The 57,671-nt window shown below is 63.3% G+C and carries 44 protein-coding genes; 35 read left to right on the top strand and 9 right to left on the bottom strand.

Annotation, left to right across the window (positions count from 1 at the left end; genetic code table 11):
* Positions 1 to 34: 34 nt before the first annotated feature.
* From tnpC to tnpA, 3 genes are read right to left on the bottom strand one after another with little or no spacing between them, the layout of a single operon-like run.
* Positions 35 to 1,549, bottom strand: a complete 1,515-nt coding sequence (gene tnpC, locus QW868_RS13130) for an IS66 family transposase (protein WP_316170819.1) — start codon at positions 1,547 to 1,549, stop codon at positions 35 to 37.
* Positions 1,550 to 1,599: 50 nt separating this feature from the next.
* Entirely contained in the window at positions 1,600 to 1,953 is a 354-nt protein-coding gene (tnpB, locus tag QW868_RS13125) for an IS66 family insertion sequence element accessory protein TnpB (protein WP_315773810.1), read from the bottom strand.
* Positions 1,950 to 2,426, bottom strand: coding sequence for an IS66-like element accessory protein TnpA (gene tnpA / locus QW868_RS13120; RefSeq protein ID WP_410051294.1), 477 nt, complete (start codon positions 2,424 to 2,426; stop codon positions 1,950 to 1,952). The genes tnpB and tnpA overlap by 4 nt, the downstream gene beginning before the upstream one ends.
* 191 nt (positions 2,427 to 2,617) lie before the next feature.
* On the opposite strand from tnpA, the gene QW868_RS13115 reads away from it, so the two are divergent.
* The 7 genes from QW868_RS13115 to QW868_RS13085 all read left to right on the top strand — a co-directional run bounded on the left by QW868_RS13115 (position 2,618) and on the right by QW868_RS13085 (position 18,764).
* A complete protein-coding gene (locus QW868_RS13115; RefSeq protein WP_316187181.1) occupies positions 2,618 to 5,968 on the top strand; it encodes an autotransporter domain-containing protein in 3,351 nt (1,116 codons plus the stop codon).
* Between the two features lie 386 nt (positions 5,969 to 6,354).
* Entirely contained in the window at positions 6,355 to 8,514 is a 2,160-nt protein-coding gene (locus QW868_RS13110; protein ID WP_316187180.1) for an exonuclease domain-containing protein, read from the top strand.
* Between the two features lie 218 nt (positions 8,515 to 8,732).
* Positions 8,733 to 9,689 carry an ArdC family protein gene (locus QW868_RS13105; protein ID WP_316165474.1) on the top strand — a complete coding sequence of 319 codons (957 nt, stop codon included), beginning with the start codon at positions 8,733 to 8,735 and terminating at the stop codon, positions 9,687 to 9,689.
* Positions 9,690 to 9,799: 110 nt separating this feature from the next.
* Positions 9,800 to 11,923: a ParB/RepB/Spo0J family partition protein gene (locus QW868_RS13100; RefSeq protein ID WP_316165473.1), complete on the top strand. Its 2,124-nt coding sequence runs from the start codon at positions 9,800 to 9,802 to the stop codon at positions 11,921 to 11,923.
* A 205-nt stretch (positions 11,924 to 12,128) separates the two neighbouring features.
* On the top strand, positions 12,129 to 16,436 hold the full coding sequence (locus QW868_RS13095) for a strawberry notch-like NTP hydrolase domain-containing protein (RefSeq protein ID WP_316170810.1): 4,308 nt from the start codon (positions 12,129 to 12,131) through the stop codon (positions 16,434 to 16,436).
* Positions 16,436 to 17,488: a toprim domain-containing protein gene (locus tag QW868_RS13090; RefSeq protein ID WP_316165470.1), complete on the top strand. Its 1,053-nt coding sequence runs from the start codon at positions 16,436 to 16,438 to the stop codon at positions 17,486 to 17,488. Before QW868_RS13095 ends, QW868_RS13090 begins: the two co-directional genes overlap by 1 nt.
* A 340-nt stretch (positions 17,489 to 17,828) precedes the next feature.
* Entirely contained in the window at positions 17,829 to 18,764 is a 936-nt protein-coding gene (locus QW868_RS13085) for a DUF2493 domain-containing protein (protein WP_316170811.1), read from the top strand.
* A gap of 304 nt (positions 18,765 to 19,068) precedes the next feature.
* Here the strand turns inward: QW868_RS13085 and QW868_RS13080 are convergent, their stop codons facing one another.
* Positions 19,069 to 20,013 carry an AraC family transcriptional regulator gene (locus QW868_RS13080; RefSeq protein ID WP_315718536.1) on the bottom strand — a complete coding sequence of 315 codons (945 nt, stop codon included), beginning with the start codon at positions 20,011 to 20,013 and terminating at the stop codon, positions 19,069 to 19,071.
* Between the two features lie 255 nt (positions 20,014 to 20,268).
* On the opposite strand from QW868_RS13080, the gene QW868_RS13075 reads away from it, so the two are divergent.
* From QW868_RS13075 to QW868_RS13045, 7 genes are all read left to right on the top strand, one after another.
* Positions 20,269 to 22,146: an AMP-binding protein gene (locus QW868_RS13075; protein ID WP_316165466.1), complete on the top strand. Its 1,878-nt coding sequence runs from the start codon at positions 20,269 to 20,271 to the stop codon at positions 22,144 to 22,146.
* A gap of 22 nt (positions 22,147 to 22,168) precedes the next feature.
* Entirely contained in the window at positions 22,169 to 23,140 is a 972-nt protein-coding gene (locus tag QW868_RS13070) for an ABC transporter permease (RefSeq protein ID WP_316165465.1), read from the top strand.
* A gap of 42 nt (positions 23,141 to 23,182) precedes the next feature.
* Complete coding sequence (locus QW868_RS13065; RefSeq protein WP_315754945.1) at positions 23,183 to 24,196, top strand: sugar ABC transporter substrate-binding protein; 1,014 nt, start codon at positions 23,183 to 23,185, stop codon at positions 24,194 to 24,196.
* Between the two features lie 79 nt (positions 24,197 to 24,275).
* Complete coding sequence (locus QW868_RS13060; RefSeq protein WP_316165462.1) at positions 24,276 to 26,393, top strand: ABC transporter permease; 2,118 nt, start codon at positions 24,276 to 24,278, stop codon at positions 26,391 to 26,393.
* Positions 26,390 to 27,484: a hypothetical protein gene (locus tag QW868_RS13055; RefSeq protein ID WP_316165461.1), complete on the top strand. Its 1,095-nt coding sequence runs from the start codon at positions 26,390 to 26,392 to the stop codon at positions 27,482 to 27,484. The genes QW868_RS13060 and QW868_RS13055 overlap by 4 nt, the downstream gene beginning before the upstream one ends.
* The gene (locus tag QW868_RS13050) at positions 27,481 to 28,977 is read left to right on the top strand and encodes a sugar ABC transporter ATP-binding protein (RefSeq protein ID WP_316165460.1); all 1,497 of its coding nucleotides are present in this window, start codon (positions 27,481 to 27,483) and stop codon (positions 28,975 to 28,977) included. The genes QW868_RS13055 and QW868_RS13050 overlap by 4 nt, the downstream gene beginning before the upstream one ends.
* 1,095 nt (positions 28,978 to 30,072) lie before the next feature.
* Positions 30,073 to 30,393 (top strand): DUF736 domain-containing protein, encoded by a 321-nt coding sequence (locus tag QW868_RS13045; protein ID WP_316165459.1) that lies wholly within the window; start codon positions 30,073 to 30,075, stop codon positions 30,391 to 30,393.
* Between the two features lie 114 nt (positions 30,394 to 30,507).
* On the opposite strand, the gene QW868_RS13040 is transcribed toward QW868_RS13045, so the two are convergent.
* Both QW868_RS13040 and QW868_RS13035 read right to left on the bottom strand, forming a co-directional pair.
* Positions 30,508 to 30,771 (bottom strand): ABC transporter substrate-binding protein, encoded by a 264-nt coding sequence (locus QW868_RS13040; protein WP_316165803.1) that lies wholly within the window; start codon positions 30,769 to 30,771, stop codon positions 30,508 to 30,510.
* 188 nt (positions 30,772 to 30,959) lie between these two features.
* Positions 30,960 to 31,397 (bottom strand): VOC family protein, encoded by a 438-nt coding sequence (locus QW868_RS13035; RefSeq protein ID WP_316165457.1) that lies wholly within the window; start codon positions 31,395 to 31,397, stop codon positions 30,960 to 30,962.
* 546 nt (positions 31,398 to 31,943) lie between these two features.
* On the opposite strand from QW868_RS13035, the gene QW868_RS13030 reads away from it, so the two are divergent.
* Positions 31,944 to 33,296: an IS1182 family transposase gene (locus tag QW868_RS13030; RefSeq protein WP_316230701.1), complete on the top strand. Its 1,353-nt coding sequence runs from the start codon at positions 31,944 to 31,946 to the stop codon at positions 33,294 to 33,296.
* 1,414 nt (positions 33,297 to 34,710) lie between these two features.
* Here the strand turns inward: QW868_RS13030 and QW868_RS13025 are convergent.
* Both QW868_RS13025 and QW868_RS13020 read right to left on the bottom strand, forming a co-directional pair.
* Positions 34,711 to 35,373, bottom strand: coding sequence for an SOS response-associated peptidase (locus QW868_RS13025; protein ID WP_315718658.1), 663 nt, complete (start codon positions 35,371 to 35,373; stop codon positions 34,711 to 34,713).
* A 2-nt stretch (positions 35,374 to 35,375) separates the two neighbouring features.
* On the bottom strand, positions 35,376 to 35,837 hold the full coding sequence (locus tag QW868_RS13020; protein ID WP_316171875.1) for a hypothetical protein: 462 nt from the start codon (positions 35,835 to 35,837) through the stop codon (positions 35,376 to 35,378).
* A gap of 612 nt (positions 35,838 to 36,449) precedes the next feature.
* Here QW868_RS13020 and QW868_RS13015 point away from each other — a divergent pair.
* From QW868_RS13015 to QW868_RS12920, 20 genes are all read left to right on the top strand, one after another.
* The gene (locus tag QW868_RS13015) at positions 36,450 to 36,728 is read left to right on the top strand and encodes a DNA -binding domain-containing protein (RefSeq protein WP_315718652.1); all 279 of its coding nucleotides are present in this window, start codon (positions 36,450 to 36,452) and stop codon (positions 36,726 to 36,728) included.
* Positions 36,729 to 37,384: 656 nt separating this feature from the next.
* Positions 37,385 to 37,687 carry a helix-turn-helix domain-containing protein gene (locus tag QW868_RS13010; protein WP_315770026.1) on the top strand — a complete coding sequence of 101 codons (303 nt, stop codon included), beginning with the start codon at positions 37,385 to 37,387 and terminating at the stop codon, positions 37,685 to 37,687.
* A 2-nt stretch (positions 37,688 to 37,689) separates the two neighbouring features.
* Positions 37,690 to 38,571, top strand: a complete 882-nt coding sequence (locus QW868_RS13005) for a replication initiator protein A (RefSeq protein WP_315770028.1) — start codon at positions 37,690 to 37,692, stop codon at positions 38,569 to 38,571.
* Positions 38,572 to 38,860: 289 nt separating this feature from the next.
* On the top strand, positions 38,861 to 39,325 hold the full coding sequence (locus QW868_RS13000) for a DUF2840 domain-containing protein (RefSeq protein ID WP_315828462.1): 465 nt from the start codon (positions 38,861 to 38,863) through the stop codon (positions 39,323 to 39,325).
* Positions 39,322 to 39,834 carry a S26 family signal peptidase gene (locus QW868_RS12995; protein ID WP_316171880.1) on the top strand — a complete coding sequence of 171 codons (513 nt, stop codon included), beginning with the start codon at positions 39,322 to 39,324 and terminating at the stop codon, positions 39,832 to 39,834. Before QW868_RS13000 ends, QW868_RS12995 begins: the two co-directional genes overlap by 4 nt.
* A gap of 463 nt (positions 39,835 to 40,297) precedes the next feature.
* Positions 40,298 to 42,058 (top strand): relaxase/mobilization nuclease domain-containing protein, encoded by a 1,761-nt coding sequence (locus QW868_RS12990; protein ID WP_316171874.1) that lies wholly within the window; start codon positions 40,298 to 40,300, stop codon positions 42,056 to 42,058.
* A gap of 17 nt (positions 42,059 to 42,075) precedes the next feature.
* Complete coding sequence (locus tag QW868_RS12985; RefSeq protein ID WP_316171879.1) at positions 42,076 to 44,070, top strand: conjugal transfer protein TraG; 1,995 nt, start codon at positions 42,076 to 42,078, stop codon at positions 44,068 to 44,070.
* Positions 44,071 to 44,080: 10 nt separating this feature from the next.
* A complete protein-coding gene (locus tag QW868_RS12980; RefSeq protein WP_316171873.1) occupies positions 44,081 to 44,509 on the top strand; it encodes a CopG family transcriptional regulator in 429 nt (142 codons plus the stop codon).
* Between the two features lie 158 nt (positions 44,510 to 44,667).
* Complete coding sequence (locus QW868_RS12975) at positions 44,668 to 45,207, top strand: hypothetical protein (RefSeq protein ID WP_316171872.1); 540 nt, start codon at positions 44,668 to 44,670, stop codon at positions 45,205 to 45,207.
* Between the two features lie 34 nt (positions 45,208 to 45,241).
* Positions 45,242 to 46,615: an MFS transporter gene (locus QW868_RS12970; RefSeq protein WP_316171871.1), complete on the top strand. Its 1,374-nt coding sequence runs from the start codon at positions 45,242 to 45,244 to the stop codon at positions 46,613 to 46,615.
* Positions 46,616 to 46,896: 281 nt separating this feature from the next.
* Entirely contained in the window at positions 46,897 to 47,862 is a 966-nt protein-coding gene (gene trbB / locus QW868_RS12965) for a P-type conjugative transfer ATPase TrbB (protein WP_316171870.1), read from the top strand.
* The gene (locus QW868_RS12960) at positions 47,859 to 48,185 is read left to right on the top strand and encodes a TrbC/VirB2 family protein (RefSeq protein WP_316166672.1); all 327 of its coding nucleotides are present in this window, start codon (positions 47,859 to 47,861) and stop codon (positions 48,183 to 48,185) included. Before trbB ends, QW868_RS12960 begins: the two co-directional genes overlap by 4 nt.
* Positions 48,185 to 48,448 carry a VirB3 family type IV secretion system protein gene (locus tag QW868_RS12955; RefSeq protein WP_315773483.1) on the top strand — a complete coding sequence of 88 codons (264 nt, stop codon included), beginning with the start codon at positions 48,185 to 48,187 and terminating at the stop codon, positions 48,446 to 48,448. Before QW868_RS12960 ends, QW868_RS12955 begins: the two co-directional genes overlap by 1 nt.
* A 7-nt stretch (positions 48,449 to 48,455) precedes the next feature.
* Positions 48,456 to 50,897 (top strand): conjugal transfer protein TrbE, encoded by a 2,442-nt coding sequence (gene trbE / locus QW868_RS12950; protein WP_316171869.1) that lies wholly within the window; start codon positions 48,456 to 48,458, stop codon positions 50,895 to 50,897.
* Entirely contained in the window at positions 50,894 to 51,622 is a 729-nt protein-coding gene (gene trbJ / locus QW868_RS12945) for a P-type conjugative transfer protein TrbJ (RefSeq protein ID WP_316171868.1), read from the top strand. Before trbE ends, trbJ begins: the two co-directional genes overlap by 4 nt.
* Positions 51,623 to 51,698: 76 nt before the next feature.
* Positions 51,699 to 52,910 (top strand): P-type conjugative transfer protein TrbL, encoded by a 1,212-nt coding sequence (trbL, locus tag QW868_RS12940; protein WP_316171867.1) that lies wholly within the window; start codon positions 51,699 to 51,701, stop codon positions 52,908 to 52,910.
* Between the two features lies 1 nt (position 52,911).
* Entirely contained in the window at positions 52,912 to 53,595 is a 684-nt protein-coding gene (gene trbF / locus QW868_RS12935) for a conjugal transfer protein TrbF (protein WP_316171866.1), read from the top strand.
* A gap of 32 nt (positions 53,596 to 53,627) precedes the next feature.
* Positions 53,628 to 54,560 (top strand): P-type conjugative transfer protein TrbG, encoded by a 933-nt coding sequence (gene trbG, locus QW868_RS12930; RefSeq protein WP_315754271.1) that lies wholly within the window; start codon positions 53,628 to 53,630, stop codon positions 54,558 to 54,560.
* Positions 54,561 to 54,634: 74 nt separating this feature from the next.
* Positions 54,635 to 55,774 (top strand): TrbI/VirB10 family protein, encoded by a 1,140-nt coding sequence (locus QW868_RS12925; protein ID WP_316230700.1) that lies wholly within the window; start codon positions 54,635 to 54,637, stop codon positions 55,772 to 55,774.
* Positions 55,775 to 55,779: 5 nt separating this feature from the next.
* A complete protein-coding gene (locus QW868_RS12920; RefSeq protein ID WP_316166678.1) occupies positions 55,780 to 56,013 on the top strand; it encodes a DUF2274 domain-containing protein in 234 nt (77 codons plus the stop codon).
* 299 nt (positions 56,014 to 56,312) lie between these two features.
* On the opposite strand, the gene QW868_RS12915 is transcribed toward QW868_RS12920, so the two are convergent.
* Positions 56,313 to 57,029 (bottom strand): acyl-homoserine-lactone synthase, encoded by a 717-nt coding sequence (locus tag QW868_RS12915; RefSeq protein ID WP_316166679.1) that lies wholly within the window; start codon positions 57,027 to 57,029, stop codon positions 56,313 to 56,315.
* Between the last annotated feature and the right edge of the window lie 642 nt (positions 57,030 to 57,671).

Genomic DNA, 57,671 nt, shown 5'->3' with positions numbered 1-57,671 from the left:
CCTGCGCGGTGCGTGCGTGGGCAGCCTTCCAGTTTCAGGCCAGCAGTTCGTGCAACTGGTGGCTTTTAGTCCGCCCGGAAACGATGCGCTCCAGCACGTCGGCCAGATAGGCCTGCGGATCGAGTTCGTGGAGCTTTGCCGTGTTGACGAGCGAGGCCAGGATCGCCCAGCTCTCGGCGCCGCCTTCGCTGCCGCTGAACAATGAGTTGCGGCGGCCCATTGCAGTCGGGCGCATGGAACGCTCGACCGTATTGGTATCGACCTCGACGCGGCCGTCGCGGAGAAACAGCGTCAGCCCGTCCCAGTGATTGAGCACATAATTGATGGCCTCCACCAGCTTCGACTGGGAGAACAGCTGGCCGACCATTGCCGTCAGCCGTGTCCTGAGCGCCTCCATCAATGGTGCGGTCCTGGTGCGGCGGGCCGCAAGCCGCTGTTCGGCGCCGCTGCCGCGGATCTCGGCCTCGATGGCGTAGACTGCCTGCAGGCGCTCGATCACTTCGCGAGCGAACGGCGACTGCATCGTCTTGTACACCTCGACGAATTTGCGTCGGGCATGGGCGAGACAAAAAGCCAGTTGGATCGCACCGCCATGACCGCGGGCGAGCGCTTTGTAGGCGGCATAGCCATCCACCTGCAGAATGCCCGGGAAGCTGGTCAGCTGCCCGGCGATCTCCTTGGTGCCGCGGCCATCGGCAAACACATAGGCGACCGCCGGCGGCGATGGGCCGCCCCATGGGCGATCATCCATCGCATGCGCCCAGAACTGGCAGATACGGGTGCGATGTCGTCCGGGATCGAGCACCGGCATCGGCGTCTCGTCGCAGAACAGCCGCGGCGAAGCCTGGATCGTCCGCAGCTGAAGCTCGTAAAGGCTCTTGAGCCACCATGCCGCACGCTTCACCCAGCCGGCAAGCGTTGCGCGGTCGAGATGAATGCCCTGACCGGCCAGGATCTGCACCTGCCGGTACAGCGGCAGATACCAGGCAAACTTCGACACCACCACGTGGGTCACCAGCGCCGTCGAGGCCATGCCGCCCTCGATCAGACGCGGCAGCACCTTCGCCTGGACCACTCCGTCAGTGCAGCCGCGGCAGCCATATTTGAGACGGATCGTGCGTAGCACGCGCAGGATCGCCGGAATTACGTCCAGCACCTCGCTCACGTCCTCGCCGATCCGGTGCAGAACGTCCTGGCAGCACGGACACGCTGTCGTGTCCGGCTCGAGCACCTGCTCGCAGCGCGGCAGATGCTTGGGCAGCGCGCCGATGTTGCGCCTTGCCTTCTTGCACGGCTTCCCAGCCGGCTTCGTCGCAGGCACATCGTCGTTGGCTGGCGCAGGTGGTGTGACGCCGGTCGCGAGATCGTCCAGTTCGAGCGCGAGCTGCTCGGCCACGATCGCCGCCAGCCGCTCCGAGCGCTTGCCGAAGATCATCTCCTTGAGCGTCTGCATCGCCACACGCAGCTTCTCGTTCTGGGCGTCGAGCGCGAGCGCCATCTCGGTCAGAGCCGCTGCGTCGGTCGGGAGAGCTTCGGGGCGAATCGCCATGATCGAACGATATATCCACGCATCACAGGCTCCAGCAAAATCGTTGCCTCTCAGCCGACAACGGCCGGCTGCTTCACAGGCTTGGGTGAAACACGCGTCCACTCGAGCCCGTCGAGTAGCATCGCGAGTTGTGTGGCGCTCAGATGCACCACTCCGTCGCGGATTGGCGGCCAAGTGAAGTGTCCCTGGTGCAACCACTTCGTCACCAGAACCATACCGCTGCCATCCCATGCCAGAAGCTTCACTCTGTCCGCGCGCTTGCTGCGGAACACGAAGACGTCGCCGCAATATGGGTTCGCGCGCAGTGCTTCGCTCACCAACGCCGACAGCGTGTGCACCGACTTACGAAAGTCGACTGGCTGTGCCGCCAGCACCACCTTGAGGTCGGGCCGTAAGGCAATCAACGGATGCCCCGAAGCGCCGATAGCACCGTGGAAAGCGTCGCCAGCTCCACTCCCGGCTCAACCCGGATGCGTGCCCCTCTCACCTCGATCTCGATCACCCCGCCAGGCTTGCCTGGGGGCAGTGCCATCTGCAGCGGCACCTCCTTATGCGTAGAAGCCAGCCGGTCCGGCTCGTCTGCCGTCGCCTGACCGCTCTCGGAAGTGATCCGGACCGGCACGAAGCCTTGTGCCTGAGGGACCGCTGCCGTCGCAAACTTGTGCCGCCAAACCGTGAGCAGCCCACGGACAACGCCATGGCGCCGAGCGACCTCGGAGATATTGGCCCCTTCCTCGAAGCTCTCCGCCACGATCCGAGCCTTCTCCTCAGCCGTCCACTGCCGTCGCCGACGATGCCCCGTGATCACCTCGATGCGACGATAGCAGCCGCCTTCCTGCCTGGCATCAAGCATGGCTTCATGCATGGCTTCTGACATAGTCCACCTCCAAAAAGCAGTTCATGCCAGGATCTATCGCAGCTCAGTCGCGCGATGCCCAGGTGGGGGACTCATGCCGGTTACGGCTCGTCGGCTGGCCGGGCCGGCAGAGCAGGTGGATTGTTGGAAACCTCCGGTAACATGATGACACGAATGGTAACCTCAGATAATTTGGTATCTGGGGGTGGTTCATGCGTCAGGTGTTGTCTCGCGTAACGATCGCGGTCGCGTTGGGTTGCTGCCCAGCGTTTCCAGCTTTGGCGACCGATCTTTGGCAGTTCGATTTTACGTCCTCGCGCGGCGGCGGGCAGTTTCTGATCAACCCGGCCAATTTCGTCATTCCGGTATCAGCTGGCTCGCCGTCCACGTTCAATGTGGTCGGGGCGAATATCACGATCGATGCAGGAGGCGTGCTGGGGACCGCTCACTACACGTTGGGGAGCTTGTCTGGGACGAACTGTACGCCGGCGGAGTGTCGCGTGATTTTCTCCGTCCCGGACGTTGTTCCCGGGTTTGGCACCTACGATGTCTTGCTGCAGCTGAATTTCGAGCGGATCTGGGTGAATTGGTCTACGCCCAGTCAGCAACAGATTCAGATGTGGCTGAGCACCAATCCCACGGCAACGTTCAACTGGAACGATGTGGCTACGGCGACGCGGACGGTGGTTTCCGTCGCGCCCGGATGGCTTGCCACACCCATCAATTCCGATTGGAACACGGCAGCGAATTGGACTGTCGGATCGGTCCCCCTTGCGACAGACACCGCCCGGTTCGGCGCCTCGACTGTCACCGCAATCGACGTCAGGCAGGCAACGCAGGTGGCTGGTTTGAGCTTTCTGAGCGGCGCACCGGCCTATACATTCAACGTGACGGGCAATTCCGGCGGCGCCGCGTCGCTGGTGATCAGCGGGGCAGGGATTGACGATCAGTCCGGCAATCGCCCGAGCTTCATGGTGTCAGGAATCTCTGGCAATCTAGGTACGCTCCAGTTTGCCAATTCGGCGACGGCGGGTGACGCGGTCATCACCACGGGCGCCTTCGGAGTCACGCGCTTTACCGACACCAGTAGCGGCGGCACCGCTCAGCTCGTGACCAATCTCGGCGGCTCTGTCGACATTTCTGGGCTGACATCCAGCGGGATAAGCGTTGGATCAATTGCTGGCGCCGGCAACTTTATTCTCGGCTCGAAAACCTTGGCGACCGGACTGTCGAATACGGACACCGAGGTTTCGGGTGTCATATCGGGGGCCGGTGGCAGTCTGACGAAGGTTGGAGGTGGCGCGCTGATCTTGTCCGGCAACAACACCTATTCAGGAGGGACCCAGCTGAACGCCGGCTCTTTGGTCATTGCCAACAATAACGCCTTGGGCAGCGGCACGCTCAATATGGCGAACGGAACGAGCCTCTCTTTCGCGAACACGGCCGACTTTGCAATCGGCAATGCGATTCAGCTCACGGGGAGTGGACATTTTGCGGCGCCGGCAGGCACGACGCAGACCATCCAGGGGACGATCTCGGATGGAGGTTCTGCTGGAACGGTGGTGTTCGACGGCGTCGGAACGATGGTGCTGGCTGCTGCCAACGCCTACACCGGGGGAACGGTTGTCAACGCGGGGACCTTGCGGCTTTCGGGCAGCGGTACGCTCGGTGCGGCTAGCGGATCAACGACGGTCGCAGGCGGAATCCTCGACCTTGGCGGGACCACTCAGACGCAAAATGGAGGTTTCTTTCTGACGGGTGGGTTGGTCAGAAATGGTGTGATCGCATCCAATACAGACTTTGTCGTTCAATCCGGCACTGCAAACCTCGATCTCAGCGGTGCCGGCGGTCTCACGAAAACGGGCTCGGGTACGTTCGTCCTCGCGGGGACGGCCAGCTACACCGGAGCAACGAATATCAACGGCGGCGTTTTCCAGGTGGACGGAGCGCTCACTGGGACGTCGGCAGTCAACCTGAATTCCGGGATGATAACCGGCACCGGGACAATTGATCCCCTGACGGTCAGCATCAATAGTGGCACCGTCCTCGCGCCCGGAAACGGTACAGCCGGGAGTTCGATGGCGATCGTGGGGAATCTCGCATTTCAATCTGGCGCGATCTATCTCATTCAGCTCAATCCGACAGCCTCGAGTTTCGCCAGTATCAGCGGCACGATGACGGCGGGCGGGGCAACGGTCGAGGCAATCTTTGCTGCGGGCAGCTACGTCGCCAAGCGCTATACGATCTTGACCGCCGGTGGCGGCGTCAGCGGGACGTTTGCCTCCTTGGCGAATACCAATCTCCCGGCTGGTTTCAAATCCGCCCTCAGCTATGACGCAAATGCTGCTTATCTCGACCTATCGCTTGATTTCGTTCCGGCAAGCGCGCCGAACTACGGTGGCGGCCTGTCCGCGAACCAGCGGAATGTTGCCAACGCACTGACGCGGTTCTTCGATACGACGGGCAGTATTCCGCTCGTGTTTGGCACACTTTCGCCTTCGGGACTGACCCAAGTATCGGGAGAGCTCGCGTCAGCTCCGCAGCAGGCCACGTTCAATGCGATGGGGCAGTTTGTCAGCCTGCTCGGGGATCACGGTCAGGCCGGGCGCGACGGCGTTGGCGAAGTTGCCCCGCTGGCCTATGCCGAGGCTGGCAGGACACCGAGCCGGCCGGCGGGGAACGCGTTTGCGTCGATGAGCAGGCAACCAGAATCGCTCGAGCCGCGCTGGAGTGTTTGGGTTGACGGATTTGGCGGGTCGCAGTCGACGGATGGAAGCGCTGGGGCCGGATCAGCTCGCTCCACCAGCCGCATCTACGGCACTGCGGTCGGGGCAGACTATTTGTTGACGCCGGCCACGGTCGCGGGATTCGCTCTCGCGGGTGGCGGCACAGGTCTTAGTGTCAACGCCCTCGGAACAGGGAGATCTGATCTGTTTCAGGCTGGCGCCTATGTTCGACACGTCCAAGGGCCGGCCTATCTGAGCGCCGCCCTGGCTTACGGTTGGCAGGATGTAACGACAGATCGCACCATAGCCGGTGTCGATCGGTTGAAGGCGTCGTTCAAAGCGAACGCCTATTCCGGACGCGTTGAAGCCGGCTATCGTCTGTCGGTGCCCTTGATCCGCAATTTCAGTCTGACGCCCTATGCAGCAGGCCAGGCCGCCCATCTTGATCTGCCCCAATACGCCGAGCAGTCGGTCGCTGGCGCCTCGGTATTCGCCCTGAGCTATTCCGCCAAGCGGGTGACAGATTATCGGACCGAAATAGGACTTCGGACCGGCTTGTCCTTGGGGGACAAGGATGGCGTGCTCAACTGGCGAGGCCGTATCGCGTGGGCTCATGACTTCAACCCGGATCGCAGCGTCGCTGCAACTTTCCAATCGCTGCCGGGGGCAAGCTTTACCGTCAGCGGCGCGCAGCCGGCGCCGGACGCTGCGTTGACCACTCTGGGTCTCGAACGACATTGGAGCAATGGCTGGACCGCGGCTGCCACCCTCGATGGAGAGTTCTCGAGCACCACACGTTCCTATTCCGGTAGAGCCTCCATGCGCTATGTCTGGTGACCGCGATTTCGCAAGAATCGATGAGAATCATCACGAGCGGCGGGATCATCGGGAACGAGTGGGACAGAGTCATATCTCTGCGGAAGCTCACGATCCTTCGAATAGGGGTCGTGCTTGGCTCGCCTCGAGATGAAAATCGGGCGCGCCATTTAGTCATTCCGACGCAGATTCCTCGATGGGTCCGTCGATCAGGAGGGGCGCGCATTCGCACGATGACGGCGAGGGCTCAAGCGGCACTCACTTGACAAATCGGGGCATGAAAGAACAAAAATAGAACGGGGTGGCCGCACCGTCAAGAGAGCCCAATGCCCACCCTCACCTCAGAAGGCTTGAAGGGCTGAACCGCGCTACGCTGCGCAACAGAAGGCATGAAAAGAGCGCCCCGGATGAAGCCGCAAGTTCTTCCTGTCTATTACTATCTCGATCATTTCACGGAGATGCTCGGCTTCGTGAAGAAGACTTACGGTGCTGTCCTGACCCCGGAGCACCATGTCTTCATCGAGCAATTTGACGGTCTTCCCAGGGATGCACAATGCCTTCTTGTCCGCATGGTCAATCGGCGGGGAGCGATCTTCAATCGCACGCTCTTCAAATATCCAGAGATTGCAGATGTTGAAGCCGCGGCTCGGCATCTGCTTGCCAGCGCCCATGCTCGTGTTCTGCAGGTCGACGATTACGCCGCTTTCGTAACATGCTTGCCCAAAGACACCCTTGTGACGGCGGCGCATGCATCCGGAAGATCCGATATTCGTAAATCCTGGTCGAAGTCCAAGCTCATCGAATACTTTCTCGCCAATGTTCCTTTTGAGGTCGCTGCTCAGCATTGTGGCGGGAAAAACTTCATCGCGCTTCACAACACGAGGCCGATCGAATTTCTGCTCTATCTCTATTTTGGCAAGACGGAGCGGGATCTCAAGACCTTCGCGCTACGCGATCTCGGCATCATGCGCACCAACAGTGCGACCTCGTTCAGTGCACGCTTTGCGGATGGCGATGAAGCCCACGCCTGCTTTCACTATAGTAGCCTGCTCGACCAACTCGAAACCGAAGCCGAGGCGATCTATCGCCAGGGAGTGGTCGACCTGCTCGGCGGACCGCCAGGTCCGACAGATTACGCTCAGGATCTGAGAAGCCGCGCGGCCTTCAAGCTTGGCCAGTTCTTCGAGAAGGGCGCCGATACTGCGCTCGCGCTTCAACTTTATCGTGCCGGTTCGTCCCCCGAATGCCGCGAGCGCCTCGTGCGCCTTCACTACAGTCTGGGCGCGAAAAGCGAATCTGAAGCGCTTCTGCGCCGGATCATTGATGATCCGGCGAGCGACGAAGAGCACGTTTTTGCGGTCGACTTCTATGCGCGCAAGTTTGGCGGTCAGCGAACGGGGCTTTGCACCGAACTCCTGCGCTCGGGGCGCGTCGTCGCGGTCGACGACACACATCGGGGCAACCCGGAGGCCGGTGTCGCTGGGGTCATGCGCCGTCAGGGCAGTCAGGTATACTTTGCCGAGAACGCATTGTGGCACACCCTGTTCGGCCTTCTGTTCTGGGACGAGCTGTTCGAATCCGGTCAATTGCACAGCGGCTTCGACTGGGTCCCTCAATGTCTCAAAGATCGCACGTTCATCCGATTGTTCAAGGCCCAGGTGGACGTGAAGCTTGCCGCCGTCCGATCGGGTGATGCCCTTCCGCTGATCCTGCGTGCGCTCGCTGCGCGCTGGGGGCGGCCCAATGGCATCTTCAACTGGGATCGCTTTCAGATCGAGGCTGTCCGTACGCTTCTCGATCACGCCAGCCCTCACGGGGTTGCCGCGATCTTGCACGCGATGTGCGAGGATTTCCGCGCTATGCGCGACGGATTCCCTGATCTGATGCTGCTTCGCGATGGCGCGGTCTCATTCGTGGAGATCAAGGCAGAGGGTGACGTCATCCGCCGCAATCAGCTCACCCGCCTGCGGCAACTGCAATCAGCCGGGCTCCAGGCCGAGATCTGCAGGGTCGAGTTTTGCTTCGACCCCGGGCAGGATTACATTGTTGTCGATATCGAGACGACCGGGAGCTGGGCCTCTGGCGACCGCATAACCGAGATTGGCGCGGTCAAGATCCGCAATCATCAGGTTGTCGATGAGTGGCACTCACTGCTCAATCCTCAGCGTCCCATTCCTGCAAATATCACCCGGCTCACGGGCATCACAAACGAGATGGTTCGCGATGCTCCGGTTTTCGCATCTGTTGCAGACAGCTTTCTCGAATTCATGGGTGACGGCGTCTTCGTCGCGCACAACGTCAATTTCGACTATGGCTTTATCGCTTACGAGTTCAGCCGTCTCGATCGAAAGTTCCGCTTTCCAAAGCTTTGCACCTGCGCCGGAATGCGACGGCGATATCCCGGCCATAAGTCCTACGGGCTCGGAAATCTGTGCCAGATCTACGACATCGAACTCGAGAGCCATCATCGCGCACTCTGCGATGCGAAGGCTGCCGGCCAGCTGCTCAATCTGATCAACAGGAAGCGCGAAAGTGAGGGCCCGCTGGCGGAGGAACAGGCCGCTTAAAGATGCGGCGCTGTCCCCAGAGAGGCAATACACGCCTACAGCTCATCATCCCGGTGGACGTCAAACGGCGATGTCCTCCCGGAAGCTCCGGAGGGAATTCATGAGCCGTCCGCCCTGGATGGGCGTGAAGCTCGTTGAGAGCAAGAGTGCAGCCGGGTTGGCCGTGACGGGTTGGAAGTGGCGAGAGGGTTCCGCCGCGCCCGTCGCGGAGATCCGCGATGCAGGGACGGAGACTTGGTGCGCGCGCCGGCGAGAGCCGGGCGAGCCTCTATGAAGAGATCACGAGCAAGATCATCGGTGAGCTGGAGGCTGGCCGGGTGCCCTGGGTCCGGCCATGGGGGACGCAAGCGGCGAAGGCTCAGCTGGCCTTGCCACGGAATGGGGCTACGGGTCGGCCGTACTCGGGGATCAACGTTCTCATCCTCTGGGGGGCAGTCATCGAGCGCGGGTTGACGGGCCAGAGCTGGTTGACCTTCCGGCAAGCTCTCTCGCTTGGCGGTCATGTCCGCAAGGGCGAGCGCGGCGTCTCTGTCGTCTACGCCGACCGCTTTGTGCCATCGGATGAACGGCAGCGTGCCCGCGAGGTCGGCGAGGAGGCGCAAGCCATTCCGTTCCTGAAGCGGTTTACTGTATTCAACACCGACCAATGCGATGGTCTGCCAGATGATATCGCAACCGTGGCACCGCTTCCGCCGCCGGGTGTCATGGAGCCTGTGGTCGAGACCCTGATTGTCAACAGCGGCGTCGACTTCCGGATCGGGGGTGATCGTGCGTTCTATGCGCCAGGCGAAGATTTCGTGCAGGTGCCACTGCCAGCGGCGTTCTTCGAGCCGATCAACTGGTACCGCACCGCTTTGCATGAGCTCGCCCATGCGAGCGGTCATGCCTCGCGGCTGAATCGGGATCTCTCGGGTCGGTTCGGCAGCCGCAAATACGCCTTCGAGGAGCTGATCGCCGAGATCGCAGCCGCCTTCAGCTGCGCCGCGCTCGGCATCGTGCCGACCGTGCGCCATGCCGACTATCTCGGCTTCTGGCTCGACGTCCTGCGCGAGGATAGTCGCGCCATTGTCCGGGCGGCAAGCCAGGCGAGCCGCGTGGCCGACTATCTCCTCGGCTTTGCACCGAGTGCTGCTGGCCTCGCTCAGCCGAGCGCTCCGGATCGCGTACCCGCGTGAACCCTGCACGCTTGGGAGAACAGAGGAGAGGGAGAGGGCGAGAGGTGCTCTGCGACGGGTTGAAGGCCTGAGAGAGAGGCTCCGGGCCGCCCGTCGTGGAGAACGAAGACATGACCAAGGCCGCTCACAAGATCACGCTGTCGCCATCGCGCGACATTCCTTTCAACAAGCTCGTGCTCAGCCAGTCCAACGTGCGCCGGATCAAGGGCGGCGTTTCGATCGAGCAACTGGCCGAGAGCATCGCCGAGCGGACGCTGCTGCAAAGCCTGAACGTTCGGGCTGTCCTCGATGCCGAGGGCAGGGAGACCGGGATGTTCGAAGTGCCCGCGGGCGGCAGGCGCTACCGGGCGCTGGAGCTCCTGGTGAAGCAGAAGCGAATGGCGAAAACGCAAGCTGTGCCTTGCGTGGTGCGCGATTCCGGTTCGGCCCTGGACGACTCGCTCGCCGAGAACGACCAGCGTGTCGGCCTGCATCCCCTGGATCAATTTCAGGCGTTCCAGGCCCTGCGTGACGGCGGCATGGGAGAGGAGGAGATCGCGGCGCGGCACTTCGTGACCGTTGCGGTCGTCAAGCAGCGGCTGCGGCTGGCCGCGGTCTCGCCGGCGCTTCAGGACGTGTATGCCGCCGACGGCATGACCCTGGAGCAGCTGATGGCGTTTTCGGTGACGTCGGATCATGCACGCCAACAGGAGGTCTGGGACAAGGTCAGCCGTTCCGGCGGCGATACGCCCTACCAGATCCGGCGGCAGCTCACCGAGCAGACGGTTCGGGCGTTCGACCGCAGGGTCCAGTTCATAGGGCTGGCTGCCTACGAGACGGCCGGTGGCGCTGTGCTGCGGGATCTGTTCGAGGCCGACGATGGCGGCTGGCTCCACGATGTCGCGCTGTTGGACCGGCTCGTGGCGGAGAAGCTGAAGGCGGAAGCGGAGCGGATTGGCCTTGAGGGCTGGAAGTGGATCGCGGCCGCCGTCGACTTCCCTTTCGGGCATACTCATGGCTTGCGCGAGCTTCATGGGCAGCCGGCAGAGCTCACCGCCGACGAGCGGGCGACCATGGAAGCGCTGCGGACTGAGCAGGCCAGGCTCGAGGCCGAACACGGTCAGGCCGATGAACTGCCTGAGGATATCGATCAGCGTCTCGGTGAGATCGAGGCGGCGCTGCAGTCCTTTGACGAGCGGCCGATGATTTTCGATGCAGCCGAGATGGCGCGCGCTGGCGCGTTCGTCAGCATCGACTCGGAAGGCCGACTGCGCGTCGCCCGCGGTTTCGTCCGACCCGAGGATGAGGCCGTGGTGTCGGAAGATGAGCCGGAGACCGAAGCTAGTCACGACAGGGGCACTGCGACCGCCATTCCGGATATGGAGGGCGGGGTGCCGGCGGCGACAATCGTCATCGGTCACGGCGAGCAGGAAGCGCCCGCCGACGCGGAGGATGTCGAGCGGCCGCTCCCCGACCGGTTGATCAGCGAGCTCTCGGCGTATCGCACGCTCGCCCTTCGTGAGGCACTCGGCCGAGAGCCATCCATCGCCTTCAAGGCGGTGCTGCACACCTTCGTGCTCGCGGCCTTCTATCCCTACGGGTCAGTCTTCTACTGCCTGGAGATCTCGCTGCGCACCCCGAGCTTCCCGGCGCAGCCGCCGGGCCTGCAGGACAGCGCTCCGGCAAAGGCGATCGCCGCGCGTCATGCGGCCTGGAAGGCGAAGCTGCCGGCCAACGACAAGGACCTCTGGGCAGCGTTGACGACGATGGACGGAGCGGCCCAGGCAGAGCTGTTCGCCCATTGCGCCGCGCATGCGGTGAACGCGATCTTTGAGCCGGCCAACCGCGTGCATCAAGGCCGCCTGTCCGCCCATGGCGTCCGCGGGCGCCTCCGACAGGCCGACCATCTGTCGCGCGCCGTCGGGCTCGACATGATCAGCGCCGGCTGGAAGCCAACTGCCGCCAACTATCTCGGTCGCGTCACCAAGCACCGCATCCTGCAGGCCGTGCGAGAAGCGAAGGGCGAAGCGTCGGCGCAGCTCATCGAGCATCTGAGGAAACCGGATATGGCGCGCGAAGCCGAGCGGTTGCTCGAAGGCAGTCGCTGGTTGCCCGAGCCGCTGCGTGGCGCGGATGCCGAGGTAACGCGGGCGGTCGATGGCGTCGATTCCGCTAGCCTGCCGGCGTTCCTCAGTGAGGATGAGGAGGCGACGGGAGGCGCTGATGACGTGGAGGAGATCGTTGCCGCGGAATGATCAGCTTGCCTTCGCGGCCGATCCCAACCTGAAGAAACCGAAGTGCAAGCCCGGTCAGATCGGCCGGGCTTTTTTCATGGAGGTCACTGTCGCGTCGAGCAGCTCGAGAGTGAGAGAGGCGGAGCAGCGCGATTGAGTCCGCCGGACCGGAGAGAGCGTTCGGCGGAGCTCTTCCGTGTTCCGCTCTCCTTGAAGGTTCCTCGACATGATCACCGAGACGAACTGTCCGGCTGCGCCCTTCGCGCTGCTTGCGCGCGCCAAGGCCGTCCTTCGTGCAGCCGAGCTGCTGCTGCCAAGCCTTACCCGGGGCGAGCGGATCGATGCCAGGTGCCTGCGCCTGGCCATGCAGACCGCATTTGGCGCCAGTGACGCCGATGGAAGCTGGGATTGGAAGACGGCCTACGACGCCTGTGAGATCGCCTCTGTCCTATTCCTCGTCAAGCACGGTCCAGCGATGATCAAGGCCAGCAAAGGCACTCCCCCGGCCATGCTGCCGATGGTCGCAAAGGTCGCGGCCCTACTGCCGAGCCACACCAGGCGCTCACTCGAGAGCCAGAGTCTTCAGCAGTTCTCGACCCCGCTGCCATTGGCGTTCGCTGCGGCCGCGGCGGCGCAAGTGACTTCGGTCGATCGGGTGCTCGAGCCATCGGCGGGGACAGGAATCCTGGCCGTCTTTGCGGAGCTTGCTGGCGGCTCGCTTCTGCTCAATGAGCTCGCTGCAAGTCGCGCAGCCTTGCTCGATCTGGTGTTCGCGGGTCTGACCGTGACCCGCTTCGACGCCGCGCAGATCGATGATCATCTCGATGCGGCCTTCGTTCCAAGCGTGGTTCTGATGAATCCCCCGTTCTCGGCGACCGCGAGTGTGGACCGTCCGCTGGCCGATACGGCGTTGCGCCATGTGTCTTCGGCCCTCGCACGGCTTGGAGACGGTGGGCGACTGGTCGCAATCACGGCCGCCGGCCTTGCGCCCGACAATCCGACCTGGACGGATGCCTTCGTGCATCTGCAGGAGCGCGGTCGTCTGGTGTTCTCCGCGGCGATCGATGGCACTGTCTATGCGCGGCAGGGCACGACGACCGCCACACGGATGCTCGTGATCGACAAGCGCCCAGCTCCGGACGCTCGTGTGTTTCCGCAATCTGCCGGGGTGGCACCTGATGTCAGGACCTTGCTCGGCTGGATCACGGCGCTCGTGCCACCGCGGCCGCCGATGGCCAGCCGGTTTGTCGCTCAGGTGGGTCAGCGTGCAAAAATTCGTTCGAGACGGGATCTGGATCCCGCATGCTCCTCTCCGTTGCCGACTTCCAGTGAGCCTGAGGGCTGCGAGCTTGCCTACGACATCGTGGATGAGGTCTCCGACGAAGGAACTCGCCTGACTGACGCGCTCTATGAGACGTATCAGTTGCAGTCGATCCGGATTCCGGGCGTGCAGCCTCATCCCACGAAGCTCGTGCAGTCGGCGGCGATGGCCTCCGTCGCACCGCCAAAGCCGTCCTATCGGCCGCATCTTCCGGCCAGGATCGTCACTGAAGGCGTGCTGTCCGGCGCGCAGCTCGAGAGTCTCATCTTTGCCGGCGAAGCGCATGGTGGATTCCTCGCCGGCTTTTGGACGGTCGACGAGACCTTCGATCAGGTCCGTGCGGTCGGCGAGGACACGGAGACGGCGGTCCGCTTCCGGCGCGGCTGGTTCCTCGGTGATGGCACGGGCGCCGGAAAAGGTCGCCAGGTCGCCGGCATCCTGCTCGACAATTGGCTGAAGGGCCGGCGCCGGGCGGTCTGGATCAGCAGGTCCGACAAGCTGATCGAGGACGCGCAGCGCGACTGGGCAGCGCTCGGTATGGAGCGGCTTCAGGTCACGCCGCTGTCGCACTTCCGCCAGGGGGCGCCGATCCGGCTCGATGAGGCCATCCTTTTCACGACCTACGCCACGCTGCGGACCGACGAGAAGGCCGAGAAGCTTTCCCGCGTGCGCCAGATCGTCGACTGGGTGGGACGGAATTTCGATGGCGTGATCATCTTCGACGAGAGCCATGCGATGCAGAACGCCGCAGGCCACAAGGGCGATCGGGGCGATCAGGCGGCTTCACAGCAGGGCCGCGCCGGATTGCGGTTGCAGCATGCGCTGCCCAATGCCCGCATCGTCTACGTCTCGGCGACAGGCGCGACCACCGTTCACAATCTGGCTTATGCCCAGAGGCTGGGACTGTGGGGCGGCGCGGATTTCCCGTTTGCGACGCGGGCGGACTTCGTGGCGGCGATCGAGCAGGGCGGCGTCGCGGCCATGGAGGTGATGGCGCGCGATCTCAAGGCCCTCGGGCTTTATGCGGCGCGCTCGCTGTCCTTCGAGGGCGTCGAATACGAGCCGCTCGAGCACCGGCTCACGGACGAGCAGGTCAGGATCTATGACGCCTATGCCGAGGCGTTCGCGGTCATTCACAACAATCTCGAGGCCGCGATGCAGGCGACCAACATCACCGGCGCAACCGGCACGCTCAACGCCCAGGCCAAATCGGCCGCGCGCTCGGCCTTTGAGTCGGCCAAGCAGCGCTTCTTCGGGCACCTCCTGACTTCGATGAAGACGCCGACGCTGATTCAGGCGATCAAGCGCGATCTCGATGCTGGCCACGCCGCGGTCGTCCAGATCGTCTCCACAGGTGAAGCCCTGATGGAGCGCCGGCTGGCCGAGATCCCGACCGAGGAGTGGGGCGACGTCCAGGTCGACATCACGCCGCGCGAATATGTCCTCGATTATCTCGCCCTTTCCTTCCCGGTCCAGCTCTACGAGCCGTTCACCGATGGCGAAGGCAATCTGTTGTCGCGTCCGGTCACTCGCGATGGCCGGCCGGTCGAGAGCCGCGAAGCGGTCGCTCGCCGCGATCAGATGATCGAACATCTCGCTTCGCTCGCCCCGGTGCCGGGTGCGCTCGACCAGATCGTTCAGCGCTTCAGCACGGACATGGTCGCTGAGGTCACGGGCAGGTCGAGACGGATCGTCCGCGTCCGCGATCGGATGGTGGTCGAGACGAGGGCGACCTCTGCCAACCTCGCTGAGGCCGCAGCGTTCATGGATGATAGGAAGCGCATCCTGGTGTTCTCGGATGCCGGCGGCACAGGCCGCAGCTACCACGCCGAGCTCTCGGCGACGAACAAGCGGCTGCGGGTGCATTATCTACTGGAGCCAGGCTGGAAGGCGGATGCCGCGATCCAGGGGCTTGGCCGGACCAATCGCACCAACCAGGCGCAGCCACCGCTCTTTCGCCCTATCGCCACCGACGTGAAAGCCGAGAAGCGCTTCCTGTCGACGATCGCGCGCCGGCTCGACACGTTGGGCGCGATCACCCGTGGCCAGCGCCAGACCGGCGGACAGGGACTGTTCCGGGCGGAGGACAATCTCGAAGGCCCGCACGCCCGCGATGCCCTGCGTCAGTTCTATGGGCTGCTCGCCCGTGGGCAATTGGGGAGCTGTTCGCTGCAGCGGTTCGAGCAGGCCACGGGATTGAAGCTCACGGACGAGAACGGCCTTCGCGACCAGCTGCCGCCGATCACGACATTCCTGAACCGGCTGCTGGCGCTGACCATCGAGCTGCAGAACATCCTGTTCACGGTGTTCGAGCAGTTGCTCGCGGCGCGGATCGAGGGCGCGATCGCATCCGGGACTTTCGATGCCGGTCTGGAGACGCTGCGTGCAGAAAGCTTCGTCGTCATGGAGCGGCGCACCATCAACACCCATCTGGCAACAGGTGCCGAGACTCATCTCGTCACCATCGCCCAGCGTGACCGCAACCGGCCGATGCCGCTGAACGAGGCCTTGGAGCGGCTGCTGCAACGCCGCGCTGTTCCCGTGACCCATGTCCGCTCGGGGCGAGCGGCGATCCAGGTGCCGGCGCCGAGCTGGTTGCTCGACGATGGCGAGATCGAGCAGCGCGTCCATCTGATCGGACCGATGCGACGCCAGACTCTACCGCTCGCCAGGCTGGCCGAGCATGATTGGGCCGAGACAGACCGCGAGCAGTTCAAGGCCGGCTGGAGTGCGGAGCTCGCATCCATTCCGGAGTTCACGACCACCACGATCTACCTCGTCACAGGGCTTCTGCTGCCGATCTGGAAGCGCCTCCCTCAGGAGTCCGCGCGGGTCTACCGGCTCCAGACCGATGCGGGCGAGCGCATCATCGGCCGCAAGGTGCCACTCAGTTGGGTCACCGCAGCGTCGACCGAGCGACCTTCGCTCGCTCCCGATGACGCGTTCACATCCGTGCTGCGTGACGGCTATGTACTCGATCTTCATGAGGGCTTGCAGCTGCGGAGGGTGCGCGTCATGGGCGCCAACCGGATCGAGCTCTTGGGCTTTCCTGCGGGCTTACGGGATTGTCTCAGGGCCTACGGGCTGTTCAGCGACATCATCTCGTGGAGGCTGCGGATGTTCGTACCCACCGATGCAGGCGGCCCGGCGATCCTAGCCAGCGTTCTGGAGCGGTTTCCAATTGCTGAGGTCCGCGGGCGGGAGCTGTCGTGATGTCAGACGACGCGTCTGAACTGGCGCGCCGCCTTGCGCGTGAGGCCGAGGCGGTGTGCCGTCACTATCTGTCCAACGGCAGACGTCAGGGACGCTACTGGTTGGTCGGTGATGTCAACAACACGCCGGGCCGATCATTGTTCGTGCGATTGCACGCCTCGTCGAAGGGGCCGGCCGGCAAATGGACGGATGCTGCGACCGGGGAGCATGGCGATCTGCTCGACGTCATCGGCTCGGTTTGTGGCCTGAGCAGCTTTCACGAGGTTGCCGGGGAGGCGCGCCGTTTTCTGAAGCTGCCGGACTGGGAACGCAAGCCTCCAGTCGGTGCTGTGAATGCCGTGCGCCCCCGCGACTCCGCCAGAGCGGCTCGCCGGCTGTTTGCGATGGGGCAGCCGCTGTCTGGAACGCGCGGCGAGGCCTATCTTGCTCATCGCGGTATCGACCCGCGCGCGGGCACTGATGGTCTACGTTTTCATCCACGTTGCTACTATCGGCCGGACGATGCCACCGATGTCCAGACATGGCCCGCGCTGATTGCCGCTGTGACGGACCTCGAGGGGCGCATCACCGGGGTTCATCGCACCTGGCTGGATCCCGATGGCTTCGACGATCGCAGGCTTGGCAAGGCGCCAATCGACACGCCGCGGCGGGCGATGGGCGATCTGCTTGGGCATGCCGTGCGCTTCGGGACCGCCAAGGACGTGCTTGCGGCCGGCGAGGGCATCGAGACCATGCTGTCGTTGCGGACGGTGCTGCCGACCTTGCCGGTTGCTGCTGCGCTCTCGGCCAACCATCTGGCGAATCTGCTGTGGCCGGCCACGCTGCGCCGGATCTATGTCGCCGTCGATGCTGATGCTGCTGGTATCGCCGCGGCAGAGACGTTGACGACACGCGCGCTGGACGCCGGTATCGAGGCGATCGCATTATGCCCTCGCCTGGACGACTTCAACGAAGACCTACGCGTTTTAGGGACAGCCAAGCTCCTGGACGTCTTGCGTCATCAGCTGCTGCCCGAAGATGCCGAGCGCTTCGTGAGCGCGGCTGCGACCTAAACGTCGGCTCGACGCTGGAGAGTCGTTCGGCGCTCGCCGCACATTGTCGGGACAAGAGGATCTCGTCAGGGCGTCAGAGAGCCGCGCCGGGGCCTTCTGAGAGGCGATCGGACGGCAGGCGGTCCGGTCCGGCAATGGCGGTGCGTGGCCATTTTCCGCCGGCCCGCAGGCGGGCCTTTGCATCGCGAGGCAAAATAGCCGCGCACACCGCCATCCTCCGCTGTCGCTCCGGCCCGCTGCTCGAAGGGATCAGCGGGTTCTGGTCCGGTCCTCCCGCCGTCTTGGAGATCGCCATGGAAGGCCGCGATCGACGCGGTCACCGAACATAGACGAGGTCCCCATGTCCGACCAGCAAGACGAGATGCGTGAGCCGCACGATACGCAGTCGAGCATCGACAACGCCCTGACCGAACTCCAGCTGTACGGCTACCGCCCCTTCGACGATGAGCTTGATCCTCGGCCGCTCCCTGAAGGCAGGGGCATCGCCGGCGCGGTCGCCGATATCTTCGACGCCCTGGTCGCGACGCTCTCGGAGACGCGCCTCGAGCCTGAGCTGAAGGAGCTCTTGTGGTCAACGGTCAACCTGTTCCACCGTGCCACGATGCGCATCGAGCGCGAGCTCGACGACAACGAGCAGGCGCAGCGCTCGAGTCAGCGCGAGCAGAACGGCTCGGAGGTGCGCTCGGTCGAGCTCGAGCGCCTGACGTCGGAAGGACTGTCACTGGTCGAGCGTCGCAACGCCATGGAGCTGTTCCGCGATCTGGCCGCCGAGGCCTTCGAGCTCCATACGCGATCGCCGTGGCGGCCGCGCTCGGGATCGCAGGTCAGCCATCGCACGCTGACGGCGGCCATGATCGACTCCCGCGATTTCCTTGCTGCCAAGCATCGGGCTGAGACGGAGGTCATGCTGCCGCCAGGCCCCAAGATCGCGCTGACCGGCGGACCGGACTTCAATGACGTCGCACTCATCTGGGATCGTCTCGACAAGGTCCATGCCAAGCATCCCGACATGGTCCTCCTGCATGGCGGCTCGCCGAAGGGGGCCGAGCTGATCGCTAGCAAATGGGCATCGAACCGCAAGGTGCCGCAGATCGCGTTCAAGCCCGATTGGACAAGACACAATAAGGCCGCCCCCTTCAAGCGCAATGACGCCATGCTGGCGACGCTGCCGATCGGCGCCATGGTCTTCCCGGGCTCCGGGATCCAAGGCAATCTCGCTGACAAGGCTCGCCGCCTAGGCATTCCCGTCTGGACCTTCGGGCAAGGCGGCGCGTGAGCGCCGTCAACTGTGCAGGTCCTTTGCGTTCGTCCAAGCGGCTGCGGCGACATCCCAAGCGACTCCTGCGCTCGGCATCGACATGTATGTCTGCTTGAATGCGTCGGACCTGGTGGCGCAGAGTGCATGGTGGTCGCTGACCGCCGCGACGCTGTGCCGGCCTTGATGTGCCTTGCGATTGGCGGCACAATTGCTCGAAGGTCGAGCTGTCGAGTGAATCGAGGTTTGATGGTCGCGTGGGCGGCGCGGACGTGCTGGAGCTCGGCGGAGTGCCTCATGAGCCGCTCGGCCACTGAGCATCGGCCTATCGGCGGCGTAGCTCGGACGGGCTATGCCCGAATTTCCGCCGGAACACGGTGCTGAAGTGTGACGAGCTGCTGAATCCCAGCTGGTAGGCGACCTCAGTCACCGACAACACGCGCTGCTCAAGTCGTGTCAGCATATCGTAGGACCGTTGCAGGCGCCGGTCGAGAATCCACTCCGACACCGACATGTCCGTGAGTCGAAAAAGATAGTGCAGGTGTCTGAGCGAGACCCCGTTGTTCCGTGCGATCTTCTCGAGCGAAAGGTCGTGGTCGGTGAGATGCTCCTCGATCCAGGCTTTGACAGAGCGCAGGCGGGCTTTCTGAGCCGTGGCGTCCTCGGAAAATTGGTCCTTGTCGCCCATGTCCAGGGCGAGAGCCAGAACATCCATCAGCTCGTCGCCGAGCCGCGACCTCGCCGCTTCATCGACTGACGATGCTTCCGATGCCAACGTCGAACAGAATTCGGCGGCGATCCGGCCAAGACCGCGTCCGGTCGCAATAGTCATCGCAACGGGAATCCGATTCTCGGTGAATCGCGACGAAAATTCTTTGCGCGGAATCTCAAGGTAGAGGGATCTAACCTTCCCTACGCACTCCAGATCGTAGGCTTCGGCCGCGGAGAAGATTGCACCGACGTGGGGATTCGTATTCAGCGTCTGGCCTGCCTGCAGGACGTTGATCTTGCCCTGTTGAACGAATTCGACGTAGTAGCAATCCTTGTCGAGCCTGGCGATGTGCCGCTCCCGTCGTGATATCCGTTGCTCCGACAGCAATACGTCGGTCATCGTCAGCACGCCAAATCGTGCTTCCCGGATGAAGCCCTGATAGTCGGACCGTTGCTCGGCCTCGACGTCGACATGGACATAGACGTCGCAAATGGCGCCTTGCCAGGCAGCGTAGCGCTTGGAAGGCTCAAGGCTTTCCGTTGTGAACACGAGCTCCATCGGTCATCCATCGCGAGCAGCCCAAGCTGCATTTTGCATCGCACAAGGACCGTTCCGCAATTCTAGTTGCCCAGCGGCTCTACGCAAGCCAACTTTGCGCGGCCATGCAAAAGCTTTGCGCTCCGAGGCAAGCGTCACTCGGGGCGGCAAGCTAAGAGAACAAAAATGGGAGGAAGCAGTCGCGGATGCCGATGCGGGCGTGCGTGATTTGCCGTGCCAGGGACTGCAGCAATGGGGGGAGGCCTGCCTTCACCGATGACGACGAGGTTCACGCGCCCTGTCGGCTCCATTGCTGACATCGTGGCGCTGGAGCGGCTGCCATATGACGCCCTCGTACCTGCGCGAAATCTGTATCACCTGTTCGAGGCGACCGCCCGATTGCATCCGGATCGGAAGGCCCTGACCGTTCTGATACCTCGTGAATCCCGCGAAATCAGCCTCACTCACCGTCAATTGCTCGCCGACATATCCCGCGCGGCGAACTTGTTCAGGGCGTCCGGCATCAGACCGGATGGACCGACCGTTGCATTCCTCTGCCCGAGCCTGCCGCAGGTCTTTCCGGCCTTGCTCGGCGCCCAGGTCGCGGGCGTCGCGAGCTCGATCAACTATCTGCTGAACGAGGACGCGATCGCCGATCTCCTCGAAGCGCAGAATGCAGCGTTGCTTGTGATCCCTTCGGAAGCCGACGATCCGGCGCTCTGGCACAAGGCGAACAAGGTCGCCGCACGGGTCGGATCTTTGCAGAAGATCCTCGTTCTAGGCGAGAGCCGCGACGCGAACGGCCGAATGGCCGTCTTTGACGAAGCCGCTTCGAGGCACCGAGATGCGCTCGATTTCGAACCGTCAAATGATCGGCGGTCGGTGTGCGCGCTCTTCCACACGGGAGGGACGACCGGACGTCCAAAGCTCGTCCGCCTGACACATGGCAACCAGATCCACGCCGCATGGGGCTTCGCCCAGGTTCACGGGCTCGACGAGTTTGACATCGCGCTGAACGGGTTTCCGCTGTTTCATGTTGGCGGCACCATGACTGCAGGTCTGTCGATTCTCGCCGCTGGCGGCCACGTGATCATTCCGTCACCCTACGGTCTGCGAGTCCCGGAGGTCATCCGCGACTATTGGTACGCTGTCGCACGACATCGCGTGACGATCGTGAGCGGCGTGCCGACCTCCATTGCGGCTTTGGCGGAGGTGCCGATCGGGTCCAGCGATATCAGCTCGGTCCGGATGGCGCTGACTGGCGGTGCGGTGCTCCCGAAGGCGGTCGGTGACCGTTTCCAGGCCAGGACGGGAGTGAGGTTGTTCGAGACTTATGGGATGACGGAGACCGCGGCGGCGATCGCGTTCAACCCGGGTCGCGGTGAGCCTCTTCAGGGCAGCGTCGGATTCAGGGCGCCGTTCTCGCGAACGAAGATCGTGGCACTGGGCGACCCGAAGCTGAGGAAGGAGTGTCCTCCGCTCACGAGCGGGCTGGTGCTGGCCAAGGGCCCGCAGGTATTCCCCGGATACGTCGATCCCACGCACAATGTCGGCGTCCTGACCGACGATGATTGGATCGTGACCGGCGATATCGGCTACCTCACCGCAGACGAGCGGCTGGTTCTCACAGGTCGGGAGAAGGACCTTATTGTTCGGAGCGGCCACAACATCGATCCCGCCGCCATCGAAGATGTCGCCAATGCATATCCTGGCGTGCAAATGAGCTCTGCCGTTGGCATGCCGGACGCCTACGCTGGCGAGGTGCCGATTCTCTTCATTGTGCCGTCGCCTCAGCAGACGATCGAGCTCGCGCGGCTCTGCGACTACCTCGAGCAGAATGTCCACGAGCCCCCCGCGCGCCCGAAGCGCGTGGTGGTGCTTGACGCGCTTCCAGTCACCGCCGTGGGCAAGATCTTCAAGCCGACGCTTCGCGATCTCGCCGTTCGGGAGAAGGTCAGGACGGAAGTCGATCGGATATTCGGTCCTGCAACCGCGGCAGACATCCAGGTCGACAAGGACGACAAGCTCAACACGGTCGTCTGCATTTCGGTCGAAACGATCGACAAGGTCGCGCTGGGCCGGCTTGCAGAGAGCCTGTCGGCGTTGCCGCAGACCTATCGTATTGAAGCGACACCGCCACGCGGGCGGGCGTAGTTGGGAATTGGTGAGAGCAACGATGAAGCACTTTCGGCTTGGTCAACAGGAGATCGTGTTCGCCGTCTTCGCGGCGCTGTTCCTGGCCTTCTCGATCTTCCTCAAGGGCTTCCTGACCGCCGACAACATGCTGACCCTGCTGCAGAACGTCGCCGTTCTCGGCATTCTCGGCCTGGCGATGGCCGTTGTCGTCATCGGGCGCGGCATCGATCTATCGCTCATCGCTGCCCTCGCGGTCCCCGGCGGGCTCGTCCTGCAGATGGTGCAGAACGGTCATTCGTTGCCGGCCTCCTTGCTCGCCGCCGGCCTCCTGGCCGTCGCCATCGGTCTCGTCAATGGCTGGCTGATCGCCTATGCGGAGGTGCCGCCGCTGTTTGCAACGCTCGCGACCGGGCTGTTTGTTGCAGGACTTGGGCAAGCGGCGCTGTTCCAGCTCGACGTCGTCCAATGGAGCGACGGCATGGCGGGATTCGAGCGGCTCGGGCAGGGCAGCATCCTTGGCATTCCGACGTCGATCGTGATGTTTGCGATCGCCGCAATCGCCGTGTTCTTCCTGCTGCGTCAGACCCGTTGGGGGGCCTTTATCTATGCGGTTGGTGACAATCCGTTCGCCGCACGGGTGACCGGCATTCCCTCGCGCCCGATTGTCGTGCTGCAATATGTGCTTGCGGCGGTGATCGGCTGCTTTGCCGGTCTCGTGATGGCGGCATCCGTCAACTCGATGCCCACCCGGATCTTCAACTCGACCATGATCTATGACGTGATCCTCGTCGTCGTGCTCGGGGGCATCGGATTGTCCGGTGGCCGCGGCGGCGTCGTGAACGTCATCATCGGCACGCTGCTGATCGGGACCATGCTGAACGGCATGACGATTCTGGATATTCCCTATGCCGGACAGAACCTGATCAAGGGCGTCGTCCTGCTGATCGCGGTGATCACGGATACGATCTTGAATCCGCGAAATGAAGAAACGGCCCAGCAAGGCGACATCTAGCTCAGTCCGAAAAATGAAAACATCAAACGGGAGAAAAAGACGATGCGCACACATAGCTTAGCATTTGGAAGTCTGGTGGCGGTGACGCTCGCGGCGGCTGCGGCGCCGGCGCTCGCGCAGCAGGGGCTTGACGAGCCCTTTCAGAAGACCTTTCGCGAGGCGCTTGCCGGCAAGACGGTCGCCTACGTGCCGGTCGCCATGAATTTCGATCTGACGGAGGGCTGGTACGCGGGCCTGAAGAAGGAGCTCGAACCCTACGGCGTCAAGTTCGAGATTCGTGATCCCAACTGGAACACCAACGCGGGGGCGCAGGCCGTTACCTCGCTGATCTCTGAGAAGCCGGCGGTCATGGTGATCCACAATCCCGACGTCCAGACCTATGCCAAGCTGTTGCAGCGCGCCGAAAACGAAGGGATCTACGTCATCCAGATCAACATGGGATCAGCCTATCGCAGCTCCGCGTTCGTCGGCGCGAACTGGATCGAGATCGGCGAACGCCAGACCGAGGGGGTGGTAAAGGCCTGTCAGGGCAAGTCGAACAAGATCGCGATCATTCAGGGGGCGCTGTCCGCGGCCGCCAGTGCCTACACACTCAAGGGCGTCGAGAACGTTCTCGCCAAGCATCCTGAAATCAAGGTGGTGTCGAGCCAGGCGGCCGATTGGGATGCGGCGAAAGCCAAGGCCATCACGCAGACCGTCCTGAAGCAGAATCCCGACCTGTGCGGCATCGTGGGCTTCTGGGATGGAATGGATATCGGCACTGCCGCTGCGATCAAGGAGGCCGGGCTCACCGGCAAGGTCTTCCTGGCAACATCGGGCGGTGGAGAGCGCAAGGGCGCCTGCGAGCTCGTGAAGAACGGCTCGTTCGATCTGAACATGAGCTACGACGTGCCGACGCAGGCGGCGCAGATGGCCGGAACGATCAAGTGGCTGCTGTCCTCGGGGGTGAAGGCGGGCTCGGTCAAGGGCTTCGAATACAGCACGCTCATTCCGATCACCAAGGAGAACGCAGACTCCCAGACGTCGTGCTGGAACCTCTCCGATCTCAAGAAGTGACGACGCTCCGCGGCGCGCGTTCCGGCTCGGCCGGGACGCGCATCAAGACGATTGCATAGGCAGTACCCATGGAAGGCAGATGCGCGAGACATTGACTCGGCTGCGATATCGCTACTGGCCCGACCATCTCCTCGGCGAGATCTTGTCCAAGAGGTGGACCGAAACCGCCGTTCCTGTGCTTCTGCTCCTGATCGTCGGCTTCGCATTGAGCCGGGTCCTGGAGCACTTTCTGTCCCCCGCCAGTCTCGCCGACACTGCGCGCCAGGCCGGAGAGATCGGTTTCATCGGTCTCGGAATGGGGCTTGTGGTCATCGTCGGCGGCATCGACCTGTCGGTCGGGTCGATGTTTGCCCTGACGGATTTCTGCGCGCTCTATCTCCTGGACGTTCTCAATTGGCCCGTTCCGGCAGTGGTCGTCGCGACCATGGTCGTCGGCGGGCTGCTCGGCGCCGTGAACGGGGTCTTGATCGGATATCTGAGACTTCGCGCCTTCATCGCCACGCTGATCACGCTGATCATCTATCGCTCGGCGTTCGATCTGCTGATTCAACGCTATTCGAACGCCATCGCGTCATCGCTTCCAGATATCCCCTCGTGGGATTTCATTGGCGGCGGGGATGTTCTGGGAATCCCGAGCGTCGCGCTGCTCTATGTCATCGTCGCCATCGTCGGCCATGTCTTTCTGACGCGGCTGCGGCCCGGCTGGCACATCACGGCGATCGGCGGATCGCGCCGCTCGGCCTACAATTCCGGCATTCCGGTGCGGCGGACCATCGCGCTCTGCTACGTCGCGAGCGGCGTTCTGACCAGCATCGGTGCGTTGTTCTTTGCCGCCCGCCTCGGAACCGTGGGCGGCGACATCGGCGTCGGCCTCGAGGTGATCGTCCTGACTGCAACCGTCCTCGGCGGGATCACACTGGGCGGTGGCAAGGGTTCGGTCGTCAAGTCGCTGGTCGGTGTGCTCATCGTCCTCCTGATGACCAACGGCTTGACCGCGATGAACGCGCGTGGCGGCGTCAACCGCATGGCGCTCGCGACGATCCTCCTGGCGGCCGCCATGGTCGATATACGCTGGCAGAAGAACCGCAACCGGATCATCAGCAAGGTCTACGTTGCCCCGACCTATCATGCGCTGCCGCCGCCACCCCCGACCGAGATCGGCAAGGGCGGGCCGTTCGAGCAGAACGACAAGCTTCGCGATGTGTCTCTCATCGGGCTCGGACGGATCGAGGCGCCGGAGGATGTCATTCTCGACCGCAACGACGTGCTCTATGCCGGCTCCCGTCACGGTGACATCATCCGGTTCTTTCCGCCGGACTACGAGCGGATGGAGGTGTTCGCCCATATCGGCGGCCAGCCGCTCGGAATGGCGTTCGACCGCCAGGACAATCTGTATGTCTGCATCGGCGGCATGGGTCTCTACCGCATCACGCCCGACGGGACCGTGGAGAAGGCCACCGACGAGACCAACCGAAGCCTGTATTCGGTGAATGACGACAGCCGTCTGCGGCTCGCCGACGACCTCGACATCACCGATGACGGACTGATCTTCTTCTCCGAGGCGACCGTTCGCTACGAGATGGATGAGTGGCCGGTCGACGGGCTGGAGGCCCGCGGCAACGGTCGCATCATCTGCTACGACACGAAGAGTGGAACGACCCATACCGTGCTGCGCGGACTTAAGTTTCCGAACGGCGTCGCTGTTGCCAGCGACGGTCACTCGATCTTGTTCGCGGAAACCTTCGGCTGCTCGATCAAGCGATACTGGTTCGCTGGTCCGAAGAAAGGCGCGGTCGAGACCGTCATGGACAACCTGCCGGGCTATCCCGACAACATCAATCTGGCGTCGGATGGCAACTATTGGCTGGCGCTGGTCGGCATGCGCAGCCCTTCGCTCGACTTGGCGTGGCAGATGCCGGGCTTCCGGCGGCGCATGGCCAAGCGGGTGCCGATCGACGAATGGCTATTTCCGAACATCAACACCGGGTGCGTCGTCAAGTTCAACGAGCAGGGCCAGATCCTGGAATCCCTCTGGGACCTCAAGGGCGTCAATCATCCGATGATTACCTCGATGCGGGAACACCGCGGTTATCTCTATCTCGGCGGTATCGCCAACAACAGGATCGGGCGCTTCAAGCTGGAGAACGCCGATCCCGACTTCGTCCACTACGATACACGCTGGAGGAGGCATTCGTGATCGCCGCCATCCGTGAATTCGCAAACCGCTTGCTCGGCCGTGGCGATGCGACCATCACCGTTCCGTCGTTCGACGGGGCGCTGAAGGCCAATCAAGTGCTGGAGGCAGCCGAAACGCTCCTCGAATGTGAAGCACCGGAGGATATTGCGTCCGACGGCCGTTCCCTTCTCATCGCCGACGGCGCACGACTCCTGCGTTGGGCCGGATCGTCGCCTACGGAGATCCGCAGGTTCGCGCGGCCGATCTCTGCGTTGGCGATGCTTCCGTCCGGCGGTCTGGCCGTTGCGATTGGCGGCACTGAGGTTCATTTCTATGACGACATCACCGCCAAGACCCCGGTCTCGACATTTACCGGTGAGTTGCGCGCCGTCAACGCGCTTGCGCCCGCAGGCGACGGCACCCTGATCGCAACCGATGGTTCGTCATCGTATGAGGTCGGCGATTGGGCGCGCGACCTGATGGAGCTCGGTGATACCGGCCGTGTCTTCAGGCTCGATCCGCGGACGCAGACGATGCAGCAGCTTGCGGGCGGGCTTCGCTACGCCTTCGGTGCCGTCGCAAACGGCAACGACGTGCTGGTCAGTGAAAGCTGGCGGCACCGTCTGGTCTCGATCGCACCCGGCGGCACGCGCACGGTCGTGCTCGGTCACCTGCCGGTCTATCCCTCCCGGCTTGCACCGGCGCATGGCGGCGGCTTCTGGCTGACGGCCTTTATCGCCCGCACGCAATTGGTCGAGTTCGTGCTGCGCGAACCGGCCTACCGGCGTCGCATGATTGCTGAGATCGAGCCTGACTATTGGGTGGCACCACGGCTCAGGTCCGGCCAGTCCTTCAAGGAACCGCTGCAGGGAGCGCACATCAAGACCATGGGTGTCATGAAGCCGTGGGCTCCCCCACGGTCGTACGGACTCGTCATCCGGCTCGGTGTCGACGGACTGCCGGTTTATTCGCTTCATAGCCGCGCTGATGGCGTCAATCACGGCATCGTCGCTGCCGTCGAATACGGCGGCGACCTCGTCATGATCGCAAAGGGGCCGGGCAGGGTGCTCAGGCTGCCCCTTGCAACCGTTGGCCGGGAGATCCTTCCATGAGCGAGGTCATCCTGTCCCTGTCGAAGGCAACCAAGCTGTATGCCGGCGTGCCAGCGATCGAGGGCGTCGATTTCGAGCTGCGGCGGGGCGAGATCCACGCGTTGGTCGGCGAAAACGGCGCAGGCAAGTCGACCTTGACCAAGGTCATGGCCGGTGTCGTGGCCTTGACGTCAGGTGCAATGACGGTCGATGGCGTCGCGGTGTCTCCCAGAACGCCGCTGGAGGCGCGGCATCTTGGCATCGCAATGGTGTTTCAGGAAAACAGTCTGGTGCCGACGATGACCGTGGCGCAAAACCTGTTTCTCGGTCAGGAGCGATTCTACAATCGGCTGCGCGGCATCTACATCGCGGCTCAGCAGTTCCTCCAATCTCTCAATTTCGACGTCGCGCCGACGGCGACCGTCGGCGGCCTGGGCGCGGCCAAGAAGCAGATGGTCGAAATCGCTCGCGCCGTGCTGCACAAGGCGAAAGTCATCATCTTTGACGAACCCACGGCGACGCTTACGCCAGAGGAGAAGAAGTATTTCTTCGATTTGGTGCGGGATTTGAAGAGGCGCGGTGTTTCGATCGTCTTCATCTCGCACGCGCTCGAAGAAGCCTTGCTGTTGGCCGATCGCATTACTGTCCTGCGGGACGGCAAGCACGTGGTCACCGACGACGCCTCGGGATTCGATCGAGCGCGCATCGTTCAGGCCATGGTCGGACGAAACCTCTCAAATACGCTCTATGGTGTGCGGAAGGACAAAGTGCGCCCGGCCGGCAGGCGCGTGTTGACAATACAGAATCTCAAAATGGCGCCGATGGTCAGGAACAACTCATTGTCGGTGTTCGCGGGCCAGATCACGGGCGTGTTCGGACTGGTCGGCTCGGGCCGAACCGAGACTTTTAAGATCGTCTCGGGTATTCTGAAGCGTGATTTCTTTCACGGTGGAGAAATTCTGCTCAACGACAAGTCTGTGCGATATCGCGTCCCCGCGCCGGCCGTGAAAGCCGGAATCGCCTACGTCACCGAAGACCGCAAGGTGGAGGGCTTTTTCGAGACGGCCTCGATCGCGCGCAACATCTATTTGGGTCTGCTTGCCAAGTTTCCGAAAGGGCGAGCCTGGTTGTCGCGTCGTGAAAGAAATGGGGTCGGCAAGACCTGGATCGAACGTCTCAAGGTTCGCGCCATCGGCGACGAGGTCAAGGTTGTCGAGCTTTCCGGCGGCAATCAGCAGAAGGTTGTCATCGCTAAATCGTTGATTCAGGATCCGGAGCTGATCATCTTCGATGAGCCGACGCGCGGGGTCGACGTCGGGGCCATCGTCGAAATTCACGAGTTGATCAACAGGCTCGCCGATGAAGGCAGAGCTGTGGTCGTGATATCCTCCTATCTGCCGGAAATTATAGCGCTATCCGATCGGATCCTGGTATCAAGGCAGGGCAAGGTCGTCGAAGAATTCTCGGCGATCGAAGCGACCGAAGAGAAGATCATGTATGCCGCCATCCACTGATGCGCGCGGCTTCCAATCGATCAGATCCCTTCAAGCGCACCGACGCCTTACTGGCGACACTCCCGATCGGCCTCACGGTGTTCTCCCGGCTCGGGGATCCAGGGCAACCTCGCCGACAAGGCGCTCGGGCTTGGCATTCCGGTGTGGACTCCTGGCCAAGGCGGCGCGTGAGCGCCGTCAACTCTGCAGGCCCTTTGCCTTGCTAAAGCGGCCCGCGACGATATCCCAAGCGACTCTCTGCACTCGTCATCGAGATGTATGTCTGCTTGAATCGCGTTGCACGTGGTGGCGCGGGAGCGGTCGTGGTCGTCTGACGCGCTGACCGCGCGACGATACCTGCAATCGGCAGCAATTGCTTCTCGTCACGGCCTCTTGGACTGGTCGTGCCTGTCGGCCTTTACGGCGTGGTGCGAGCGCGGCGTGGTGGGAACATCCCTGGTTCGTGCTGCCGCCTTGCACCGGTCTTTCGTCTACGAACTGTCCCCGCCAGTCTCGCTGCAAGACGTGACCCCGATCGGCCCCCGCGTTCAGCGTGGTCGGGATCACAGGAGCTTAGAGCCCTCGCTGCCCTCGTTCTCGAGCTGCTTGATGCGGATCGCTAGCGTTGAACGACAGGGCGTCGAGCTCCATCGGAGAGATAGTCGCGACCCTGCTCGAACCAGCTGGACCCCCTTCCGGATCTCGACTGTCCCAGGCCTTTCGCCGGGCGTGACGGACGTTTGGCAGCCAGGGGCACACATCGGCACACGCTTTTCTTCTCGGTGGCTTCTGATCTTTCGCCTGATCATCCCGCTCTCTTGTGCAGCCTCAGTGCACCATGTTTCTCCTGTGAGCTGAAGAGGCAGTGACGCACCTTGCCTCGTGATGGCTTGATCTGGCCGAAGGCCGGCTGGGCCTCGATCGCCTGAGCGCAACGCCGCCGGCCAACTTTCTTCCCCTGGACGGAACGTCCATTCCTCGCGGGACAAGAAAGTTGGCCGACGCCGTCCTCCGCTGCCGCTTCAGCCCTTCGGGTGCGCCGTCGCTCGCCGTTCGTCCGATATGCGCCATCGAGGCCGCGGTGGTCGCGGCCCGAACCAGCCAAGGAGAGACAACATGGCTTCCATCGGTTCCTTCAAGAAGGTCGGCGACGATTTCCAGGGCGAGATCATCACCCTGAGCCTCAAGGCCAAGGGTGTACGCATCGTCCCCGAAGCCAACCGCTCCAGCGAGAACGCGCCCAGCCACCGCGTCTATGCCGGGCGGGTCGAGATCGGCGCCGCCTGGGCACGTCACTCCGAGGAGGGACGCGACTATCTCTCGCTCAAGCTCGACGATCCTTCCTTCAACGCCCCGATCTACGCCAACCTGTTCGAGGACGAGGGCGGCGAGAGCTACACGCTCCTCTGGTCGCGGCCGCGCAAGACCGCCGAGTGAGCCGATCGCGCTCCGTCCGGATCTGCCGGGCGGGGCGCATCGCAGTCGGCCGGCCGCTCCGACTGCGCGGACTGTTCCTCGCCGGCCTGACCTTTGGGAGCAGGCGAGGCGTCATTACGCCAGCGAGCAGTTGCCGTCGGCCAGAGGGCGAAATGCGCGATCGGCCGGGATCGTGGCAACCACCTTGTAGTAATCGAACGGCTTTTTCGATTGCTCCGGCTCCTTGACCTCGACCAGATACATGTCGTGCGCGACCCGTCCGTCGACGCGCACGATCGTCTTGCCAAACAGCGGATCATCAAAGGCGCCAGCGTCGCGCATTGCCTCGATCACAGCTGCGCCGTCCTTGGCACTGCCGACCTTCTCGACGGCCCGCAGATAGGCCAGCGTGATGGAATAGGTGCCGGCCTAACTCATCGGGGCACTTTGCCGTTGTTGCGCCTGGCGAACCGCTCAGCGAAAACTCGAGTCTTGTCGTTCAGGTCCCTGTAATAGGCGGTGGTCAGCATGAGCCCGTTCGCCGCCTTCAGGCCGAGCGCATGGAGCGACATCGCTGGAACCCGCAGCTAAGTACGTATGGACTGATCTACGGCGACCAATTCGACTATATTCCCGTCGGGGTCAGTGATGTAGATTGATCGCCAACCAATCCATCGATGCTCATAAGTATTTGGGGAGAAGCCTGCGCTTGTGAGTGCATCGAGTGCTTTGGAATATTCCAACAGCGGTATCTCTAGCGCGAAATGATGCAGTGTCGGCGCGTGGATGTCTGATTCACTCCAGGTCGTGCCGGCCCTATTCGATGGTTGATCAACACGGAACAGACCAACGATACGTTCGTGCCCCTCGAACCCAGTTTCAATCTTCAAGAACGCGATACGATCTTCGAAGGTGCGGAGGACCTCAAGGCCGAGAATGTCTCGGTAGAAGCTGATTGCACGAGGAATGTCACGCACCCGAAGCACAACTTCCCCTAAACCTCGGGGACGAACAAGTGCGGCCATTTTAGTCACCTTCAGCAGCGTAGCACGACCCTGCAAGGATAGCCCGACCAGCTAATTCCGCAACGGGTCCAGGCCGGTCCATCGCGTAATTCTCACTCTGCCCAATGTCCGAGGTCGGTCATGATCGGTCTTGTCATCGCTTGAATTGGACGCAGGTCCGTCTCCAATATTCTCAAAGCGGACTCGGGATTGGAAGGGGCTCGTGGCTGAAAATGACCAGTCTCACTAGCTGAGGAGGCCAACATGACCGATATCCCAAGCGCCGTCCCTGCCGTCTCGAAACACGCTCCTTGGAACAAGGCAAAGATCGTCGGCGCAAAGCCGCCGCTCCGTCCGAAGCACGACGCATCACCGACAACAAGGGCCGCTTGCTCGCACATGGCACAACGCGTGCCTTATCTTTCAAGGCTAGAATCGAGGCAATTACTAGCTTCCGGCAGGCGCTGTTTGCGAAAGCCGCTTTGGGTCGATTTCGTTGAAAAAGTCAGCAGTTGCGACGCAGAGATATCGGTGATTCAGTCTGTCTAGTGGGCAGGACTGAAGGTCATGATGGGGCATCGGCAAGTCGAACAGGCTGCGTTGTTCTATGAGTTCTCGCTGGAAAGGCACATCCCAGCCGACCACCTCGTGCGGTCGATCGATAGGTTCGTCGACCTTGAGGACTTACGGCGGGAGCTGGCGCCGTTCTACAGCAACATCGGGCGGCCCTCGATCGATCCGGAGCTGATGATCAGGATGCTCTTGATCGGCTATTGCTTTGGCATCCGATCGGAACGGCGCCTCTGCGATGAAGTCCATCTCAATCTGGCATACCGCTGGTTTTGCCGGCTGGGTCTAGATGGAGCTGTCCCCGATCACTCGACGTTCTCGAAGAACAGGCACGGCCGCTTCCGTGAGAGCGATCTCTTCCGTCGCGTGTTCGAGACCGTCTTGCGCCGCTGCATCCGGGAGCGCCTGATCGGCGGCGAAGGGTTCGCAGTCGACGCTAGCCTGATCAAGGCGGATGCCAATCGGCAGAAGGGAATCGAAGGCGATAAGAGGCTTCCGCCGGAGGCTGCGGGTCGAGCGATCGACGAGTATCTTGCCGTTCTTGATGATGCCGCGTTCGGTGCCGCGACGGAGGTCACGCCCAAGTTTGTATCGCCCTCCGACCCGGCGGCGCGCTGGACGGGAGCGCACGGCGGCCAAGCTTTCTTCGCCTACTCGACGAACTATCTGGTCGACGTCGAGAATGCGATCATCGTCGATGTCGAAGCGACCGCGGCGATCCGCCAGGCAGAAGTATTGGCCGCCAAGCGCATGATTGAGCGTTCAATCGAAAGGTTCGATCTTTATCCAAACCGGCTTCTCGGCGACAGCGCCTATGGCTCCGCTGAGATGCTCGGGTGGCTGGTCTACGAGCACGGGATCGAGCCGCACGTGACCGTCTTCGACAAGTCGGCCCGCACCGACGGGACCTTCTCGCGTGAGGCCTTCACCTACGACCATACCAGGGACGTCTATCGCTGCCCCGCTGGCAAACCCCTCACCACTACAGGGACGCTGGTGAACAACGACACGACGGTCCTCTACCGTGCGAGCAAGCGCGATTGTCAAGCATGCTCTCTAAGAAGCAGGTGTTGCCCCAACACCCCGGCTCGAAAAGTGCCGCGCTCGATCTACGAGGGCGCTCGCGACATGGCACGCGAGATCGCAAGCTCATGGGAAGGCCGCACTTCACGCCGGCTCCGCAAGAAGATTGAGATGCTGTTCGCGCATCTCAAGCGCATCCTCAAGCTAGATCGGCTGCGACTAAGAGGGCCGAACGGCGCACGCGACGAGTTCACCCTCGCTGCAGCCGCTCAGAACCTTCGTAAGATGGCCAAGCTGATCCCGATGCCCGCGCTGACGCCCGCGTGAACCACAACGCGCCAATTCGTCCTCGAAACAGATGGCGTTCACGACGAAACTACTGCCGACTTTTTCAACGGAATCGGTCAAAAGCGTTCCTATGATCCTTTGACGGCCTGCTTCCAGTCCGCTCCGGGAGCGGACGTCGCGAGCGCCAACCGAGAAGATCCGCGAGGCGACGTCTCGAATCGGGCTCTCGGCCGGGCCATCTCAGCGCTCCTGAAATAGTCGCGCGGCGTGCCGTTGACGCGCACGCACTCGACTCAGAAAGGTGCCGAGGTGTCTATTCGTCGTCGACCCAAGCGCAACGATGCTAAGGGAGTCGCTTTAGTGCCTTCCTCCCAATCGATACGCGGCCGTCACTCATCATTGTGGGGCCGCCGTCCTTCTCAGCAGCGACATGTCTCGGCTACGTGGGGCACCGAATAGTGGCCATTAAACCAGAAATGGATTGGCTCTGCCGATTGCTAGGCCATGCTGGGGTACTGTGGATGGAGGACCGAAGCACGTCTGGCAAGGCGAACCGGGTTCGCATTCCACACATCCCGGTGCCCTAATCGACCCATAGCTTTGCCCTTCGAGGGCAGGATGGGTATGTCCGCCGAAGCCTACGGCTTGCTGTTCTGCCAGATCCCTGAGAGCGGGTTCGGCAGCGGGACATAATCGCGCGTGTTCTAAAGGGCAGATCGAGGGTGAAGATGGTAAAAGGGTCGCGCCGGCCGGGCTGTCGTGAACGGAGTCGCTAGCAAGTATGGACGCGTCTCCGCCATTCGGCTTTCATCCCTGGCGCATCATGATGGATCGCTCGCCGGGGGCAGTCGGTCCCGCGTCCCGGCTTCGCCGTCGCATGCTGACGCTCCTGCGGCTGCCCTCTTGACTGGTCTCGCGATCGCAGTCGGTCCCGCGCCGCAAAGCGGCGCTCCTGCGGCTGCTCTTTCGCGTTCCGCGCCCTGGCGGCTGATCGCCGCGCCTTCTCTTCAAAGAAGATCCCAGGGCAAAGAGGTTCCCAGGAGCAAGCGGCGCCTCGCGTAAGGCGGCTTCGATTCCCTTGATCTCTATCGTGGTAGGCGTTCGCCCAGCGGCGATCATTCATTCCGACCTTCGGCCGGACGCACGAGGCTGCGGATCGTGAGCTCGTCGTGTAGATGCCGAAATCTGGCAGGCTCACCTCCGCGATGCTTGGCCGGCCTGACCACTTTGTGCGCGACCGATCGTCTTGCAGTCCGGCTGTCCGAAGCCGTGCCGCGTGGTCTAGAATCGTTTTCCTTTGGTTCCGTCAGCTTCGCGGCAGCGACGCTACAACGCCACCCGATGACTCCACACGAGCGAGCGCTTCGAGTCTCGGACGCGGAAAAGGTTGTCGCCGGGAGCTGTAGGATTGGGGCGCAAGGCGAGCCCGTCTTTGTGCAATCCGCCGGCTCGTTCAGGCCGCAGGTATATCTTCCTTGGCCGGCCCGCGTGCGACGATCTCGAGCGCGCCATCGGGCAATGGACGTTGCAGCTCCTTGGCCTCGTTCCATGGCGCACGCAGCCAGACCTCCCTCTCTTCTTCTGTCGTCAGGATGACCGGCATCGCCTTGGGGTGGATAGGTGCGACCACGGCGTTGGGCTCCGTAGTCAGGAAGCCGTAGACCAAATGAGGGCCTGGCAGCGGCTTGGATTTCGTGCCGCGGTCGCCTTTGAACTCGGTCCAAATGCCCGCGAAGCTGGTCAAGGGGCGATCATCAGACAAGGCAAACCAGACCACGTCCTTCTTCTTCGTCTCCGGGTTCGGCTCGGGCGCATATTCGGCGAAGCTGTTGAAAGGCACAAGGCACCGGTTCTCGGGCTTGAGCCAGCCGCGCCAATGCGGAGACGACGTGTTGCGGATGTTGGTCACGGGTGGCCCGCCAGTCCGCGGAGGTGGTGGCATTCCCCACCGCATCATCATCATCTCGCGGTCGTCTCCGGTGCCGCGAATGATCGGAGCCGGATAGTCGGGGAAGACGCCCGGCATCGAGGGGAGATTGCCCGCGAACTGGCGAACGATCCGAAAAAGCGCGGCGATGGCGGCCTGATTGGTGGTGATCGAGTAGAGATTGCACATCGTCAAGATGATCCCGGAACCAAGCGTCTCGCGGTCGGCATGTGGTGAGAGTAGATGTGCTCGGTACTTGTCTTCAGGTCGATCACCGCGCCGCAGAAGCAGCGCGAGCAACCTGACTTGGTTTGGGTCGGCTGAGGACATCCGGCCTCCCGCATCTGATCCTTCCAGGCGACGAAGGCCCGGTGCTGGCGCCATTCGTCGAAATCTTGCTGTGACCGATTCGATAGGAAGACGTTCCATGCTGCCTGGAACGCGTCGCGCGCCTGCTCATAGGTGCTGGCGCCGCCAAGCTGTTGCTCGCCTGGGTGACTGCCTGGATAGAAGCCGCAGAACCACTGCCAGACGGGCGAACCGGAGGGGCCTTCGGGGCGCTCTGCAATCGTTCCCGCCTCGACGTCTCCGAAGTAAATGCGCCAGGTCTCGTTTGGCGAGTGCGGATCGCGGCGACGGGTGAGTGTAGGCATGCCGCATTGATTCCAGTCCCGCGGCTGAAAGTGAAGCCGCTACGCCTTGGGTGCAACTACATCGTCGTCCTCAATCTCTGGGACGGGCGCTTCGGGAACCTGAACGGGAGCGCTTGGTCTTGAGCTCGATCGAGAGCTGGATTCCACAGCGCTGTGCGCTCCTGTTTGGCGGCGAGAGGTCGTGGCCACTCTGCCGCTCACGGAACTCCATTTGGAAAGACGGTTCTCAGATACCGATCGTCAGCCCTCCCCGCGCGGGAATTCGCGAGCGTCGCCGGCGCTTTGGCAACATCGGCCGTGAGTATTATTCTCAAGATGAAATGTGGACGTGCGTCGGCTACACGAACGCAGGCGACGAGCCAAGCGTGAGCGAGCGCTTGCAGCAAAACGCCTTGGATTAGACGCAAGCGCTTCATGGTGGCGGCAAAGACGCGTCGAATTGTCTTCTCAAACAGCTCCGGCTTTGCCGGCATTTCAACACGGACATCTTTCTCTCACGCGGGAGCGACAGCTGAAGACGTTTGGAAGGCGGTCTCGTGCCCGGATCTCGACGGGGTCCGTGCTGCTTTTTCAGGTCGACAGGTTGTGTTCGCTCCAAACAGGTTCTGACCAATGCCCATTCCACCGCTCGATCCCGCTGTCGCCGACCTCGCGCCGACTGATTCCGTTCTGACAGCCTATGATGAAGAACATGCTGTGACGTATCTCCGCCTTCTGGATGCAGCATCCGAGGGCGCGGACTGGGAGGAGGTTGCCCGGCTCGTCTTGCACATCGATCCGGTCAACGAACCCCAGCGTGCCCGCCGCGCCTTCGATAGCCATCTGGCGCGGGCGAGGTGGATGTCTGAGAAGGGTTATCATCAGTTGCTACGCGGATCGGATCAGACGTAGCTTTGAGCTCCTGAGGCTGCGGCAGGCCCGCTTGGACTGGAAACAAGCCGCGGTCCGTCGCGAGCATGGACGGGCTCGCGAGATCATACGCAGGCAACCAAACTCAAGTTGCGGTAGAAGCGATCGAACATGCGGCGCAGCTTCAGCCAGCTTCGAAGCCGCCTTCCGGCATGCGCCGCGATCCACGGTCTTGGCCGTCACTCAGATCCTTCTCCAGGCGACTGAGGGCGTGGACAAGAGATCAGGGCGGAAGCCGCACGCGGAGCGTCCCTGGGTCGCGCCTGAGGCATCATCTGGCTGCCGCTCGCGCTTGATCCTGCCGGTGGGTCTGCGAGCTCACCCAATGGCAGCGGGCGGGCGATCGCTATCCGAGGATTTTCGGAACTGCCCTTGAGCGCGGCATTCAGCATGCCACTGATCGGCCTCCCATGCTCAGCTGCACTGGTCACCGGTGAAAAGACGGCTCGTGGCCGATAGGGGCTGTCACTAAGGCCGCGCCCGCCGCCGCAAAGACGAGTCGCTTCCTTGAGGCGAGGGGGTGCCGAAACCGCGCCCCTCGATCTCCGGCATCCCCCCTCGCTGCCCTGCGCGTCGATCATGTCCGTCGACGCGCCGAACGACCCGTGAGGGCGCGAACCTGTCCCGGAGGATGCTCGATGCCCGATCCGATAGCCGGTCCCCCGCCGCGCTTTCTTCGTACACCCGAAGCTGCGCGTTACCTTGGACTGTCCGGCCGCACCCTGGAAAAGCACCGCACCTACGGCACCGGCCCCTTATATCGCAAGATCGGCGGCCGCGTCGTGTATGCGCTCGACGATCTGAAAGCCTGGGCCGATCGCGGCACCAAGACGTCGACGGCTGATCCCGGCCAGGGCACCGTTCTGCCGGCGAAGCGACATCCAGGTCTCATTCCCTATGCAGGGCAGGAGCGTCGCGCGTCGCGGGCTGGGCGGGCTTGAACGTGCGAGGTTTGCGCAAATCCGAGCGCGATCAGCTCGATCTGTTTCGCGCGCTGCCTGGCGATCTGGCGCCGCGCGATGCGCAGGATCTGATGGCCTATCCGTTCTTCTCGCTGGCCAAGAGCAAGCGCGTCGTGCCGATCGACTTCCGCGCGGGGCCTGTCGCCATTCGGGTCGAGGCCGTCCCCGAACATGGCATGGCGACGATCTGGGACGCGGATGTTCTGATCTGGGCGGCGTCACAGATCGTCGAGGCTCGCGACGCCGGACTGAAGACGTCGCGCCTGATGGCCGCCACGCCGTATGAGATCCTGACGTTTGTCGGTCGCGGCACCGGCGTGCGTGACTACGACCGTCTGAAGGCAGGACTTGATCGGCTGCAGTCGACGACCGTGCTCACCTCGATTCGTCAGCCGGCCGAGCGGCGGCGGCACCGCTTCTCCTGGATCAACGAGTGGAAGGAGACGGCGGATGCCCATGGCAGGCCGTCCGGATTGCAGCTGATCCTGCCGGACTGGTTCTATTCGGGCGTCATCGATGACGCGCTCGTGCTGACGATTGATCGGGCCTATTTCGCGCTGACGGGCGGGCTGGAGCGCTGGCTGTATCGCCTCGTGCGCAAGCATGGCGGCCATCAGGATGGCGGCTGGAGCTTCGATCTCGGCTATCTGCATGCCAAGTCCGGCAGCCTCTCGCCGCTGAAGCATTTCGCCTACGACCTTCGCGAAATCGTCCGCCGCCAGCGCCTGCCGGGCTACGAACTGGTCCTCACCCGCGATCCAAACGGCACCGAACGGCTGAACTTCGCAGCCGCCGTTACTGACCCGGTCGCAAGGCGTTTCGCCAGGCATCGCCCCTCGAGCTCCGCAGGGGACAAGCTGTGAATTGTCTCGTGCTATCGGGGACCGGAGGACGCGTGCCATCGAGGACCGGATCGTCGTGCCATCGGGGACCGAAGTCGACCCTAAGCCTTTGGTCTGGCGCGTCCTTTCCGCCTTCTAACTTACCTAACCGCAAAATCCTTCGGATTTTGTCTAACGGGCCCGCGCTTTGGGGCGCCGGTGCACGCTGGCTTCTCCTGCTGTCGACAGCGGAGACCGCGCGAGACGCCCCCGGTTTCCTCATTCCCGGCCCGCAGAGCCGTCCAGATTTCGTCAACCTCAGAGTTTGCCAATGAGCGAGCTGACGCGTGTCCAATTGCTATGGCTGCAGGGAAAGATCGAAAACCGCATACGCTTCGGTCGAACTGTGCGGGAGCTTCGCCTCGACCATTATCGCCGGGAGGTCGCGTTCACGCCGGGAAGCGTCTTTGCGTTCGTGCGCTGGTCGTCGAACGATTACGGCACGGTGCTGTCGCGGATCAACGTTCTGCAGGCCGTTGGCCCCGGAGAAGCCTGTGCGACCGTGCCCTTCGTCGCTCCGGGAGCAGCGATCCTGTTGCAGGTGTTTGGCTGGCCGAAGGTCGAGCGGGTGCTGCAGCAGATCGACGCGATCGAGGCGCTCGGCATCGATCCGGCGGATGTCGCACCGGATCATTGGTGGCACGTTCAGAACCGCATGGCCGCCGGACAACCGCCGCGTCCCTACACGGATCTGCGCCATCGGGCCTGGCTGCATCGAAGGACGATCATGCCATGACGAAAGGGCTTGTCATTGGCGTCGCGATGCTCGCCGGGGTGTGGCTCGTGACGGAGGTCGGGCGACCAAGGTTGCGTCCGCTGCTCATCTGGAATGTCTCCGGCAGCGTTCCGATCGGCCTCTATCTGGTTCGGCCGGTCCGGCAATGGGTCACCAACGAGATCGTCGTTGTCCTGCCCCACGGCGTGTTGGCCGGATGGCTTGCGGACGAAGGCTACCTGCCGAGGGGCGTACCGATGCTGAAGCGCATTCTTGCTCTTCGCGGCCAGGCCGTTTGTCGTCGCGAGCATGTCATCCTGATTGATGGAGTCGAAGTCGGCATCGCGCAAGAGAGCGACAGACAGGGCCGGCCGCTACCGGCTTGGCAGGGATGCCGCATCGTCGGCGATGCCGAGCTCTTTCTGATGAACAGGCAATCGGATAGTTCGCTGGATGGACGCTATTTCGGTCCGACGGCGACATCGGACGTCATCGGGCGTGCCATTCCCGTGTGGACGAGGCAGCCGTGATGATGCACGCGTTCTGCGCACGACCTGCGAACGTCATGCCGACGTTGATGAGCAGCCGCTGCGATCGGAAACGGTCGTCATTGAGGTCGGCACGAGAGGCTTTGAATGACAAAGCCGACCGCAGCGGAATTCCTCGCGACGTTATCATGCGGTGCGATGCGTCGGCCTCAATGATGATTGTCCGTCGCAGTCTTTACGGTCGCCGATGCTTCGCTGTTGTTTCCGGCACGCCGGCGCGGGGCGTCGGACCGAGAGCCGAGGCGAGGGTCCAAAGCCAGCCGCAAGCTGCCGACGGTCGACTGCAAGATAAAAGCGGCTCGCCTGTTGATCAGCAAGCCGTTGACATGGCTCGCGTTCAACCGTGCCGTCCGGTCGGAGCGCGTGTCGCGCTGATGCTCTTTCTCAACAACATCAATGCTGCTTTCGGCACTATAGCCTCAATCCTTGCCGCGGGGTGCCGCGCATGAGCACCAGAGACCGCGAATTCCGCATCCGTCCGGGGCGCGTCCGTCAGGCGCGTGAGAGGAAGGCCAGGAGCTTCATCAATCGCGTCCTGCGCGCGGCGAACGCCGCGGGGCACGTCACGCTGCCCTCGGCGATCGACGGACGCCGGCCGGCCCGCACCCATTCGACCTTCGGCCGCGGCCGTCTCAGCTTCAGTCGCGAGCGCCTCTTTGCCTCAGGCCGCCGCGTCACGGTGAAGGCCCGCATCGCAAGGCACAAGGGCCACGCGTTTCGGTCGGCGCCGCTGGCGATGCATCTGACCTATCTCAAGCGGGAGGGGGTCACCCGCGACGGCGAGCCGGCAAGGATGTTCGATGCGCGAGCTGATCACGCCGACGAGGCCGCCTTCGAGGCGCGGAGCAGCGACGACCGGCATCATTTCCGCTTCATCGTCTCGCCAGAGGACGCAGCCGATATGGTGGACCTCAGAGCGTTCACGCGCGATCTGATGCGGCAGATGGAAGCTGATCTGTCGACGCGTCTCGAGTGGATCGCGGTTGATCATTGGAATACGGACCATCCGCACGTTCATGTGCTCGTACGCGGTGTCGATCAGACGGGCGCAGATCTCGTCATCGCCCGCGACTATATCGGCCGGGGCCTGCGCTCCCGGGCCGAGGAGCTGGTGGCGCTCGAGCTCGGTCCGAAGCCTGAGCACGACATCCGCAACGCACTGGAAAGAGAGATCACCGCGGATCGCTGGACACGGCTCGATCGCGAGATCCGCATGGCCTGCGATGAGGTGGGGGCCATCGATCTCCGTCAGCGGGTGGCAGCGGGTCCTGATCCCGAGGTCCACCGCCTGATGCGAGGGCGCCTGCAATATCTGGAGCGCCTGGGACTGGCAGCGGCGGCCGGACCCAACGAGTGGATGGTCGAGCTTGGCGCAGAGCGACAGCTCCGCGAGCTCGGCACGCGTGGTGATATCATCAGGACCATGCATCAGGCGTTCGCTCGCCGTGGTGAGGAGCGGAGCGCTGCGGACTACGTCATCGACGGGATCAACAGTCCATCATCGATCATGGGGCGGTTGGTCGACCGTGGACTCCACGACGAGCTGACCGGCGAAGCCTATGCCGTGATCGATGGCATCGACGGCCGCGCCCACCACGTTCGCTTCCGCGGGATCGAGGCCTTTGCGCAGGCGCCTCAGCCTGGCGGCATTGTCGAGATCAGGCGCTTTGGCGCTGCGGACGAGGCGCGGCCGACCCTGGTCCTGGCGACGCGCTCGGACCTGGCCCTGGCCGATCAGATCAAGGCCGAGGGAGCGACCTGGCTCGATCATCGGCTGGTCGAGCGTGAACCTGTCTCCCTGGCCCTCGGCGGATTTGGCGCGGAGGTGAGGAGCGCGCTGCGCAGCCGGGCAGAGTGTCTCGCGGACCGGGGACTGGCGCAGAGACATGGCCAGCAGATCGTCCCGCAACGGGATCTTCTGAAGACACTACGCAGGCAGGAGCTTGAATCCGTGGGCGCGCGGCTGTCGGCGACCAACGGCGCGCCGCAGCTGAAGGTCGACCCCGGCCAACAGGTTGCGGGCATCTACCGCCAGCGACTTGTCCTGGCCTCCGGCCGCTTCGCCATGATCGACAATGGTCTCGGTTTCTACCTCGTCCCGTGGTCGCGCGACATCGATCACCGGCTCGGTCAGAAGGTCACGGGCCTTGCGAAGGCCGCTGGCATCGACTGGCAGCTTGGTCGCAAGCGCGACCTCGGTCTTTAGCACTCGGGAGACACCACATGCCTGCGACCCGAATCCAATGGGCACAATTACTCGCCGTCGCGCTGATCAACCTGCTCGCGATATGGGCCGCGACCGAATGGACGGCCTGGCGGCTCGCCTTCCAACCGCGATTGGGGACGCCATGGTTCATGCTGGCCGGCTGGCCAGTCTACTTCCCACCGACCTTCTTCTGGTGGTGGTTCATCTATGATGCCTATGCCCCCTCCGTCTTTGCCGAAGGTGGGGCTATCGCGGTCAGTGGCAGTCTCGCGTCTATTGCGGTTGCGGTCGGCATGTCACTGTGGCGGTCGCGCGAGGCGAAAGCCACAGCAACTTATGGGTCCGCGCGCTGGGCCGAGCTGGGCGAGGTGCGCAAGGCGGGACTGCTCGGCGAGGATGGCGTGGTCCTGGGACGGTTGGGAGCGCGCTACCTGCGCCATGACGGACCGGAGCATGTGCTCTGTTTTGCACCGACGCGGTCTGGCAAGGGCGTCGGTCTCGTGGTGCCGTCTCTTCTGACGTGGCCGGGATCGGCGATCGTTCACGACATCAAGGGCGAGAACTGGCAGCTCACGGCAGGATTCCGCGCGCGGCACGGCCGCATATTTCTGTTCGACCCGACCAACCCGAAGGCCTCAGCCTACAATCCGCTGCTCGAAGTCAGGCGAGGGGCCTGCGAGGTGCGTGACGTCCAGAATGTCGCCGACGTGCTGGTGGATCCCGAGGGATCCCTCGACAAGCGCAATCATTGGGAAAAGACCAGCCATTCGCTTCTGGTCGGTGCCATCCTGCACGTTCTCTATGCCGAGCCCGACAAGACCTTGGCTGGCGTTGCCGCGTTCCTCTCCGACCCCCGGCGCACGATCGAGGCGACGTTGATGGCGATGATGGCGACGCATCATCTGGGCGCGGCCGGGCCGCACCCGGTGGTGGCATCGACGGCGCGCGAGCTTCTGAACAAATCGGAGAATGAGCGCTCGGGCGTCCTTTCAACGGCGATGTCATTCCTCGGTCTTTACCGGGATCCGGTGGTGGCTGCTGTCACGGGGAGATGTGATTGGCACATTGCTGATCTGGTTGCGGGGGAGGAGCCCGCGACGCTGTATCTCGTCGTGCCGCCATCCGACATCTCACGTACGAAGCCGCTCATTCGTCTGGTTCTGAACCAGATCGGCCGGCGTTTGACCGAGGATCTCAAGGCAAAGCAGAGCCGCCATCGTGTCCTGATGATGCTGGACGAGTTTCCGGCGTTAGGCCGGCTCGACTTCTTCGAATCCGCTCTCGCCTTCATGGCTGGGTACGGCATCAAGAGCTTCCTGATTGCGCAATCGCTCAATCAGATCGAGAAGGCCTATGGGCAGAACAACGCCATTCTGGACAACTGCCATGTCCGCGTCAGCTTCGCGACCAACGACGAGCGAACCGCCAAGCGTGTCTCGGACGCGCTCGGCACCGCAACCGAAATGCGGGCCGTGAAGAATTATGCCGGGCATCGCCTGGCGCCATGGTTGGGTCACCTCATGGTGTCGCGCCAGGAGACGCCGCGTCCGCTCCTGACGCCGGGCGAGGTGATGCAATTGCCGGCGGCTGATGAGATCGTGATGGTCGCCGGCGCACCACCGATCCGCGCCAGGAAGGTGCGATATTTCGAGGATGAGAGACTGGTCTCGCGCATCCTGCCGCCGCCGGACATCGCCAGGACCAGAGCGTCCGTGAGTGCGGATGACTGGTCATCGCTTGCGCCCCTCTCGCCCGTGCTCACTGGATCCCGGCTGACGGTGCCCACCGAGACAAGGGGCGAGCAGGCCAATGGCGGCTTGCGACGCGAGCCGGAGCTGCCGCAGCACGAAGCGATCGCGAGCGAAACGACGAGCCTAGATCCGGTGGACGAGTTTTCTGTCGTGCTCGATGACGATGATGGGACGCCGCAGCTGGTCAGCTCACGCGATGCGAGCACGACGGGGATTGCGCGTCAGGCTGCGCTCGACCCGCGCGATGACATGGGCTTGTGAGGACAGACCAATGCGGGATCGAATGAATGTCTACTTCCCGCCGGAGCTGCTGCGGCAGATCGTAGAGCTCGCCGATCGCAGGAAGCTTTCGCGCTCGGCCATCGTCGAGGCGGCGGTTCAGTCGTTCCTGTCGCCGGATGCGGCTGATCGGCGCGAGGCGGCGCTCACACGCCGGCTCGACAGGCTGTCGCGGCAGATGCAGCGGCTCGAGCGTGATGTCGGCATCCTTGCCGAGACGCACGCATTGTTCGTTCGCTTCTGGCTCACCGTGACACCCCCGCTGCCGTCCGAAGCGCAGGCCACAGCGCAGATCAAGGGACGCGAGCGGTTCGAAGGCTTTGTGGAGGCGCTCGGCCGCCGGCTGCAGAAGGGGCAGAGCTTCCTGCGCGAAATCCCCGAGGATTTCGTCAGACCGCCGTCGAGCGAGCCCGGCTCCTGACGCGGAGGAAGCGCCGATCGGGACCGTTCCGGCGCGCGGGTTGAGCTTGGCATCTACGCCAGAGTTTCTTTCCACCCGCTAGGCTTCGAACGTTCGAATCTTGCGCGTGCCAGGCCAGGCAAGCTGACCTAATCGACGGACCAGATGAGGTCCGAACGATGAAGAAAAAACTCACTTTGCAGCTATCCAGCGAGATTCTCGCCCGCCTTGCCGGCGCAGCCGAGGAAAGATGCGTGAACCGCACGATCGTCGTGGAAAAGGCGCTCGAACGGTTTCTAGCCCAGCCGCTGGACGGGCCGATGCCGGCGCAAGACCGCCTGCAGGGCCTGGAACAGCAGCTGCAAACGATTCAGCGCGACATCGCGGCCCTCAATGAGACGGTCGCCCTTCATGCACGCTACCATCTGGCGGTGACGTCGCTGGCGGATCAGGAGAGCACGGGCGCAGCAAGGGGCGGTGATCGTGATTTCGACCAGGCGATGCGGATTGGCGCGATCCAACAGCTGCAGCGTGACTTGTCGGAAAGGCAGCGAGAGAGGCGACCCGATGGCGCTGCGCGAGCCGGTCAAGTGAGCCAGCCATCTTCGGCTCAACTTCGCCGTGCCGAGCCTCCAATCGCCGAGGTGTCCTGGGGCGTGCCTGCCGCCGGGGAGGGCGGCGAGGATCCCTTTCGCCTCCCGCCTCAATCGAGCCGTTGAGCCATCCCGCGAGCACGCAGATCACGGCAGTTCGTTGTCGGCCTATGCCTTCGGCCGAAAGGGCACCAAAGCCGGAGACCAAGGCCATCGAGAGATCACAGGCTGGCGGCTCGCGGCCCTGGTGTTTGTGCCCTTCGCCATGGGCTATTTCCTGTCCTATCTGTTTCGCACCATCAATGGACTCGTCTCTGCCAGTCTTGCCTCAGAGCTCGAGTTGAACGCGGCCGACCTTGGTCTGATCACGGCGGCTTACTTCCTGGTCCTTGCGGCTGCCCAGATCCCGGTCGGCATGATGCTCGACCGCTATGGCCCGCGCCGAGTTCAGAGCGCGCTTCTTGTCGTCGCGGCCTTTGGCGCGGAGGCCTTCGCAAGGTCGTCGGGGCCGCTCTCGCTGCTCCTCTCACGCGCCCTGATCGGGCTCGGGGTCGCTGCGGCTCTGACCGCGGGCCTGAAGGCCATTGTTCTGTGGTTTCCGCGCGAGCGGGTGGCGTTGGTCAATGGGTACATGGTCATGCTCGGGGCGCTTGGCGCTGTCAGCGCGACGCTGCCCGCCGAGGCGATCATGGTGAAGACCGGATGGCGCGGCCTGTTTGACATCCTGGCCATCGCGACCGCTGCAGCGGCGATCCTGATCTATTGCCTGGTGCCGGAGCGCGAAACGCAGGCGTCGTCCGCGTCGGAAGCAGGTGGCTTGCGGAGCATTCTTCGCGACGTCCGGTTCTGGAGGGTCGCGCCGCTATCCGGAGCCTGCATCGGATCGGCGTGGTCGCTCCAGGGCTTATGGGCATCCGCGTGGCTGGCCGACGTGGAGGGCATGACCCGCACCCAAGTCGTGACAGCGCTTTGCCTGACTGCCCTGATGCTCAGCCTCGGTGCGTGGATGCTCGGTGCGCTGGCCAACTGGACGCGTCGCAGGGGAGTAGGTCCAGAGCGCCTGCTGGCCTTGATCGCCGTGCTCTTCATGGCGGCGCAGCTGGCGCTGGTGTGGCGGCTGCCATTGCCGGCGATCGCGCCCTGGCTGATCATCGCGATCGTCGGCGCCGCCACCGTGCTCAGCTTTGCGATCATCTCGGACTATTACCCGAAGGAATTGGCTGGCCGCGCCAACGGGGCGTTGAACGTGGTGCATTTCGGGTGGGGGTTTCTGGCCCAGTACGGGATCGGTGTCTTGCTGGCCCAATGGCCGCAATCCAATGGGCATTATCCTGTCATCGCCTATCAGGTTGCCTTCGGAGTGAACCTCGCGCTGCAGGCAGCAGCACTGATTTGGTTTGCCGCTCCAGGAGAGCAGAGACCGCGATCATCGGAGGCGAGCAGCGGGACCGAATTTGTCATGGCCGACCTCGTCGCGACCTCAAGCGATCGCCCGGCTCTCTCCCGCGAGCCGCCAAGCCATGCCAGATGGTGAGCCGACGCCGCGGCGCCGGCGGCGACCTTCGCCTTCGCTATAGCAGTGTTCGCCGTCGCTCTCGGCCGTGAGGGGGCGGTGCTGCGGGCCCATGACCTGCGCTCTGAAAGCTGCTGCCCCGCCTTGGTGATCTGCTTGTCCCGCCCGAAAGAGCCCTCCTGTCTCTACGCTTTCCTGCGCCAGGCTACACCCGAAGCGCTGTTGGTCTTGCTGCTGCAGGAGGTCTGCATCTTTGATCATCACAAGCGATGCTGACCGCGCTTCAATGATCGGAGATGAGAGTGACCGGCTTCGTCCAGACACAGCGCATCACGCGTGGCACCCGCATGCTGCGGACGGCATTGGGGCCTGCCATCGCGCGTCATCTCGACGATCAATCCGTCGTGGAGATCATGCTCAATCCAGATGGCCGGCTCTGGGTCGATCGGCTCGCGTCTGGCTTGGCCGATACCGGTGAGAGCCTCGCTGCCGGTGATGGCGAGCGCGTCGTCCGGCTGGTCGCGCACCACGTCGGGCTCGAGGTCCATGCGGGCTCTCCGCGCGTGTCGGCGGAGCTGCCGACGACGGGCGAACGTTTCGAAGGCCTGCTGCCGCCGCTCGTTGCGGCCCCGACATTCGCCATCCGCAAGCCCGCGATCGCCGTCTTCACGCTCGACGACTACGTGGCTTGCGGGATTGCGACCGCAGATCAGGCCGGCGCGTTGCGGCGGGCTGTTGCCAACCGCTGCAACATTCTGGTGGCCGGCGGCACCTCGACCGGCAAGACCACGCTGGTCAATGCCTTGTTGGCTGAAGTGGCGATGACCGGCGATCGCATCGTGCTGATCGAGGATACGCTCGAGCTGCAATGCTCGGCGCCCAACCTCGTGACGCTTCGAACCAAGCATGGTGTGGCGTCGCTTTCGGATCTGGTGCGCGCCGCGCTTCGGCTGCGCCCGGATCGCATTCCGATCGGCGAGGTCCGCGGGCCGGAGGCGCTCGATCTCGTCAAGGCTTGGGGCACCGGCCATCCCGGCGGCATCGGCACCATTCATGCCGGGTCCGCACTCGGCACCCTCCGGCGGCTGGAGCAGCTGATTCAGGAGGCCGTCGTGAGCGTCCCACGCGCTCTGATTGCCGAGACGATCAACGTGATCGCCGTTCTCGCCGGGCGCGGCTCGCAGCGGCGGCTCGGCGAGCTCGTGCGTGTCGAGGGGCTCTCACCTTGCGGAGACTACATCCTCGCTCCTTTGGGAGATCAGCGATGAAGGCGCGACTGTCTTGCTGGTCCATCGCCACGATTGCGATTGCTGCAGCCGCAGTGCTCGTGGCGGTGGCGCCGGTGCATGCGGCGGGCTCGAACATGCCTTGGGAGCAGCCGCTCAACAAGATCCTGCTTTCAGTCGAGGGACCGGTCGCCAAGATCATCGCCGTGATCATCATCATCACGACGGGTCTGTCACTGGGTTTTGGCGAAACCTCCGGTGGCTTTCGGCGGCTCATCCAGATCGTCTTCGGTCTCTCCATCGCCTTTGCCGCCTCGAGCTTCTTCCTGTCGTTCTTCTCCTTCGGCGGCGGCGTGGTGTTCTGATGGATAGTGAGATCAAGGGCTTCAGCGCGCCTGTGCATCGCTCGCTGACCGAGCCCATTCTGCTCGGGGGCGCGCCGCGATCGGTCGCGATTGTCAACGGCACCGTGTCGGCGGCGCTCGGCCTCGGTTTGCGGCTCTGGTTCTTCGGCCTGCTGCTCTGGTTCGTCTGCCACATGGTCGCGGTCTGGGCGACACGGCGCGATCCATCCTTTGTCGAGGTCGTGCGCCGCCACCTGCGGATTCCCAATCATCTCAGCCAGTGAGGCTCCCATGTTCAATTTGGCCGAATACCGCCGCACCAATATCCGGCTTGCGGACTTCCTGCCCTGGGCGGCGCTGGTGGACGAGGGCGTCGTCCTCAACAAGGACGGCTCGCTGCAACGGACGGCGCGTTTTCGCGGGCCTGACCTGGAGAGCTCGGTCGCATCCGAGCTCACAGCAGTCGCCTTCCGTCTCAACAACGCTCTGCGGCGCCTGGGGTCGGGCTGGGCGATCTTCGTCGAGGCGCAGCGGCATTCGGCCGGAGCCTACCCAATTTGCGTGTTTCCGGATGCCGCGTCCGCCCTGGTCGATGCCGAGAGAAAGGCACAGTTCGAGGAGCAGGCGGCGCACTACGAGTCGAGCTATTATTTGACGTTTCTGTACCTGCCGCCGCGAGAAGACTTAGCCCGTTCCGAACGCGTGCTCTATGAAGGCGCGCCGCAGCCGGAGGGCTCGCGCGGCCGCGACATCCTGCGCAGCTTTGTCGATCGCACCGACCGCATTCTGCAGCTCGTCGGCGGCTTCATGCCGGAATGCGGCTGGCTCGGCGACGACGCCGTGCTGAGCTATCTGCACTCGACCGTCTCGACCAAGCGCCAGCGGGTCCGCGTCCCTGAAATCCCCATGCATCTGGATGGGCTGCTCGCCGACCAGCCGCTGACCTGCGGCCTCGCGCCGATGCTGGGGGCGGTCAATCTCCGCGTGCTCACCATCATCGGCTTTCCCTCTGCAACGACGCCAGGACTGCTGGACGAATTGAACGGGCTTGCCTTCGCCTACCGCTGGTCGACCCGCGCCATCATGCTCGACAAGCAGGATGCCGTGAAGCTCGTGACACGGATCCGCCGGCAGTGGTTTGCCAAGCGCAAATCTCTGGCCGCGATCCTCAAGGAGGTCGTGACCAACGAGGCGGCAAGCCTCGTTGACAGCGACGCCCACAACAAGACCGCTGACGCCGATGCGGCGCTGCAGGATCTCGGCTCCGATGAGATCAGCCAGGCCTATGTCACCGCGACCGTGACGGTGTGGGATCCTGATCCGGCGAGGGCTGACGAGAAGCTGCGCCTGGTGGAGAAGGTGATCCAGGGGCGCGATTTCACCTGCATGACGGAGACTGTGAATGCGGTTGAGGCCTGGCTCGGCAGCCTTCCGGGGCACGTCTATGCCAATGTGCGCCAGCCGCCGCTATCGACGCTGAACCTTGCCCATCTTGTCCCGCTCTCGGCGGTCTGGGCAGGTGAGGTGCGTGACCATCATCTGAGGGCGCCTGCGCTGCTGTTCGGCCGCACCGAGGGCGCGACGCCATTCCGGTTCTCGCTCCATGTCGGCGATGTCGGCCACACGCTGGTGATCGGACCGACCGGAGCCGGCAAATCGGTGCTGCTGGCGCTGATGGCGCTGCAGTTCCGCCGCTATCCGAATGCGCAGATCCTTGCGTTTGATTTCGGCGGCTCCCTGCGGGCCGCCGCGCTTGCCATGGAAGGTGACTGGCATGATCTCGGTGGAGCGCTGTCGGCCGATAGCGAGACCTCGATCGCGCTGCAGCCGCTGGCAGGCATCGGCGATGTGATGGAGCGCGCCTGGGCGGCGGATTGGATCGCCGGCCTGCTGGTCCGCGAGAAGATCGTGGTGACCCCGGACGCCAAGGAGCATCTCTGGTCGGCGCTGACCTCGCTGGCTTCCGCGCCAGCTTCTGAGCGGACCCTGACCGGCCTGTCGGTGTTGCTGCAGTCGAACAGCTTGAAACGGGCCCTCAAGCCGTATTGCCTCGATGGCGCTCACGGACGACTGCTGGATGCCGATCATGAGCTCGTGGGCGACCGGTCGGTCCAGGTGTTTGAGACCGAGGGGCTGATCGGGACCGCTGCAGCTCCTGCTGTCCTCGCTTATCTGTTCCACAAGATCGCCCGGCAGCTCGACGGCCGCCCGACACTTCTGATCATCGATGAAGGGTGGCTGGCGCTGGACGACGCCGACTTCGCGGGCCAGCTCAGGGAGTGGCTGAAGACCCTGCGCAAGAAGAACGCCTCCGTCGTTTTCGCGACCCAGTCGCTATCCGACATCGACGGCTCGCCGATCGCACCCGCCATCATTGAGAGTTGCCCGAGCCGCATCCTGCTGCCGAACGAGCGGGCGCTCGAGCCACAGATCATGGGCATCTATCGTCGCTTCGGTCTCAATGATCGTCAGATCGAGCTCGTTAGCCGTGCGGCCCCCAAGCGCGACTATTACTGCCAGTCGCGCCGGGGCAACCGCATGTTCGAGCTTGGCCTCGGCGAGGTCGCGCTCGCCTTTGCCGCGGCGTCGTCCAAAGCCGATCAGGCCGCGATCTCGGACGTTCTGAAGTCCGCCGGCAGGGACGGCTTTGCGGCAGCGTGGTTGCGGCATCTCAAGCTTGGCTGGGCGGCCGACCTCATCCCGCGCCTCGACAATCTGGAGACGCGGCAATGATCTCTGGCAAGCGATGGGCCACGTCGTTGGCGCTGCTGGTTCTGACCTCGGCGGGGCCGGTGCGGGCCCAGCTCGTCGTCTTCGACCCCAACAATTATGCTCAGAACGTGCTGACCGCCGCACGTGAGCTGCAGCAGATCAACAATCAGATTCTGGCCCTGCAGAACCAGGCCGAGATGTTGATCAATCAGTCGCGCAACCTCGTCAACCTGCCGTATTCGTCATTGACGCAGCTGCAACAATCAATCGAGCGGACCCAGGATCTGCTCAAGCAGGCTCAGCGCCTGGCCTACGACGTGCAGCAGATCGAGCGGGCGTTCAGGACGATCTATGCGCCGGCAGCCGCCGGCGCCAGCGCCGCTGACCTCGCAGACAATGCGCGCTCACGCTGGCAGACGTCCGTGGCCGCGCTGCAGGATGCGCTCAAGCTTCAGGCAGGCGTGGTCGGCAATCTCGACACCATCAAGAGCCAGTCCGCCGTGCTGGTTGCCGCGAGCCAAGGAGCCGCCGGCGCCTTGGCTGTCAGGCAAGCCGGCAACCAGATCCTGGCGATGCAGGCGCAACAGCTCGCGGATCTGACGGCGGTTGTGGCCGCCCAGGGACGGGCGCAGAGCCTCACCATGGCGGAGCGCGCGGCGGCCCAGGATCAGGCACGCGAACAGCTCCGCCGCTTCCTGACGCAGGGTCAGGGCGACCAGCCCTCCAGCGTACGAATGTTTCACTGATGATGACGAGCGTTCCGGACCAAATTGGCGGATCCCCCGCTGCGGCTCACCGGCAGCTCATGATTGAGATTGCCCGATGACAGGAACGGGAATCATCGATCAATTCCTGGAGACCTTTACCCGGACAATCGACAGCGGCTTTGGTCTGGTGGGCGGTGAGGTCGGATATCTCGCAACCACGCTCGTCACCATTGATGTGACGCTTGCTGCGCTCTTCTGGGCGTTTGGCGGCGAGGACGATGTCGTCGCCCGGCTGCTGAAGAAGACCTTGTTTGTCGGCGTGTTCGCCTACCTGATCGGCAATTGGAACAGCCTCGCCCGGGTCGTCTTCGAGAGCTTCGCAGCACTCGGCCTGAAGGCCTCGGGCTCGGCGCTGTCGGCGGCGGACTTCCTGCGCCCGGGCAGGATCGCGCAAGTGGGTCTCGATACCGGGCGGCCGCTCCTCCAGGCGATCTCGGGCCTCCTTGGATATGTGAGCTTCTTCGAGAACTTCCTGCAGATTGCGGTCCTGTTGTTTGCGTGGGTGGTCGTGCTGCTCGCCTTCTTCATTCTGGCCATCCAGCTCTTTGTCACCCTGATCGAGTTCAAGCTCACGACGCTTGCTGGATTCGTGCTCATCCCGTTTGGTCTGTTCGGCAAGACCGCCTTCGCAGCCGAACGTGTGCTCGGCAATGTCATCTCCTCCGGTGTGAAGGTTCTGCTGCTCGCCGTGATCTCAGGAACCGGCTCGACCCTGTTCGGTCAGTTGACCCAGGTGACGAGCGGCGATCCTCCGACCGTCGAGAGTGCCATGGCCCTGGTCCTGGCGTCCCTGGCGCTGCTCGGCCTTGGATTGTTCGGGCCCGGGATCGCCAATGGTCTTGTCAGTGGTGGACCGCAGCTTGGAGCAGGGAGCGCGGTCGGGACGTCGCTTGCAGCGGGTGGTCTCGTCGTGGCCGGCGCCGGCATGGCCGCTGGCGCAGCGGGGCTCGCAGGCGGCGCGATCTCTGGTGCAAGCCGTGCCGTCGCGCCGCTTGGCGCGGCGGCGTCCGGCGGCGGGCGCGTCAGCGGCGCTGCCGCCGAGGCAGCAGGAGCGAACGCGAGTCCCCTTCGCCAAAGGGCGAATGTCCAGGCTGGCGGCTCGGATCAGCCGGGTCAGGCCGATGGCTCGGGCTCTCCGATGTGGGCGCGGCGCATGAAGGCAGCGCGCGCCGTCCATCAGGGCGCATCTACAACGGCACAAGCCGTTCGCCATGCCGAGCGCGGCGGGCAGGGAAGCGCGGTCGATCTCTCCGAGGGGAAATCCTGACATGTTCAAGCGCTCATCTGTTCATTACGGCCGTACGCCCGAGCCGGTGACGCCCTATCAGAAGGCAGCACAGGTCTGGGATGAGCGCATCGGCTCTGCGCGCGTGCAGGCGAAGAACTGGCGGCTGATGGCATTCGGCTGCCTCACCCTCGCCGCAGGCTTCGCGTCCGCCCTGATCTGGCAGTCGGCCCGCGGTACGGTGACGCCCTGGGTGGTCGAGGTTGGCCATCTCGGCGAGGTCCAGCGGGTAGCGCCTGCGGTGGCTGACTACGTGCCGACCGATCCGCAGGTCGCCTTCCATCTTGCCCGGTTCATTGAGGACGTGAGATGTCTGCCGGCCGATGGCATCGTGCTGCGCCAGAATTGGCTGCGCGCCTACGACTTCACGACCGATCGCGGCGCGGCTGCCCTGAATGACTATGCCCGCTCCAATGATCCTTTTAGCAAGCTCGGGAAGATCCAGGTCTCGGTCGAGGTCTCCAGTGTGATCCGCGCCTCGCCGGACAGCTTCCGGATCGCCTGGGTCGAGCGTCGCTACGAGAACGGCGCCTCGGTTGCGACCGAACGCTGGAGCGCGATCCTCACCCTCGTGTTCGCCATGCCGGACGATGCTGACCGCCTGCGCAAGAACCCGCTCGGCGTCTACGTCCAAGCCATCAACTGGTCGAAGGAGCTGTCGCAATGAGCAAGCCAATGGTCCGGAGGGCTGGAGGGCCAATGATGGCGGGGGCCGCCGTTCTGGTTCTGCTCTGCAGCTGCACAACGACCAATCTGCCCAAGATCAGCTATGACAGCGAAGCACCACCATTGCCGGCGCCGCCAGCTGCGCTGGATGGAAAGGTTCAGCCGCTTCATCTTCCGCCGCCCTGGAAAGTGTCCCTTGGTGGCAAGGCGGGAGCCCAGGAAGAAGCGGAGCCGCTCGACCGCGTCGAGATGGCCAATAGCGCGGCGCGGGTCGAACCGCGCAAGAAGGGCTACTTCAACGCGACGCAGATCTATGCCTACAGTCCCGGCGCGCTCTATCAGGTCTATGCGGCGCCCGGGCAGATCACCGACATCATGCTCGAGGAAGGTGAACAGCTCACAGGGTCGGGGCCCGTGTCCGCCGGCGACACCGTGCGCTGGGTCGTCGGCGATACCGAGAGCGGTGCGGGCGAACGCCGCCGCGTCCACATCCTGGTCAAGCCGACGCGTGCCGCGATCGAAACCAATCTCATCGTCAACACCGACCGGCGGACCTATCTGCTCGAGCTGCGCGCTCGTGACAAGCCGTATATGCCCGCCGTGGCCTGGTACTATCCCCAGAATGCCGAGACGAGAGCGCGCCAGCTCGTCTTGAGGCCGGAGCTGCCCAATCCGGCGCTGCGACGCTTCCGCTATCGCATCGAGGGGGATGATCCGCCATGGAGGCCGGTCAACGCCTATGACGACGGTCGCAAGGTCTATATCGAGTTTGCCCCTGGCATTGTGCAGGGTGAATTGCCGCCCTTGTTCGTCATCGGGAGCGATGGTGCGCCCGAGATCGTCAACTACCGTGCCTTCCGCAACATCATGATCGTCGATCGGCTGTTTGCCGCGGCCGAGTTGCGCCTCGGCGGCGAGGAGCAGCGCAAGGTCAGGATCGTCAGAACCGACGGAGCCTCAGGGTGAAAAACGAGGAGGATGAGGCTTCTGCGTCTCAGGCTCCGTCTGCAGCCGAGAAGGCTGAGCGGCGCACGAAAAGAATGCGCCTGAACGGAGATCTTCCGCCGGTTACGCGGCTGTCGCGCAATGTCCTGGCCGGCGGCAGTGCAGTTGCGCTCCTGTTGATGGGAGGCGCCGTCGTCTGGACATTGCAGACCAACAGGCCGAGCAAATCGGGTCCATCCGAGCTCTACAGCACTGATCATCACGACATCGCGGACGGGGTTTCGGCCCTGCCGCGTGACTACGCCAGTCTTCCCAAGAATCTCCCGACAAACGTCCCAGTGATCGGACCGCCGCTGCCCGGGGATCTCGGCAAGGCGATTGTCGCTGCGCAGGGCCAGGCACTTGCGGTCACCCCCGATCAGGAGCAGCTCCGCCATGAGCAGGAGCGGGATGCCGCTCGCTTGAGCCGCCTGTTTGCGACGGTCAATGTTCGTGGCACCGAGGCCGCGGCGAGCGGGCCTCAGACCAGCGAACGCGCGGGCGCGATGTCCAGTCCCGACGACGCATTCGCCCAGAATGGCCAGGACCGCAAGCTCGCCTTCGTCAATGCCGCGGTCGATCGCCGGACCACGAGTGCCGACCGTGTCAGCCGGCCGGCCTCCCCCTATGTGGTTCAGGCCGGGACCGTGATTGCGGGCGCCCTGATCACGGGCATTCGCTCCGACCTGCCGGGGCAGATCACCGCTCAGGTCACCGAGAACGTGTTCGATTCGCCGTCAGGCCGCTTCCTGCTTGTCCCGCAGGGCGCGCGGCTGATCGGGATATACGATAGCCAGGTGACGGCCGGGCAATCGCGCGTGCTCCTGGTCTGGACCAGGCTGATCATGCCCAATGGCCGGTCGATCGTTCTGGAACGGCAGCAGGGCGCCGACGCTGCCGGTTATTCGGGTCTCTCGGACGAGGTCGATAACCACTTCAGGCAGCTGGTTGGCGCAGCGCTGCTCTCGACGCTGCTCTCGATGGGCAGCGAGGTCAACGCGGGCACCAATCAAAATACGAACAATGCCGCGATCATCCAGGCGCTCCGCCAGGGCTTCGGCAACTCCATGAGCCGCACAGGTCAGCAGCTGGTTGGTCAACAGATGAACGTCCAGCCGACTCTGACAGTGAGGCCGGGCTTTCCGGTCCGCGTGATCGTCAATCGTGACCTCGTGCTCGAGCCGTATCAGGGGTAGCAGTCATGGCGAAGCTGAAGATCTCGGAACTTCCCGATGAGAAGCCGGTCAAAATCACGGTCGAACTGTCAGCGAGCGTGTTTCGCGATCTGCAGGCCTATGCCGAAGCTGTCGGCCGCCATTCGGACCAGCCGGCCAATGATCTTGGTCGCCTGGCCTCGGCAATGGTGGCACGTTTCATGGCGACTGATCGGGCGTTTGCCAAGTCGAAGCGGGCACCAGCCATCAAGGCCAGATAGACCCGGAGCCGCGCATCGCGTTGGCTTCCTCCGCAATGCATACAAACCAGGACCGCCTGGCGCTCAAAGTTGATACATTCGGCGTTCCTGAAGCAGGGAAGCTTGTGAGCGACAAATCCAGCGTGGCAGGCTTTCTTGAGCGAAGCAGCCGACGCGTTGATCGCCACCGATTGCGGTGATGCCGCATCTTCTTCAGAGACGGTCAATCGCGCTGAGGCCCAAAGCCTGATGCAAGCGCTGATCGGCCCTCACTGGCGGGCCCTGCGGCGGCAAGATGGTCGAAGGTTCGGGGATCGCGCTCATCCAGCCTCCACGAGCCCTTCCAACTCTGGGCTGCAGGCCAGTCCTTTGGGCTCCGATGGAGCATCCTCTGCCAAGCGCCGGGACGGTGCTGATGGGACAGGCCCAGGAGAAGGGCTTTCATGCAGCGCTTTAGGGACGCCCGTATGCTGGCGAACCAATTCCAGGACGGCTGATGATACCCCGATATAGGCTGCCCCAATGTCATGCCCCGGAAACGGCAGCTTCGCTCCCAGTGGCCTCACCGGGCAGCCATGGGCAGCGATGACATTCTTGAAGATCCAGCTGGGCATGACACCAAGATAGGACGAGATGCCGTTGGCGAGGCCGAATTCCTGACAAGCCTGTATGAGCTGCCCGATCACTCGGCGCCGTCCGCCGGTGCTCAGCGCACGATCGCAGCCGAATCGCGATGCTTCCCAGATTTCGTCCGAATGCGGCAGCAAGCCTTCAACCAGGTTAGGCCACAAGGACTTGACCATGTAGGGGCGTGTGGTCGGAATCAGCCGTGCAGTTCCAAGCGCCTGATCTTGCTCGTCCACCACCAGGATGTAGGTGGCTGCCGGTGTGTCGAACTCATCATATTCCATGCCCTGATAATGAGGCACGGACCACCCCTGGCGCTCGACGAACATCCGGTACCGCAGCCGATGATGCGAAATCCAGGCTTCGCCATATCGATGGACGGTTTCCCACCTGATTAAAAGGGTACGCATGAGCATCTTCCAATGTGCCACGTGACGGGAAGATGCAGACTAATCGGCACAGCGTCAGCGAGGCAGCTACCCAGTCGAGTAGTTCGCGCGTCTGTGGAGCGGCTGCTGTCCTACCGGCTGCTCAGAGGAAGACAACTGTCAGACATCGCCCCAATATCACCTACAATCTGGCGCAATTCTGAGTTGTATTGGGGTGTAGTTCTTGGCTTTTGCAAGGCTCATCCAGGCCCGTTTGAACGGGTTCAGCTTGGGATGGCCGCGAGGCCTGACTTGCGCGTGCTGCGTGCCGGGAGAATGTCCCTGGTGCGCATGATCCGATCGAAACTTGTACCAGCAATCTCGTGCATGCTGACACAAGTGCCGAAGATCGCTCATCAAACAGGCACTTTGCTGCGCGATCTGATTGCCGGAGTCGGCAAGATCGTCAGGGCCGCCGCTTCCGGAGAAGGGCATTGTTGATGACATCGCGGCTTCTGAAAAAATCAATCGAATATGATCGTCAATTGCACGACGGAGCGTATCATGGTACGGTCTACCTCAGGTTGGGTTGGAGTTTGGACAAGCAAGCGCCTGCTTCTCGCCTTGATAGAGGCAGACGAGGGGGCAAGGACGGACCGTCGGCAATCGGGACATTCAGACGGA

Origin of the sequence: Bradyrhizobium sp. SZCCHNR1051 (assembly GCF_032489615.1) — a bacterium.
GTDB lineage: Bacteria > Pseudomonadota > Alphaproteobacteria > Rhizobiales > Xanthobacteraceae > Bradyrhizobium.
This window is presented reverse-complemented; position numbering and strand designations above follow the sequence as displayed.

Coding starts and splice junctions, on each gene's coding strand:
- QW868_RS12960 (WP_316166672.1), top strand. CDS start 47,859: ATGAAGGCGCGACTGTCTTGCTGGTCCATCGCCACGATTGCGATTGCT.
- QW868_RS12975 (WP_316171872.1), top strand. CDS start 44,668: ATGAAGAAAAAACTCACTTTGCAGCTATCCAGCGAGATTCTCGCCCGC.
- trbG (WP_315754271.1), top strand. CDS start 53,628: ATGATGGCGGGGGCCGCCGTTCTGGTTCTGCTCTGCAGCTGCACAACG.
- QW868_RS13010 (WP_315770026.1), top strand. CDS start 37,385: ATGCCCGATCCGATAGCCGGTCCCCCGCCGCGCTTTCTTCGTACACCC.
- QW868_RS13095 (WP_316170810.1), top strand. CDS start 12,129: ATGATCACCGAGACGAACTGTCCGGCTGCGCCCTTCGCGCTGCTTGCG.
- tnpC (WP_316170819.1), bottom strand. CDS start 1,549: ATGGCGATTCGCCCCGAAGCTCTCCCGACCGACGCAGCGGCTCTGACC.
- QW868_RS13105 (WP_316165474.1), top strand. CDS start 8,733: ATGCAGGGACGGAGACTTGGTGCGCGCGCCGGCGAGAGCCGGGCGAGC.
- trbL (WP_316171867.1), top strand. CDS start 51,699: ATGACAGGAACGGGAATCATCGATCAATTCCTGGAGACCTTTACCCGG.
- QW868_RS13090 (WP_316165470.1), top strand. CDS start 16,436: ATGTCAGACGACGCGTCTGAACTGGCGCGCCGCCTTGCGCGTGAGGCC.
- QW868_RS13065 (WP_315754945.1), top strand. CDS start 23,183: ATGCGCACACATAGCTTAGCATTTGGAAGTCTGGTGGCGGTGACGCTC.
- QW868_RS12990 (WP_316171874.1), top strand. CDS start 40,298: ATGAGCACCAGAGACCGCGAATTCCGCATCCGTCCGGGGCGCGTCCGT.
- trbF (WP_316171866.1), top strand. CDS start 52,912: ATGTTCAAGCGCTCATCTGTTCATTACGGCCGTACGCCCGAGCCGGTG.
- QW868_RS13015 (WP_315718652.1), top strand. CDS start 36,450: ATGCCCATTCCACCGCTCGATCCCGCTGTCGCCGACCTCGCGCCGACT.
- QW868_RS13100 (WP_316165473.1), top strand. CDS start 9,800: ATGACCAAGGCCGCTCACAAGATCACGCTGTCGCCATCGCGCGACATT.
- QW868_RS13110 (WP_316187180.1), top strand. CDS start 6,355: ATGAAGCCGCAAGTTCTTCCTGTCTATTACTATCTCGATCATTTCACG.
- QW868_RS12920 (WP_316166678.1), top strand. CDS start 55,780: ATGGCGAAGCTGAAGATCTCGGAACTTCCCGATGAGAAGCCGGTCAAA.
- QW868_RS12980 (WP_316171873.1), top strand. CDS start 44,081: ATGCGGGATCGAATGAATGTCTACTTCCCGCCGGAGCTGCTGCGGCAG.
- QW868_RS13060 (WP_316165462.1), top strand. CDS start 24,276: ATGCGCGAGACATTGACTCGGCTGCGATATCGCTACTGGCCCGACCAT.
- QW868_RS13045 (WP_316165459.1), top strand. CDS start 30,073: ATGGCTTCCATCGGTTCCTTCAAGAAGGTCGGCGACGATTTCCAGGGC.
- trbE (WP_316171869.1), top strand. CDS start 48,456: ATGTTCAATTTGGCCGAATACCGCCGCACCAATATCCGGCTTGCGGAC.
- QW868_RS13000 (WP_315828462.1), top strand. CDS start 38,861: ATGAGCGAGCTGACGCGTGTCCAATTGCTATGGCTGCAGGGAAAGATC.
- QW868_RS13080 (WP_315718536.1), bottom strand. CDS start 20,013: ATGGAGCTCGTGTTCACAACGGAAAGCCTTGAGCCTTCCAAGCGCTAC.
- tnpA (WP_410051294.1), bottom strand. CDS start 2,426: ATGTCAGAAGCCATGCATGAAGCCATGCTTGATGCCAGGCAGGAAGGC.
- QW868_RS13020 (WP_316171875.1), bottom strand. CDS start 35,837: ATGCCTACACTCACCCGTCGCCGCGATCCGCACTCGCCAAACGAGACC.
- QW868_RS13050 (WP_316165460.1), top strand. CDS start 27,481: ATGAGCGAGGTCATCCTGTCCCTGTCGAAGGCAACCAAGCTGTATGCC.
- QW868_RS12995 (WP_316171880.1), top strand. CDS start 39,322: ATGACGAAAGGGCTTGTCATTGGCGTCGCGATGCTCGCCGGGGTGTGG.
- QW868_RS13030 (WP_316230701.1), top strand. CDS start 31,944: ATGATGGGGCATCGGCAAGTCGAACAGGCTGCGTTGTTCTATGAGTTC.
- QW868_RS13035 (WP_316165457.1), bottom strand. CDS start 31,397: ATGGCCGCACTTGTTCGTCCCCGAGGTTTAGGGGAAGTTGTGCTTCGG.
- QW868_RS12925 (WP_316230700.1), top strand. CDS start 54,635: ATGCGCCTGAACGGAGATCTTCCGCCGGTTACGCGGCTGTCGCGCAAT.
- QW868_RS13115 (WP_316187181.1), top strand. CDS start 2,618: ATGCGTCAGGTGTTGTCTCGCGTAACGATCGCGGTCGCGTTGGGTTGC.
- trbJ (WP_316171868.1), top strand. CDS start 50,894: ATGATCTCTGGCAAGCGATGGGCCACGTCGTTGGCGCTGCTGGTTCTG.
- QW868_RS12985 (WP_316171879.1), top strand. CDS start 42,076: ATGCCTGCGACCCGAATCCAATGGGCACAATTACTCGCCGTCGCGCTG.
- QW868_RS13085 (WP_316170811.1), top strand. CDS start 17,829: ATGTCCGACCAGCAAGACGAGATGCGTGAGCCGCACGATACGCAGTCG.
- QW868_RS12955 (WP_315773483.1), top strand. CDS start 48,185: ATGGATAGTGAGATCAAGGGCTTCAGCGCGCCTGTGCATCGCTCGCTG.
- QW868_RS13075 (WP_316165466.1), top strand. CDS start 20,269: ATGACGACGAGGTTCACGCGCCCTGTCGGCTCCATTGCTGACATCGTG.
- QW868_RS13070 (WP_316165465.1), top strand. CDS start 22,169: ATGAAGCACTTTCGGCTTGGTCAACAGGAGATCGTGTTCGCCGTCTTC.
- QW868_RS13025 (WP_315718658.1), bottom strand. CDS start 35,373: ATGTGCAATCTCTACTCGATCACCACCAATCAGGCCGCCATCGCCGCG.
- QW868_RS12915 (WP_316166679.1), bottom strand. CDS start 57,029: ATGCGTACCCTTTTAATCAGGTGGGAAACCGTCCATCGATATGGCGAA.